This is a genomic window from Pseudomonas sp. NPDC089428, from assembly GCF_044749325.1.
Lineage (GTDB): Bacteria > Pseudomonadota > Gammaproteobacteria > Pseudomonadales > Pseudomonadaceae > Aquipseudomonas.
The window spans coordinates 283476-339279 of sequence record NZ_JBIVHT010000005.1 but is presented as its reverse complement, the minus strand read 5'-3'; the positions used below and the strand labels follow the sequence as shown (position 1 = coordinate 339279).

The following is a 55804-nucleotide window of genomic DNA, read 5'->3' as shown; positions in this document are numbered from 1 at the left end:
GCCGTCGCCCCCCTGCCCCCCCCCCCCCCCCCCCCCCCCCCGGCGCCCCCCCCCCCCCCCCCCCCCCCCCCCCCCCCCCCCCCCCCCCCCCCCGGCTCCTACAGGATCGCGCCGTTTTTTAGAAACGGAGCAGGGATCAAGCCCTGAACTGACCCAGACTGGCGCGCAGTTGGGCCGCCAGGTCATCCAGCACCTTGCTGCTGGCAGTGGTCTGCATCACCACCTCGGCCGAGCGCTCGGCTTGAGCATGGATATTCTCCACCCGCCCACGCACCGCCTGCGCGCCGTGGGCTTGCTGCTCAGCAGCGCGGGTCGCCAGGCCGATGGCCGCGTGCACTTGCTCCACGGCAGCCTGCACCGACTGCTGGCGACGCTCGTTGTCGCGCAGCACCAACAGCCCCTCGCTGGCCTTGAGCCCGGCCTGGCTGATGGTCGCCACCGCTTCCTTGGCACCTTTCTGCAGCGCGGCAATGTGCGCCTGAATGTCGCCGGTAGAGCTCTGCGTCTTGCTCGCCAGCGCCCGCACTTCGTCGGCCACCACGGCAAACCCGCGGCCCGTCTCCCCAGCGCGGGCGGCTTCGATTGCCGCGTTGAGGGCCAGCAGGTTGGTCTGCTCGGCAATCCCGTGAATGACGGTCAGCACCACTTCAATCTGCTCACTTTGCTTGGCCAGGCGCTCGATCACTTGCGAGCCCGTTTCGACCTGGCCGGCAAGGTTCTCGATCAAGCTCGCCAGCTGCGTCGAGGAACGGCTGTTCTCATCGGTCGCCTGGCGAATGTCCACCACCTGCTGCAACGCCGCCTGCATGGCATGGCTTTCAGCCTGGGCTTCGTCGGCCATGCTCGACAGGTCGCGCAGGCTGGCAGCCACTTCGTCACGCTGCAACGCCGCTGCGGCATCGGCTCCGGCGTTGCGCTGGGCCATGGTGCCGATCTCGACCCCGGTCCGTTGGGCCACCTCGCCGGCCTCGCGGACGATAGGCTGCAGCTTGTCGACGAAGCGGTTGACCGCCGAGGCCATGTCACCGATCTCGTCGCGGCTGTCGAGGTTCACGCGCTTGGTCAGGTCCCCTTCCCCGGCGGCAAGGTCATTGAGCGCAGCGATCAGCAGGCGCAGCTTGCTGAGCACGCGGCGGCCTAACACCACGGCGACCACCAGCAGCACACCCAGGCCAACCACCACCAGGCCCAGGCCAATGCGCCAGCGCAGCTCGGCAGCTGCGTCACGCACGGTTTGCGCGGTGTTGGCCTGCATTGCGGTGGCGCTGACCTGCGCGGCTTCCAGGCGCTCGCGCAGGGCCTTGCCGCTGTCGGCGGCTGCGGCTCCCAGGCTATCGCCGACCAGTTGCTCACCACTGGCAATCAGAGCACTGAAACGCTGGTCGAGCGCCTTGAGCGCCTGATCAACGCCGGCCGTGGAGACCCCCATCAAGACTTTGCCGATCTCGGCACCATTGGGGCTGATCGAGGCCTCGACGAAATACACCGACGGGTCGCGACGCGCGGCTTCGAGCACCTTGTCCAGCGCCCGCTCGCCCTGGCCCTTCTCGATCAGCGCCTGGTTGATCGGGTTCTGCCGGTTCAGGTAGCGGGTGAGGTGCTGGCCCTGGGCGTCGTCGTAGATCACAAACAATACGTTGGGGTTGCGCTGGGCGCGGCGGGCGAAGTCAGAGAGCATCGGCACATCGTTGTCCCAGATCGCCCGTGGGGCGACCGAGGCCAGCAATTCGGCCATGTCGTTGGCCGAGTCCTTGAGGTTTTTCTCCAGGGTGGCGCGCAACTGCTGCTGTTCGTCCTGCAGCCGCGTGGAAAGCCCCGCGCTCAGACGCTGGCGGGTACTGCTGGAAAGGCTCTCAAGGCCCCCGCGCACGTCCTGCCCGGCCTGCTCCAGCTCGCCGGCGAGCTGACGGCTGTCATTGCCCAGGCGCTCGCCCAGATCGGCCTCCAAGGCCGTCACGGTGCTGCGGGTCAGCGCAACGGCAACCAGCACCTGCACCAAAAGGGCGATACCAAGGGCAACAAACACAGGCCGCAGGAGGCGGCTTCGTAACAGTGAAAGGATGGCAGACACGGTGTAACCCTCGTGTTTTCTGGCGCCACTATTTTGATGGCATCTACAGAAACTTCTTACAGCAAGGGTTGTGCCGCATACAGCAGGGATACACGCCAAGGTCTAGCAATACCGCCAGGCCTGGGCCACAAATGAAAACGCCGCGATCCTTTTCAGGACCGCGGCGCCAGATCAGCCTGAAGGGCAGATCAGGCGAACGGATGACGCAGGACGATGGTCTCGTTGCGGTCCGGGCCGGTCGAAATGATGTCGATCGGCGCGCCTACCAGCTCTTCGATGCGCTTGATGTAGTCACGCGCAGCTTGCGGCAGCTCTTCCAGGGTTTTCACGCCCAGGGTCGACTCGCTCCAGCCTGGCATCTCTTCGTACACCGGCTCCAGGCCGATGTAGCTGTCGGCATCGGAAGGCGCGTCGATGACCGCACCGTTCTCGTTCTTGTAGCCAACGCAGATGTTGATGGTTTCCAGGCCGTCCAGCACGTCCAGCTTGGTCAGGCAGATGCCCGAGATGCTGTTGACGTCGATGGCGCGACGCAGGATGACGGCATCGAACCAGCCGCAACGACGGGCACGGCCGGTGGTCGAACCGAACTCGTGACCACGCTTGGCCAGGGTGGCGCCGGTCTCGTCGAACAGTTCGGTCGGGAACGGACCGGAACCCACGCGAGTGGTGTAGGCCTTGGTGATGCCGAGGATGTAGTCCAGGTACATCGGGCCAACGCCGGAACCGGTGGAGATGCCGCCAGCGGTGGTGTTGGAGCTGGTGACGTACGGGTAGGTACCGTGGTCGATGTCCAGCAGCGAGCCCTGGGCGCCTTCGAACATGATGTCCTTGCCGGCGCGACGCAGGTTGTGCAGCTCGGCGGTGACATCGAGCATCATCGGCTTGAGCTGCTCGGCGTAGGCCATGCACTCGTCCAGGGTCTGCTGGAAGTCGATGGCCGGCTCTTTGTAGTAGTTCACCAGCTGGAAGTTGTGGTAGTCCAGCAGCTCACCTAGCTTGGCGGCGAAACGCTCGCGGTGGAACAGGTCGCCAACGCGCAGGCCGCGACGTGCAACCTTGTCTTCGTATGCCGGGCCGATGCCGCGGCCGGTGGTGCCGATCTTGGCTTCGCCACGGGCTTTTTCACGGGCCTGGTCCAGGGCCACGTGGTACGACAGGATCAGTGGCGCAGCCGGGGAGATGCGCAGGCGCTCGCGCACCGGTACGCCCTTCTCTTCCAGCTTGGTGATTTCACGCATCAGGGCGTCCGGGGCAACGACCACGCCGTTGCCGATCAGGCACTGTACGCCTTCACGCAGGATGCCCGAGGGAATCAGGTGCAGAACGGTTTTTTCACCGTTGATCACCAGGGTGTGGCCCGCGTTGTGACCACCTTGGTAGCGCACTACGGCGGCAGCATGTTCGGTCAGCAGATCGACGATCTTGCCTTTGCCCTCATCACCCCACTGGGTGCCCAGGACGACGACATTCTTACCCATTACATTGGTCCTCATTCACGCAAACTTGGTTGCCGGCCTACTGCCGACGCAGAAACTCACTGGGCCAGCGGCAGAACCTGCCAGCGCCCGTCTTGCTGAATCAATTGCCGATCACAATCCGCCTCGAGAGCAGCACTCAACGGCTGGCCAGGCAGGGCCTGGACCACACGCTGGCCCTCGTTGCGCAACTGGCAGACCTGCTGCCAGAGGGCCGCGTCGCCACTGTCCGGCATCCAGATGCCGCCAGTTGGCAATACGACCTCCGCTCGCCCCAGTGTGACCAGGGTCTTCAAATCCGTGGAGAAACCGGTGGCCGGGCGAGCCCGGCCAAAGTCGGCGCCGATGTCGTCATAGCGGCCGCCCTGGGCGATCGATTGACCCTCGCCCGGGACAAACACGGCGAACACCACGCCGGTGTGATAGTGGTAGCCGCGCAGCTCGCCGAGATCGAAGTACAGCGGCAGCTCCGGGTAGCGCGACGCCAGGCGATCAGCGATGGCCAACAGGTCGTCGAGCGCTGCCAGTACGCTGGCCGGGGCACGCCCCAGACGCACACGGGCTTCGGCCAGCACTTCACGGCCACCGCACAGCTCGACCAGAGCGCGCAGCATGTTGCCCAGGTCCTTCGGCAGGTCGGCGGTCAGCGCCTGTACTTCATCGACCGATTTGCGCTGCAGGGCATCGAACAACTGCTGTTCGACCGCGCCCGACAGGCCGGCGGCACGGGCCAGGCCGCGGTAGATGCCGACGTGGCCGAGGTCCATGTGCACATCGGCAACGTCGGTCAGCTGCAGGGTGGCGAGCATCAGGCTGATGACTTCGACATCGCTGGTCGGGCTGGCATCGCCGTACAGCTCGGCACCCAGCTGAATCGGGCTGCGCGAGGTGGACAGGGCACGCGGCTGGGCGTGCAGCACGCTGCCGGCGTAGCACAGGCGGCTCGGGCCCTCACGGCGCAGGGTGTGGGCGTCGATACGCGCCACCTGCGGGGTGAAGTCGGCGCGGAAGCCCATCAGGCGGCCCGACTGCGGGTCGACCACCTTGAAGGTGCGCTGATCCAGGTCCTGGCCGGCGCCGGTGAGCAGCGACTCCAGGTACTCGATATGCGGGGTGACGACCAGCTCATAGCCCCAACTCTGGAACAGGTCCAACACCTGACGGCGCGCGATCTCGATACGCGCAGCCTCAGGTGGCAGTACTTCCTCGATGCCATCTGGCAGCAGCCAGCGGTCTACCGTTGCCATTACGCCATTTCCCCTCTGGTCCGGGCGGCTTGCCAGCAGGCGAGCCGTCAGTAAAGCCGGCATCGCGCACAGCAGCGGGCAGCACTGATCCCAGCGCAGCCACCGTACCCGATACCCTCGAATTGCCTTGCGACCTGACCAAACCGTCAACTGGCGCTTTGCCAATCAACCTTGCAGACGCAAAAAAGCCGGGAAATTTCCCGGCTGCCTCATCATACACCCCTTTTCATTCAGGATGCACCCCGCCTGGTGTTTTAGCTGCCAGGCGGGGCGCCGCTGAATGAAAATCAGGGCATGAGCATCACGGCTTGCTCTTGTCCAGGAAGCGGAAGAACTCGTTCTTCGGATCCAGGACCAGTACGTCGCTCTTGCTCGAGAAGCTCTCGCGGTACGCCTGCAGGCTACGGTAGAACGCATAGAAATCGGCGTCCTGGGAGTAGGCCTTGGCATAGATGGCGGCCGACTGGGCGTCGCCATCACCGCGGGTTTCCTCTGCTTCGCGGTAGGCTTCGGCCAGCAGTACACGGCGCTGACGGTCGGCATCGGCACGAATACCTTCGGCCAACTCGTTACCTTTGGCGCGGTGCTCGCGGGCTTCCCGCTCACGTTCGGTGCTCATGCGGTCGAACACGCTGCGGTTGACTTCCTTCGGCAGGTCGATGGCCTTGACGCGCACGTCGATGACCTCGATACCCAGCTCCTTGCTGGCCATGCGGTTCAGCGAGGCGGTGATGTCAGCCATCAGCGCGTCACGTTCACCGGAAACCACCTCGTGCAGGGTACGTTTACCGAACTGGTCACGCAGGCCGCTTTCCAGGCGACGCGACAGACGCTCGTCGGCGATCTGCTTCATGCCGGAAGTGGCCGTGTAGAAGCGCTCGGCATCCTTGACGCGCCACTTGGCGTAGGCGTCGACCATCACCGCCTTCTTCTCCAGGGTCAGGAACCGCTGGGTCGGGGCGTCGAGGGTCATCAGGCGTGCGTCGAACTTACGTACCTGGTTCACGTATGGAATCTTCACGTGCAAGCCCGGCTGGACATCCGCCTGGACCACCTTGCCGAAGCGCAGCAGTACCGCACGCTCGGTCTGGGACACGATATAGAAGCTGTTCCAGGCCACAATGGCCAGAACCACGGCGGCGATCAGGGCGATCAGCGATCGGTTGCTCATCAGCGGCTCTCCCTAGTGCGCAGTGGCTGCTGTTGCTGTTGCAGGTCCTGCGCGGCACGTGCGGCCGCATCGTTGACCGACGGGCTGACACTGGTGCTTGGCGCGGAAGCGCTGCGGCTGCCTTCGACCATCTTGTCCAGCGGCAGGTAGAGCAGGTTGTTCTGCCCGTCCTTGGCCGTGACCAGAACCTTGCTGGTATTGCTGTAGACCTCTTGCATGGTCTCCAGGTACAGGCGCTGACGGGTCACGTCAGGGGCCTTGCGGTATTCGCCGACCAGTTTGGTGAAGCGGTCGGCCTCACCCTTGGCGCGAGCGATGACTTCGTCGCGGTAACCGTTGGCGTCCTCGATGATGCGCTGGGCCTGGCCACGGGCTTCCGGCACCACGCCATTGGCGTAGGACTCGGCCTGGTTGCGGGCACGCTGCTCGTCTTCACGGGCGCGGATCACGTCGTCGAAGGCTTCCTGCACTTCACGCGGGGCTGCCGCGCTCTGTACGTTGACCTGGGTGACGGTGATACCCGTGCGGTAGTTGTCGAGGAAGCGCTGCAGGCGTTCGCGGATATCCACGGCCATCTGCTCACGGCCTTCGGTCAACACCTGGTCCATCGAGGTGGAACCCACCACGTGGCGCAGGGCACTGTCGGTCGCATGCTGCAGGCTGACCTCAGGCTGGTCGACGTTGAGCACGAAGTCCTGCAGGTTGCTGATCTTGTACTGGACGGTCAGCGGCACCTCGACGATGTTCTCGTCCTCGGTGAGCATCTGCCCCTGCTTGGTGTAGGCACGCTCGCGCGTGACGTTTTCCATGTACTTGCGATCGATCGGCGGGAAGTAGATGTTCAGGCCGGGACCGACCGTCTCATAGTACTTGCCGAAGCGCAGCACCACGGCCTGCTCCTGCTCGTCGACCACGTACACGGCGCTGTACAGCCAGATTGCGGCAAGCACCGCCAGGCCGATGCCCAGCAGGCCGAAGCCACCACCCTTGCCGACATTGCGGTCACCGCCGCCACGTTTCTTGCCACTGCCGAACATGCCGTTCAGGCTGTCCTGCAGCTTGCGGAAGGCCTCGTCCAGATCCGGCGGACCCTTCTTGTCGCCACCACCGCCGCCACCGCGACGGCCGCCCCAGGGATCCTGATTGTTCGAGTTGCCACCCGGCTCGTTCCAAGCCATAGCGCTCTCCATCTGATAAAGCAAAGACGCGCCCACGGCGCGCCGTCCAATGCTACAGAATGCCTGCCACTGCTGCCCGGCGACCTCGCCGGGCATTTATTGCAAAGTGTGTTGCTCGACAAACACTTGCGGCTCCATGCCTTCACGACTGACCAGGCGATTCAACTCGACCCTGGGCAGGCGAACACTCAGCAGGCTGCGCCCTTCTTCGTCATGCTCTTCACTCTGCACGGCACCCAGGGCAAAGAATTGCGCGCGCAAGCGGGCAAAACGCTGCTCCAGACACAGGGTACCGACAAACAGATCATCCCCCAGCAACTCGGCAATCGCCTGGCCGACCAACTCCAGGCCACGTCCATCTCGTGCCGATACCCAGACCCGCTGCGGCTTGCCATCGGCATCACGCTGGATCTGCGGCTCGACATCTTCAAGCAGGTCGAGTTTGTTATAGACCTCAAGGATCGGCAAGCCTTCGGCACCGATCTCGCCCAACACGGCCAACACTTGCTCGATCTGCTCCATGCGCTCTGGCTCATGGGCGTCGATCACATGCAGCAGCAGGTCCGAGTTGCTCGATTCTTCGAGCGTAGCCCGAAATGCCTCGACCAGCTTGTGCGGCAGGTGGCGAATGAAGCCCACGGTGTCGGCCAGCACGATCGGGCCCAGGTCGGCCAGCTCTAGCCGGCGCAAGGTCGGGTCGAGCGTGGCGAACAGCTGATCGGCCGCGTACACCTCGGATTCGGTCAGGGCATTGAACAGCGTGGACTTGCCGGCGTTGGTATAGCCGACCAGCGAAACCGAAGGGATATCCGCGCGCTTGCGGCCACGGCGGGCCTGCTCGCGCTGGCTGCGCACCTTTTCCAGGCGCCCCTTGATCTGCCGGATACGTACCCGCAGCAGGCGGCGGTCGGTTTCCAGCTGGGTTTCACCCGGGCCACGCAGGCCGATACCACCTTTCTGCCGCTCAAGGTGGGTCCAGCCGCGCACCAGCCGCGTGCTCATGTGGTCGAGCTGGGCCAGTTCGACCTGCAGCTTGCCTTCATGGGTACGCGCCCGCTGGGCGAAGATGTCGAGAATCAGCCCGGTACGGTCAAGCACGCGGCACTCGAAGACTCGCTCGAGGTTGCGCTCCTGACTGGGCGTGAGGGTGTGATTGAAAATCACCAGGTCTACCTGTTCGGCTTTGACCAGGTCGCGCAATTCCTCGACCTTGCCGCTGCCAATCAGGTATTTGGCCGTAGGCTGATGCCTGGCTACCGTGGCCAACGAGACGATGTCGGCTCCAGCCGACAGTGCCAGCTCCTGAAACTCCTGCGGGTCTTCGCGCGCCTCAGGGTTCTGACCTTCCAAGTGAACGAGCAACGCCCGCTCACCACCACCGTGGCGCTCAAAGAACAATGCAGGCTCCTATCAGGCGTTGCCTGGCTCGCTGTCGCCGTGTTCGGAATCGGACGGGCTTGGCAGGCGAACCGGACGAGCAGGAACCACGGTCGAGATGGCGTGCTTGTAGACCATCTGGCTGACGGTGTTCTTCAGCAGTACCACGAACTGGTCGAAGGATTCGATCGAGCCCTGCAGCTTGATCCCGTTTACCAGATAGATCGATACCGGGACCTTTTCTTTTCTCAGTTGGTTCAAGTAAGGGTCTTGTAGCGAATGCCCTTTTGACATATGCCGCACTCCTGTAAGGATAAATAATAGAAAATCAGAAAAATTGATAAGTCAGGCCGCCCCTTCGCAAGAATAGACGGCTATCAGCAGGGACTCAGCTCAATATGGAGACGGCCCCAAGGTATTTCAAGGTGCGGGACAGATTGTCGCAGGCCAGGCTGTCGAGCCAGTGCACATCAGGCCAGCCACGCAACCAGGTGAACTGCCGCTTGGCCAGCTGCCGAGTTGCAATGATACCGCGTTCGCGCATCTCATTCTCAGTCAGCTTGCCGTCGAGGTAGTCCCAGACCTGTCGATACCCCACTGCCCGTATAGACGGCAGCCCGGCGTGCAAGTCACTTCTGGCTCGCAGCGATCGGACCTCCTCAACGAAGCCCTGTTCCAGCATCTGCGAAAATCGTAGCGCAATTCGCTTATGCAAAATGTGACGATCCGCAGGCGCAATCGCCAAACTCGCGACAGTATAGGGCAAATGCCCGCCAGCGCCTGCGTCTGCGCCGCTACTTTCCGCGAATTGACGCTGGCGATGGGCAGTCATGTTCTCGCCACTCACCCGATAAACCTCCAGCGCCCGGATCAGCCGCTGCGGGTCGTTGGGGTGAATGCGCGCTGCCGACTCCGGGTCGACTTCCGCCAGTTGCCGGTGCAGCTCGGCCAGGCCCAGCGCCTCGGCCTGGGCCTCGAGCTCTGCGCGCACGGCGGCATCGGCCGCCGGCATGTCCGCCAGGCCTTCGATAAGCGCCTTGTAATAGAGCATGGTGCCACCGACCAGCAACGGAATCTTGCCGCGCGCGGTGATATCGGCCATCGCCTCCAGGGCATCAGCGCGAAACTGCGCGGCCGAGTAGCTCTCGGCCGGGTCGCGGATGTCGATCAGCCGGTGCGGGTAGGCCGCCAGAATCTCTTTGGAAGGCTTGGCTGAACCAATATCCAGGCCACGGTAGACCAGCGCCGAGTCGACACTGATCAGCTCGCAGGGCAGGACCTTGGTCAGCTCGATGGCGAGGTCTGTCTTGCCGGCCGCCGTCGGGCCCATGAGGAATATCGCAGGGGGCTTGCCGCTCATGTCATCGACCGCGCAGGAAAAGTTTGTCCAGATCGTCCAGACCCATCTGGGTCCAGGTCGGGCGACCATGGTTGCACTGGCCGCTGCGCTCGGTGTTTTCCATGTCGCGCAGCAGGGCGTTCATCTCGGGGATGGCCAGGCGCCGGTTGGCGCGCACGGCGCCGTGGCAAGCCATGGTACCGAGCAGTTCGTTGAGATGCGCCTGGATACGGTCGCTGGTGCCGTACTCCATCAGGTCGGCGAGCACGTCCTGGACCAGGCGATTGGCTTCGGCCTGCTTGAGCAGCGCAGGAATCTGGCGGATCGCTAGCGTTTCAGGGCCCAGGCGTTGCAGCTCGAAGCCCAGGCGCTGGAACCACTGGCCGTGCTCCTCGGCACAGTCGGCCTCGCGCTGGCTCAGCGCCAGGGTTTCCGGCACCAGCAGCGGCTGGCCGCTGAGGCCTTCGCTGGCCATGGCCACCTTGAGCCGCTCGTACATGATGCGCTCGTGGGCCGCATGCATGTCCACCAGCACCAGGCCAACGGCATTCTCGGCCAGGATGTAGATCCCCTTGAGCTGGGCCAGGGCATAACCCAATGGCGGGATGTCGCCCAGGCTTTCCGGCAGCGCCGAAGGGGCTGGCGTGCCAGTGTTCAGCGGCTTGTAGAACTCGCGGTAGACCGCCTGGGACTCGGCGGCCGGCAACGGCTGCGACGGGCGCGGTGTGTACTGGTACTGGTAACCGGCGCCACTGCCACCATTGGAAATGGAATGCTGCGGCGCTTGCGGCTGCTCGAGCACCGGCGAGGCCAGGCGCATTTCGCCTTGCGGGCCGAACTCACCGGCCTGCTGGCCAGTCGGGCGAACCACTTCAGGCACAGCGGCAGGCGCAGCCAGCTGATCTTCCGGGCGTACATCAGCCAGGGCACGGTGCAGCGTGCCATAGAGGAAGTCATGCACCGAGCGGCCTTCGCGGAAACGCACTTCGTGCTTGGTCGGGTGCACGTTGACATCGACGCCATTCGGTTCGAGCTCGAGGAACAGCACAAAGGTCGGATGCCGGCCATTGAACAGCACATCGCGATAGGCCTGGCGTACGGCATGGGCGACCAGTTTGTCGCGCACCGCACGGCCGTTGACGAAGAAGTACTGCAAATCGGCCTGGCTGCGCGAAAACGTCGGCAGGCCGACCCAGCCCCACAGCCTCAGACCATTGCGCTCGACGTCGATCGGCAGCGCCTGTTCCATGAAGCCCGGGCCACAGATGGCGCCGACCCGCCGTGCACGGGCAGTTTCGTCATGCGCCTCATGCAGGCTGAGGACACTCTTGCCGTTGTGGCGCAGGTGGAAGCCGACATCGAAGCGAGCCAGGGCCAGGCGACGGATGACTTCCTGCAGGTGATCGAATTCGGTCTTTTCAGCCTTGAGGAACTTGCGTCGGGCCGGGGTATTGAAGAACAGGTCGCGCACTTCCACCGAAGTGCCGACTGGATGCGCGGCGGGTTGCACGCGCGGCGTCATGTCTCGGCCTTCGGTCTCAACCTGCCAGGCTTCGCCAGCACTGGCCGTGCGCGAGGTCAGGGTCAGGCGCGCCACCGAGCTGATCGACGCCAGTGCCTCGCCACGGAAGCCCAGGCTCAGTACGCCTTCAAGGTCCTCCAGCTCGCGAATCTTGCTGGTGGCGTGACGGGCCAGGGCCAGCGGCAGGTCGTCGGCGGAAATGCCGCTGCCATCGTCACGTACCCGCAGCAGCTTCACACCACCCTGCTCGACTTCCACGTCGATGCGCCGGGCGCCGGAGTCCAGGCTGTTTTCCAACAGTTCCTTGGCCACCGAAGCCGGGCGCTCGACCACCTCACCCGCAGCAATCTGGTTGGCCAGCCGCGGGCTGAGCAGCTGTATGCGCGAACCGCCACTCATTGCGAAGCCAATGTGGTAGCGGGGATATCGAGGTGCTGGCCGACCTTCAGCTCATCGGTCTTGAGGCCGTTGGTGCTGCGCAGGCTGGGCACACTGACCTGATAGCGCACGGCGATCATCGCCAGGGTCTCGCCCGGGCGCACGGTGTGCTCACGCGGGCCTTGGGCGATCTTGCCACTGTCGCGCAGCCAGGCAACGTAGGTGCCGGGCGGCGGGTTCTGCTGGAAGTACTGGCGCACACCGGTATGAATCGAACGTGCCAACGCTTGCTGATGGCTGGCAGTGGCCAGCTTGGCCGCTTCGTTGTTGTTCGAGATGAACCCGGTTTCAACGAGGATCGACGGGATATCCGGCGACTTCAGCACCATGAAGCCTGCCTGTTCCACCCGCTGCTTGTGCAGCGACGTCACGCGGCCCATGTTGCCGAGCACCTTCTGCCCGACATTCAGGCTGGAGCTCAGCGTGGCAGTCATCGACAGGTCGAGCAGCACGCCCGCAAGCATGCGGTCCTTGTCGTCGAGGCTGACGTTGCCGGCACCACCGATCAGGTCGGAACGGTTTTCCGTGTCGGCCAGCCAGCGCGCGGTCTCGGATGTGGCGCCACGGTCGGACAGGGCGAACACCGAGGCGCCGAACGCGGCGCGTGACGGTGCAGCGTCGGCGTGGATCGAGATGAACAGGTCGGCACCCTTCTTGCGGGCAATCTCGGTGCGCTTGCGCAGTGGAATGAAGTAGTCACCGGTACGAGTCAGCTCGGCGCGGTAACCCCTTTCGGTGTTGATCTGGCGCTGCAGCTCCTTGGCGATCTGCAGCACGATGTCTTTCTCGTGCTGGCCGCTGGAGCCGGATGCCCCCGGGTCTTCGCCGCCATGGCCGGCATCGATGGCGACCACGATGTCGCGCTTGCCGCTTGGCACCGGTGGCAGCTTGATCGCGGGCTGAGCCGGGGTCACCGGCACGGCTGGCGTGGTCGCCGGGGTCTGCACCGGCGTTGGCGGCGGGGTCGGCGCCGTGGCGGCGATGGCGTCGGCTTCCTGGTCGTACAGGTCGACCACCAGGCGGTTGCCATACTGGGCATTGGGCGCCAAGGTGAAGCTCTTGGGCGTGACCGACTTCTTGAGGTCGACCACCACACGCAGGTCGGTAGGGGTACGTTGGGCCGAGCGCACGCTGCTGATCGGCGTGTTCGCGGTCGAAACGCTCAGCGGCGCGGCCAAGGTCGCGCCATTGATGTCGATCACCAGGCGATCGGGTGCGCTCAGGGTGAAGACGCTATGCTGCACGGGGCCAGACAGGTCAAAGACCAACCGCGTGTTGTCCGGCGCGCGCCACAGGCGCACGCTCTTGACTTGAGTGACGGCCAGAGCGTCAACGGTCACCGCTGTCAGCAGCAATCCAACGACAGCGACCAGTGCGCGTATGCGCATACCTACCCCACTTACTGTTTATAGTGTTCGGCCAGTGCAGTGCACCAGGCCTCGCCGCGAGCCCCCTGCGGCGTAAGGTCAAGCGAGCGGCCGCTCGCTTGGGGGCTTATGGTAATGGTCAGGTCGGGCTTTGGCAAAACGCCCGCACCCTTTTGCGGCCATTCGAACAGGCACAGCGGATCGCCCTCGAAATAGTCACGAATGCCCATGAACTCAAGCTCTTCCGGGTCGACCAGGCGATACAGGTCGAAATGGAAGGCGCGCACTTCACCGATTTCGTAGGGTTCTACCACGGTGAACGTCGGACTTTTCACTGCACCAGTATGGCCCAGCCCACGGATCAAGCCACGCGAGAGCGTGGTCTTGCCCGCCCCCAGGTCGCCTTCCAGAAAAATCACGCCACGACCGCCGGTCACCTCGGCCAGTTTTGCGCCGAAATCGACCGTAGCCGCTTCATCGGCCAGAAACAGGGTTAAGCCAGACACGCAGAATGCTCCTCCAACAACTCACGAATGACCGGCGCCAGATCACTGGCTGCCAGGCCTCTACCTTTGACGCCCAGACGCTCCCCTGCACTGGCGTGCAACCATACGCCCAGGCCCGCCGCACTCCAGGCGTCCAGCCCCTGGGCCAGCAAGGCCGCCAGCACGCCGGTGAGCACGTCGCCCAGCCCTGCACCAGCCATCGCCGGGTGGCCCCGCTCGCACAGCGCCAGTTGGCCGGCGGGGTCCGCCACCAGGGTGCCGGCCCCCTTGAGCACGCAGACACTGGCATAGCGGCGGGCAAGCTTGCGCGCCGCACCTGGCCGATCGGCCTGTACTGCCTCGGTGGATATGCCCAACAGCCGCGCCGCCTCCCCCGGGTGCGGGGTGAGGATGCTGCCGCTGGGCAGTGCCAGTGGCGTGCGGGCCAGCAGGTTCAGGGCGTCGGCATCCCACACCTGCGGCCGCTCGGCGTTGGTCACCGCAGACAGCAGGCTGCGGCCCCAGGCAGCCTGCCCCAGGCCAGGGCCCACCACCAGCACCGAGGCGCGCTCCAGCACACCGATCAACTGATTGGCCGACTCGACCCCCAGGCACATGGCCTCCGGCATGCGTGCCAGCCCGGCCACGACGTGCTCCGGGCGCGTCGCCACGCTGACCAGCCCGGCACCGCAGCGCAGCGCAGCCTCTGCACTGAGCAGCACGGCGCCACCGGTGCCCAGGTCACCACCGACGACCAGCACATGGCCAAAGTCGCCTTTATGGGCCTGCGCATGACGTGCCGGCAGGCGTGCGGCGGTCACGCTACTGAGCAATTGTGGGGCATTGCTGGGGTGTTTGGTCTGCGGCATGGGGTCAAAGGCTCCAATGTCTGGCAGAATTATACGCACCTGAGCCCGTATTGCCTGCCCATCCATGTCCGCCTGTACCCCTGACCTCGCCCAACTGGCCCAATCCATCAAGATCTGGGGCCAAGAACTCGGTTTTGCCCACGTCGGCATCGCCGGTGTCGACCTTGGCGAGCACGAACAACACCTGCAGCGCTGGCTCGACGCCGGCTACCAGGGCGAAATGGAATACCTCGGTGCCCATGGCAGCAAACGCGCCCACCCCGACCAACTGATCCCCGGCACGGTACGGGTGGTATCACTGCGCATGGACTACCTGCCCGGCGACACGCAGATGGCGCAACGCCTGGCCCAGCCGGAAAAGGCCTACGTCTCGCGCTACGCCCTGGGCCGCGACTACCACAAGCTGGTCCGCAAGCGCGTGCAGTTCCTGGCGGACCGCATCCAGGAAGCGATCGGCCCGTTCGGTTACCGCGCCTTCGTCGACAGCGCGCCGGTGCTGGAGAAGGCCCTGGCCGAACAAGCCGGGCTGGGCTGGATCGGCAAGAATACCCTGCTGCTCAACCGCAAGGCCGGCAGCTATTTCTTCCTGGCCGAACTGTTCGTCGACCTGCCGCTGCCAGTGGACGAGGCACATACCAGTGAACACTGCGGGCGCTGCCAGGCGTGCCTGGACATCTGCCCGACCCAGGCGTTCGTCGGGCCGTACGAGCTGGATGCGCGGCGCTGCATCTCCTACCTGACCATCGAGTTGCGCGGGCCGATTCCGGTCGAGCTGCGCTCGCTGATGGGCAATCGGGTGTTTGGCTGCGATGACTGCCAGATCGTCTGCCCCTGGAACCGTTTTGCCAATTACAGCAAGGAGCAGGACTTCCAGCCGCGGCATGGGCTGGATAATGCCGAGCTGGCTGAAATGTTCCTGTGGGACGAGCGCACCTTCTTGCGCAAGACCGAGGGCGGGCCGCTGCGCCGGGCGGGTTATGAGCGTTTTTTGCGCAACCTGGCGGTAGGGCTGGGTAATGCGCCCTCGACGATTCCGGTGATCGAGGCGTTGAAGGCGCGGCGCGAAGATGAGTCGGAGCTGGTGCGCGAGCATGTGGAGTGGGCGCTGGACCGGCACGGCATCCACTAGCCCCCGCCATATTCTGCTTTCAAAGCCTGCGCGATCCCTGTGGGAGCGGGCTTGCCCGCTCCCACAGAGACCGCGTAGCCCCTGAGCCCTGCATTTATTGCTGGTCGTTGTAGTGGAACTTGGGCATTTCCCAATGGAAACGGATCGCCAGCAAGCGCACCAGGAAGCCGCCGAACAAGGTCAGCAGCATCGCCTGCTCCGCCGGTAGCTTGAAGTACACGCAGCCCAGATAGAACCACGCCGCCGCGAACGACACACTGGCATACAGCTCACGACGGAACACCAGCGGGATGTCGTTACAGAAGATATCCCGCAGGATCCCGCCAAACACCCCAGTGATCACCCCGCTGATCGACGCCACCAGCATGCCCTGCCCCATTTCCAGCGCGGTCATGCAGCCAATCAGGGTAAATGCCACCAGGCCCAGGGCATCCAGCACCAGGAACAACGAGCGCAAACGGCGCATCATCGGTGCGATGAAAATGGTCAGCAGCGCGGCAAAGCTGGTCAGCACCAGGTATTCCGGGTGCTTCACCCAGGTCAACGGGTAATGACCAAGCAGCACGTCGCGCACCGAGCCGCCACCCAGGGCAGTCACGCAGGCGATCAGCACCACGCCAAACCAGTCCATGCCGCGGCGGCCGGCAGACAGGGCACCGGTCATGGCTTCGGCGGTGATGGCAATCAGGTAGAGCATCAACAACATGGCGCGGGTCCGAGCAGGAAAGGCGCGCAGTCTAACCAGTTGCCAAAGGCACCAAAAGAGGGCGCGAGCATATCTGCGCCCTTTCCGCTCATACCTTGATGAAATGCTCGCGATAGTGGCGCAGTTCCGCGATCGACTCGCGGATATCGTCCAGCGCCAGGTGGGTGCTGCCCTTCTTGAAGCTGTCACGCACGTTCGGCGCCCAGCGCGCAGCCAGTTCCTTCAGGGTGGAGACATCGAGGTTGCGATAGTGGAAGTAGTTTTCCAGGCCGCGCATGTGGCGGTAAAGGAAACGGCGATCCTGGCAGATGCTGTTGCCGCAGATCGGCGACTTGCCTTTCGGCACCCATTGTTCGAGGAAGGCGATGGTCTGCGCTTCAGCTTCGGCCATGCTGATCTTGCTGTCGCGCACGCGCTGGGTCAGGCCCGAGGCGCCATGGGTGCGGGTGTTCCACTCATCCATGCGCGCCAGCACTTCGTCGCTGTGGTGGATGGCGATCACAGGGCCTTCGGCCAGGGTGTTCAGCTCGCTGTCAGTGACGATGGTGGCCATCTCGATGATGACGTCGTGGTCCGGATCCAGGCCGGTCATTTCCAGATCGATCCAGATCAGGTTCTGTGGGTTCTGCATGAAGGGGCTCCTCGTATAGGCCGTCATATTAGCCTAGCGACGCCGGCCTGCGCATGCGCGGCGCAAAGGTAACCAGAATGGTCTGTGAGCGGGCGTGCTAAACTGCCTGCCGTTTTCAACTTGCCCCACCTTGGAAGGTCCATGGCCAAACGCCAGCTCAATCGTCGCCAGAACTGGCGTATCGAAAAAATCCAGAACGAACGCGCCGCTCGCGCCGCCAAACGCGAGCAGCACGTGCTGCAAGAGCTGGAGGGCGGTGACCTGGGGCCGGAACAACTGGGCCTGGTGATCGCCCACTTCGGTGTGCAGGTCGAGGTGGAAGCCCAGGACGGCGAAGTTGCCGGCCAGGTATTCCGCTGCCACCTGCGGGCCAACCTGCCGGCGCTGGTCACTGGCGACCGCGTGGTCTGGCGCGCCGGCAACCAGGGCATCGGCGTGATCGTCGCGCAGATGCCGCGCAGCACCGAGCTGTGCCGGCCGAACAACCACGGCCAGCTCAAGCCGGTCGCGGCCAACGTCGACCTGATCGTGATCGTCTTCGCCCCGGCACCGGAGCCGCACCCGAACCTGATCGACCGTTACCTGGTGGCCGCTGAGCACGCCGGTATTCGCCCGCTGCTGCTGCTGAACAAGGCCGACCTGATCGACGCAGAGAACGGCCCGGGCCTGCACGCGCTGCTTGAGGTCTACCGCGAACTGGGCTATCCGCTGCTGGAAGTCTCCGCGCACCACGGCGACGGCATGCAGCGCCTGCAACAGATGCTCGACGGGCACATCAGCGTGTTCGTCGGCCAGTCGGGCGTGGGCAAGTCGTCGCTGGTCAACAGTTTGCTGCCGGATGCCGGCACCCGCGTGGGAGACCTGTCCGAATGGTCTGGCCAGGGCCAGCACACCACCACCACGGCACGCCTGTATCACTTCCCCAACGGCGGCGACCTGATCGACTCGCCGGGCATCCGCGAGTTCGGCCTCGGCCACGTCAGCCGCAACGACGTGGAAGATGGTTTCATCGAGTTCCGCGACTTGTTCGGCACCTGCCGCTTCCGCGACTGCAAGCATGATCGCGAACCGGGGTGCGCACTGCTCAAGGCTCTTGAAGACGGCCGCATCAAGCCGCAGCGGATGAACAGCTACCGTTCGATCATTGCCAGCCTGCCGGAAGACAGCTACTGATTTGTAGGAAATGTTACCGGAGTGCGTAGGACGCCTCCGGTTTTCCTGCCATCTATTGCCCTGCCCCTCGCTTTCCCTGAAGGTCATGACTTCTATCAGGGAGGGCAACCGCGATGCCGGTTTTTATCAGTTACCGCCACGAAGAGCGGCTTGACGCCTTCATTCTCAATGAACGCCTGCTGCTTGAAGGCATCACCGCGCAGCTGGTGGAGTTTGGCGCCGACGGGCAGGTTCGCGAAGAGCATCATGGCAGCGCCTGCCAACAGATAAACGATGCCACCCACTGGATCGGCCTGCTGCCCGCGGCAGCAAGCGATGACTGGTGGACAGCCGGGCTACTGGAAGCTGCGGTTGCAGCCAATCGGCGGGTCAGCTTCTACCACAGAGGGGACGGCAAGCCGCCAGAGTACCTTGCCAGGTGGCCGGTGATGCGCGAACGGGCGCACATCGACCTGTTCGTGCGGGCATATCACGACGAGTGCACGTTCCAACGGGCAATGATTCTGCCTGCAGAGCGTGGCTCAAGTGTCGACCGGGACAATGCGGATTTCTTTCATGCCGATCTCAAGGCCAAGATCAGGCGGGGCTTTTGAATCTTTCAGGGCTGCTCTGCAGCCCTGCGCGGGCAAGTCGAGGCGCGAAGGGCTGCAAAGCGACAGCAGCGGTTACTGATCCTTCTGCTCATCCATCTTCAAGGTCCCGTCCTCGAAGATGTTCAGCTTCTGGCGCAGTTCCCGCGGCTGCATCGGCGCCTCGGCAGCGGCAGCACCCGCCGCCGGAGCTACCGGTGCCGCGGCCCCAGGCGCAGCACCCGCTGGCGGAGCCGGTTGGGCCGGCGCCTCGGGCGCACCCTGCTCACCCTCGATGTTGCGCTGCGCCTTCTTGGTCAGGACGATGATATCGATACGGCGGTTGACCGGGTTGAACGGGTTCTTGCGGTCGAACAGCGACGACGAGGCATACCCCACCACCCGCGCCACCTGACCATCCGGATAGCCGCCGGCAACCAAGGCACGGCGTGCGGCGTTGGCGCGGTTGGCCGACAGTTCCCAGTTGCCGAAGTCGCCAGTGCCGGAGTACGGCTTGGCATCGGTGTGGCCACTGATGCTGATCTTGTTCGGCACCGCCTTGATGGTGTCGGCCATGGCCAGCAGGATGTCTTCGAAATATGGCTGCAGGCGTGCGCTGCCGATGTCGAACATCGGCCGGTTCTCGGCATCCATGATCTGGATACGCAGGCCGTCCTGGGTGATCTCGAACAGGATCTGGTCCTTGAACTTCTGCAGCTGCGGGTTTTCCTCGACCTTGTTCTGCAGTTCCTGCAGCAGCAACTCGAGGCGCTCGCGCTCGACCTGTTCGGCCATGGTCTCGACCTGATCCTTGTCCAGCTGGATGCTGGTGTCAGGCGTAGGCTCGGACTTCTGCTCCGGGTTGATGGTCTTTTCCGGCGCCAGCTGCGGCGAACCACCCAGATCAATGACGTAAGGCGTGCCGCTCTCGGAAAAACCGATCGGGTCCTTGAAGTAGCCGGCAATGGCGATCTTCTGTTCAGGCGTAGCCGTGGAGAGCAGCCACAGTACCAGGAAGAACGCCATCATCGCCGTGGCGAAGTCGGCGAAGGCGATCTTCCAGGCGCCGCCATGGTGCCCGCCACCGAAGCGCTTGACGCGCTTGATGATTATCGGCTGATTGTTTTCCATGACTCAGCGACCGCGAACTGCTTGTTCCAGCTCGGCAAAGCTTGGGCGATGCTTCGGATACAGCACCTTGCGCCCGAACTCGACAGCCAGCGAAGGCGGCATGCCAGAAGCCGAGGCCACCAGCGAGGCCTTGATCGACTCATAGAGGTTGAGCTCTTCCTTGGCATCGTGCTCAAGGCACTTGGCCAGGGGGCCGAAGAAGCCATAGGCGGCGAGAATACCGAAGAAGGTACCGACCAGCGCCGCACCGACGTGCAGGCCGATCGACTTCTGGTCACCATCACCGAGCGATGCCATGGTCACCACGATGCCCAGTACCGCCGCGACGATACCGAAGCCTGGCATGCCGTCGGCGATGCCACTAACGGCGTGAGACGGGTGCTCGAGCTCTTCCTTCATGCTCAGCAGCTCCATGTCGAACAGGCCTTCGAGCTCATGGGGGGCCATGTTGCCGGTGGACATGATGCGCAGGTAGTCGCAGATGAACGCGGTCATACGCTCGTCGCCCAGCACCGCCGGGTACTTGGCGAAGATCGGGCTGGCGGCGGCATCTTCGATATCGCTCTCGATCGCCATCATGCCTTCGCGACGGCTCTTGTTGAGGATTTCATACACCAGGCCCAGTACTTCCAGGTAGAAAGCATGGGAGAAGCGCGAGCCGAACATCTTCATCGACTTCTTGATTACATGCATGGTCATGTAACCCGGGTTGGCCTGCATGAAGGCGCCAAAGGCTGCACCGCCAATGATCAGCACTTCGAACGGCTGGATCAGCGCCGCGATCTTGCCGTGGGAGAGTACATATCCGCCGAGCACGCTCGCGAATACGACGATGATGCCGATAATTTTAGCCATAGGATCAAAGCACTTGCTGTCGTGGTCAGGGAGTGGGACGGGAGCCTTAAAACTCTTCTTCTACTTATCGGCAGAACTGCGCCAGACTATAGCCACTAAAAGCGAAAAGCCAGTTCGGACTGATGTCAAAATGCCAATGGAATCCAAGGTGCCCACTCAGAATCCGCGTACGGTAGAAGCCTGGGTCAAGCTGCTCGACGGTGTTCGCGTACCGGTCCCGAAGCAGAGTTACGACCGGGTATTGAGCGCAATCAACGACAGTCGCCGCTCGTTGCGCGACATCGCCGAACTGATGCAGGACAGCCCCGCGCTGGTGCTGTCGGTGATGCGCGAGGCCAACCACCCCGCCAACGCCAGCCAGGCCGAGCCGGCTGAAAGCCTGGAAGTCGCCCTGAACCGCCTGGGCCTGGCACGCAGCAAGGAACTGCTGATGCGCCTGCCGGCCCTGCCTGAAGACGATATTCCGCCGGTGTTGCGCCAGTTCCTGTTGATCAGCCAGCACGCCGCGCAACAGGCCAACGGCCTGTTCGCCAGCCGCCTGGCGCGCCTGTGGCAGGAGATCCACTGGGGCAGCTTGCTGTTCCTCGCCCCCTTGTGGCCGCTGGCCCTGGCCCACCCCAAGCTGCTGGATGCCTGGGAGCTGCGGGTTATCCACAAGGGCGAAACCGCAGCCGATGTGGAGCAAGAACTGTTCGGCGTGCGCATCTTCGCCCTGTGCCGGGCCATGGCCGAACACTGGCGGCTGCCCAAGTGGGTGACCCAAGGCTATCGCCTGCTGCTCGAAGAGCGCGACCAGCTGGCCCTGGTGCTGAGCATCGCCCGCGAAGAAGACCTGCTCATCCAGCAGCATCGCCTGGACGAAGCACCCGGCTTGCGCCGCTGGTTCAACGAGCCGGCCAATACTGTGCTACTGGCCAACAACCTGGCGCTGGCGGCACAGGTGGGCTGGGACAACCCGCACCTGCTGCGCTGGCAACTGCTGACCGCGCTATACCTGCAGACCTCGCTGGAAGACGTGCAACAGCAGGTTCACCAACAAGCAGCGGCCAGCGCCCGGCGCCACGCCCGCCATGCCCTGTTCCACCCCGCCGAGGCGCTGATCTGGCCCTGGGACCAGCGTCGCCCGCACCCGGACATGCTCACCCCGCCGCCACCTTCCAGCGAAGCGCTTGGCCGCTGGCGCAAGCTGTGCCAGGAACTGCTGACCCAGCCAAGCCCTTTCACCAATGCCGTGCACCTGGCCACCCATGCGCGCGAAGCGCTGGAAGCCTGCGGGATGCAGCGCATCATGCTGCTGAGTCTGGACAAGGCCGCCGACTACCTGCGCGTACAGCAGATCGCCGGTCTGCCCAAGGAAGCAGGTGGCATCACCCTGGACATCGAGCAGAACAAACTGCTGCAAAAGCTGATGAGCAAGGTCGGCCAACTGCGCCTGACGCCCGAGAACCACGCCCAGTTCTCGGCGCTGCTGCCAGCAGCGCTGCGTGCGCTGTTCCATAGCGAACACCTATTGCTGCGCTCGCTGGGTGTCGGCGACCAGGTGCTGATGCTGGCCGTGGCCGACCAAGGCGGCAAGCCACTGGCCGATGTCAGCGTGCAGGCCTTCGGCAAGACTTCGCAATGTATCGAACGCGCGCTGGTGGTGTTTGCCAAACGCGGCGACTGAGCCTTGCGCTACAATCGCCCCTCTTTCCACTCTGGAGAACGTGGATGACTGACTTTTCCGGCCTGCCTTTGGTGATCGAAGCCGCAGACCTGCTGCCGCGCCTGGATTCCCCCCAACTGATTCTGGTCGACCTGAGCAGCGCCAACCGCTATGTCAGCGGGCACATCCCCGGCGCCCGCTTCGTCGAGGGCAAGCGCACCCAGCTTGGCCAGCCTCCGGCGCCCGGCCTGCTGCCGGCCCTGGCCGACCTGGAAAAGCTGTTCAGCGAACTCGGCCACCGCGACGATGCTGTCTTCGTGGTGTACGACGATGAAGGCGGTGGCTGGGCCGGCCGCTTCATCTGGCTGCTCGATGTCATCGGCCATGCGCACTACCACTACCTCAATGGCGGCATCCAGGCCTGGCCGGCGGACAAACTCTCCACCGAGGTGCCAGAACCCGGCAACACACCCGTGAAGCTGCAACTGCACAGCGAACCGACCGCCACCCGCGAGTACCTGCAAAGCCGCCTGGGCGCCGATGACCTGGTTATCTGGGATGCCCGCGGCCCACAGGAATTCAATGGCGAGAAGGTCCTGGCCGCCAAGGCCGGGCACATTCCCGGCGCCATCAATTTCGAATGGACTGCCGGCATGGACCTCAACGATCACCTGCGCATCCGCGCGGATATCGCGCAAGTGCTGCAGCAACTGGGCATCACCCCGGACAAGGAAGTGATCACCCACTGCCAGACCCACCGCCGCTCCGGTTTCACCTACCTGGTGGCCAAGGCCCTCGGCTACCCACGCATCAAGGCTTATGCCGGTTCGTGGAGCGAATGGGGCAACCACCCGGACACGCCTGTCGAAGTTTAAGGACATTCAACTCAATGAAATCCCGTCTGTTCATCCTCAGCCAGTACCTGCTGCCGCACCACTTGTTGTCGCGCCTGGCTGGCTGCGTCGCCGAATGCCGTGCGCGCTGGTTCAAGAACGCTTTCACCGCCTGGTTCGCCAAGCGTTACCAGGTGAACATGAGCGAAGCGCTGGTCGAAGACCTCACCGCCTACGAGCACTTCAACGCCTTCTTCACCCGCGCCCTCAAGCCAGGCGCTCGCCCGCTGGACGAAACCCCCGGTGCGATCCTTTGCCCGGCCGACGGTGCCGTCAGCCAGCTGGGCCCGATCGAGCACGGTCGTATCTTCCAGGCCAAGGGCCACAGCTACAGCGCCCTCGAACTGCTCGGCGGCGACCCAGCGCTGGCTGCGCCGTTCATGGGTGGCGAGTTCGCCACCATCTACCTGTCGCCGAAGGATTACCACCGCGTGCACATGCCGCTGGCCGGTACCCTGCGCGAGATGGTCTATGTGCCGGGGCGTCTGTTCTCGGTCAACCAGACCACTGCCGAGAACGTTCCGGAGCTGTTCGCCCGCAATGAGCGCGTGGTGTGCCTGTTCGATACCGAGCGCGGGCCGATGGCCGTGGTGCTGGTCGGTGCAATGATCGTCGCTTCGATCGAGACCGTGTGGGCTGGCCTGGTCACCCCGCCTAAGCGCGAGCTGAAGACCTTCCGCTACGACGAAAGCAGCCGTGCGCCTATTCACCTGGAAAAAGGCGCCGAACTGGGCCGCTTCAAGCTAGGTTCGACCGCGATCGTGCTGTTCGGGCCGGAGCAGGTGAAATGGGCCGAAAACCTGGGTGCAGCTTCGGCTGTGCGCATGGGTGAACTACTGGCCAGCCCTGCACAAGCTTGATCCTGGACGAAAAAAGGCCCTGCCTATGCAGGGCCTTTTTTTATCCGGCGATCAGCCGCGGGCGTCGCGGTCGCGCAGGCCCAGCAGGTAAAGCACGCCATCCAGCCCCAGGGTGGAAATCGCCTGCTTTGCCGACTGGCGCACCAGCGGCTTGGCGCGGAAGGCCACGCCCAGGCCAGCCAGCGACAGCATCGGCAGATCGTTGGCACCGTCGCCCACGGCGATGGTCTGCTCCAGCTGCAGGCCTTCTTCACTGGCCAGCTGCTGCAGCAGGTCAGCCTTGCGCTGGGCATCGACGATCGGCTCCACAGCCACGCCGGTCACCTTCCCATCGACCACTTCCAGCTCGTTGGCGAATACGTAATCGATACCCAGGCGCGCCTGCACTTGCTTGGCGAAGTACGAGAAGCCGCCGGACAGGATCGCCGTCTTGTAGCCCAGGCGCTTGAGCTCGGCAAACAGGTTCTCGGCACCTTCGGTCAGGCGCAGGGAAGCACCGATCTCGTCGAGTACGCCGACATCCAGGCCCTTGAGCAGCGCCATGCGCTCCTTGAAGCTGGCGCGGAAGTCCAGCTCGCCACGCATCGCCCGCTCGGTGATCGCGGCAACCTGCTCACCCACGCCGGCCGCCTTGGCCAGCTCATCAATGACTTCAGCTTCGATCAGCGTCGAGTCCATGTCGAACACCGCCAGGCGGCGGTTGCGACGGAACAGGTCGTCGTTCTGGAACGCGATGTCGATGTTCAGCTCTTCGGACAGCGCGAAGAAATCAGCACGCAATGCCTGGGCGTCGCTCGGCACGCCGCGCACGGAAATTTCCAGCGCCGCCTTGCCCTTTTCGCTCGAAGCGCCCAGGGCAACCCGTGCCGACAGTCGCTCGATACGCTCGATGGTCAGGCCGTACTGGCTGATGACGGCGCTGACGCGTTGCAGTTGCACGGGGGTGATCTTGCGGCTGAGCAGGGTCACGATATGTCGAGCTTCGCCCTGGGCGTCGGCCCAGTGCTGGTAGTCGGCCTCGGAAATCGGCGTGTAACGCGCTTGCAGGTTTAGCTCATGGGCCTTGGACTGCACGCTCTGCAACAGGCTGGTCGCCACTTCATTGTCCGGGATATCGACCAGAATGCCGAACGACAGGGTGCCGTGCATGACCGCCAGGCCGATGTCGAGGATGTTCACACCGCCCTGGAGCAGGACGCCGGTAATGGCGGCGGTGAGACCGGGGCGGTCCTCACCGGTGATGTTGATCAGAACGATTTCGCGCACAACCTGGCTCCGACTTCGATGAAAAATGCGCATTCTACCGATTTTCCATGACCATCGGGCGCCAACTCTACTTTGCCGACAAAACACTGCTCGCTATACTGCCCAACACTTTTATGCCATTAAGAGCCGAGCTCTGTGAACCGGCCCACGCCCGTCAAAACCGACAACTTCTTCCTCATGATCTTCCGAGCCCTGCGCCAACGTCGCGTGCCCTTGGCACTGCGCATCGCCACCACCAACATTTTCCTGGTGGCGCTGGCGCTGGTGATCTATGCCTGCGTGATGGGCCTGCAGTTCAAGCAGGCCATGCACGAACAGGCTGACGCCCTCGGCCAGAGCCTGACCACCCAGACCGCCACCTCGGCGACCGAGCTGCTGGTGTCCAACGACATCCTCAGCCTCAATGTGTTGCTGGGCAACCTGGTGAAGAACCCGCTGGTGGCCCATGCGGCGATCTACAGCGTGGACAACCGCATCCTCGCCGAGGCCGGTCAGCGCCCGCGCAACAGCCTGCTGGGCGAAGCCGAAGGCCTGTACCAGACCAAGATCACGTTCCAGGACGTGACCGCCGGTCAGCTGCGCATCAGCCTGGACATGAGCCAGTTCCAGCAGCCGATGCTGATCAGCCTGCAGAGCATGGGCATCCTCGCCGCCATCCTGCTGGCCCTGGCACTGAGCCTGAGCCTGCGTCAAGGCCGCCACATCACCCTGCCACTGCTGCAGCTGCGGGTGTGGCTGCGTGACCCGCACCCTTACACCCCGGCCATCGACCGCCAGGACGAGATCGGCGACATCGCCCGCCAGCTGCACGCCCGCCTGGCGCCGCCACCTCCGCCCGAGCCGGAACCGGAGGAGGAGGAAGACGAGTTCGACGAGCTGCACGACGAAGTCCCAGCCAAGCCGGCACAACGTGCCAAGGCCGTGGTTCAGGCGGACGAGGACGACGACGAGGCGTTCGCCGGGCTACTGGACGACGAGGAGCAACTGGCGGCCAAACCAGCCTTGGTCGAGTCCGACGAGCCACAGAACACCGCCGTGCTTGCCGTACAACTGGGCTCTCAGGAGCAGTTGCGTCGCCTGCCACGTACGCGCCTGACCGAGCTGCTGGAACGCTACCGGGGCTGCCTGGAGCAGGCGGCATCGCTGTATGAAGGCGACATCCACACGCTCAACGATGGCAGCACCCTGGTGCTGTTCCACAGCCGCGACTGTGGCGAGGATTACCTGACCAACGCCATCTGCTGCGGTGAGCTGCTACGGGCGCTGGGCCATGCCCTGCAGATCGAAGTGGCCGACAGCGGCATCACCCTGCAACTGCAGCTGGGCCTGGCCCTGGGCGATGACCTGCAAGGTCTGGAGCAGGTCGACCTGCTGATGGCCGAGAAGGCCCAGGACGCACTGGCACTGTCGCAGCACAGCCGCAACCTGCTGCTGGTCGAGCGGCAGATCAGTGATGACGAGCTGATCCGCAAGCGCGCCCGCATCCGGCCGATTGCCAGCCCTGAAGGAGCTTGCTGTGTGGAGCGGTTGATGGAGCCTTACCCGTCGATGCTGGAACGCCAGCTGGCGCGGATGCACGAGCGCCGGGCCTGATATCCAAGGGGCCGCTTTGCGGCCCATCGCCGGCAAGACCGCCCCCCACAGATGCAGTACAAGCCTCGAGCCCGTGGAACCGCTGCGAATCGTAGGCACAAAAAAGCCCGCTAGGATGCGGGCTTTTTTGTGCCTGGCGGCTCGATCAGAACCGATAGACTTCCATATCGGTGCGAATCGGCGAAGCCATCGGGATCTTCGACTTCTCCGGCGCCTTCTTGACCTGTACCGGTGCTGCCTGCTTCTTCGGTGCTTCTTCAGCAACCGCAGGTTGATTGGCCAGCGGTTTGACCGCCGCGCTCAACTGTTCGGCCAGCTTCTGCAGCAATTGCCCCTGGGCCTGAACCTGGGACGACTCGCTGCCCTCGTGCGGCTGTTCGAGGTGAACGATACGGTTGTCACGCACATGACCACGGCGGTCGAGCAGGCGCCATTGTGCATCGAGGATCGCTGGCTGGTTCTTGCCCGAATCCAGGCGAGTGATCGACAGCAACACCTGCACGTCCGGGGTGAAGCCAGTGCTGGCCGGGGCCAGCACCACGCGCTGGCTGTCCAGGCGCCAGGCCAGCTGGCGCACCAGCAATTGATCGATGTCTGCCGACAGGCTACCGGCCCAACGACCGTCGGTCGCCGAACTCAGGCTGCCATCGGCCTGACGCTGCAAGAAGGTTTCGCGCTGCAGGTAATCGGCTACCGACACCGGGCCGAGCACCACGGCCATGCCCGCACTCTGCGAAGGCTGGCCAGGATCACCGCTGTCGAGTTGGTACAGGGCAACCGGCTGGTGCATGCTGCACCCGCTCAGTCCCAGCAAACCCGTCATCAACAGCGCAAATGGAAGGCGCAGGAATTTCATTCAACCCATCCAGGCGGTCGCCTCCAGGCAAACCGCAGTGATACTGATAGAGATTCAATCGGGCACGCGGCCACGCCGGCACCACAGGGGCACTATCATCCGCGAAATATCGGTCCGACTCCAGCATTTCTGCCTGGAACGGCGCTGAAATTGCCGTTCCAGACATTTCATCGGATTATGCCGGCAGTTCCACCTGCAACCCGTCGACCCGCTGGAAGCCGCGTGGCAGCTTGCTGCCGCGTCGACCACGCTCGCCCTTGTAGTGCTCAAGGTCGTCGGGTTTCAGAGACAGAGTACGCTTGCCGGCTTGCAATACAAGGGTTGCACCCTCGGCAATCACCGCCAGATCGGTGACAAATTCTTCACGACTGGCTACCCGATCACCGGGCACACCGATGATCTTGTTGCCCTTGCCTTTACCCAGCTGTGGCAGGTCGGAAACCTTGAACACCAGCAAGCGACCTTCGGTGGTCACCGCCGCCAGCCAATCCTGCTCACGGTCGGCCACCGGGCGCGGGGTCATGACCTTGGCACCGTTGGGCAAGCTGAGCAGGCCTTTGCCGGCCTTGTTCTTGGCCTGCAGGTCCTCACCCTTGACCACGAAGCCGTAGCCGGCGTCAGAGGCCACCACGTACAGCGCATCATCGTCCGGCAGCAGCACGCATTCGAATGTTGCTCCGGGCGGAGGCGTCAGGCGACCGGTCAGCGGCTCCCCCTGGCCCCGCGCCGAAGGCAGGCTATGCGCGGCCACCGAGTAACTGCGGCCGGTGGAGTCGATCAGCACGGCAAATTGGTTGGAGCGGCCTGCAGCAGCGGCCTTGAAGCCGTCGCCCGCCTTGTAGGACAGGCCGGTGGCGTCGATGTCGTGGCCCTTGGCGCAACGCACCCAGCCCTTTTCCGACAGCACCACGGTGACCGGCTCGGTCGGCATCAGCTCGTTTTCCGACAGGGCCTTGGCTTCGGCACGCTCGACGATTGGCGAGCGGCGGTCGTCGCCATAGGTTTCGGCGTCCTTGATCAGCTCGCTGCGCACCAGCTTGCGCAGTTTGGCATCGCTGCCCAGCAGGGCCTGCAGCTTGGCCTGCTCCTTGAGCAGTTCGTCCTGTTCGCCGCGGATCTTCATCTCTTCAAGGCGCGCCAGCTGGCGCAGGCGCGTCTCGAGGATGTAGTCGGCCTGGATTTCGCTCAGTTGGAAGCGCTCGATCAGGGCCTGCTTGGGGTGTTCTTCGGTACGGATGATGTGGATCACTTCATCCAGGTTGAGGAACGCAGTGAGCAAGCCTTCCAACAGGTGCAGGCGCTTCTCGACCTTGTCCAGGCGGTGCTGCAGGCGGCGGCGAACCGTATTGGTGCGGAACTCCAGCCATTCCAGCAACAACGCGCGCAGGTTCTTCAGCTGCGGGCGGCCATCAAGACCGATGATGTTGACGTTGACCCGATAGCTGCTTTCCAGGTCGGTGGTGGCGAACAGGTGCTGCATCAGTTCGTCGGCATCGACGCGGTTGGAGCGTGGAATGATGACGATGCGGCACGGGTTCTCGTGGTCCGACTCGTCACGCAGGTCGGCGACCATCGGCAGCTTCTTGGCCTGCATCTGCGCGGCGATCTGCTCCAGCACCTTGGCCCCGGAGACCTGGTGTGGCAACGCAGTGACGACGATGTCGCCGTCCTCGACGCGGTAGACGGCGCGCATGCGGATCGAGCCGCGGCCGCTTTCGTAGATCTTCTGGATTTCGGCACGCGGGGTGACGATTTCGGCTTCGGTCGGGTAATCCGGGCCCTGGATGTGCTCGCACAGTTGCTCGATGGTCGCCTTGGGCTCGTCGAGCAGGCGCACACAGGCACTGGCCACTTCCCGCAGGTTGTGCGGCGGTACATCGGTGGCCATGCCCACGGCGATCCCGGTGGTGCCGTTGAGCAGGATATTCGGCAGGCGCGCCGGCAGTACCGCAGGCTCCTGAAGGGTGCCGTCGAAGTTAGGTACCCAGTCGACGGTGCCCTGGCCTACTTCACTGAGCAGTACCTCGGAATAGCGCGACAGGCGTGCCTCGGTGTAACGCATGGCGGCGAACGACTTCGGATCGTCCGGCGCACCCCAGTTGCCCTGGCCGTCGACCAAGGTATAGCGGTAGCTGAACGGCTGTGCCATCAGCACCATGGCTTCATAGCAGGCCGAATCGCCGTGGGGGTGGAACTTGCCGAGCACGTCGCCGACGGTACGGGCGGACTTCTTGTGCTTGGCGTCGGCATCGAGCCCCAACTCGCTCATGGCATAGACGATGCGTCGCTGCACCGGCTTCAGGCCGTCGCCGATGTGCGGCAAGGCGCGGTCCATGATCACGTACATGGAGTAGTTGAGGTAGGCCTGTTCGGTGAAGTCAGCCAGCGAGCGGCGTTCGACGCCGTCCAGGCTGAGTTCCAGTGAGTCGCTCATGCGGGCCTCGTCATTTCAGGTTCTGGCGCAGCAGCATGGTGCCGCCGCGCTGGGTAAATTCAAGTTGTTTCAGGGCGCTCATGCCCAGCAGCACGGTCTGCCCGTCCAGGCCCGGCACAACCAGCGCACGCACGTTCTGCAAGCGGATATCGCCCAACTGCAAGGTGTCCAGCCGGGTACGGTAGCCTTCGGTACGGCCGTTGGCGGTGCTCAGCACCACCGGGCTCCCGCGCTGCAGGTTCAGGTCCTTGGCCAGCGACTCGGGGATCGCCACGTCGGTGGCACCGGTGTCGAGCATGAAATGCACCCCCTGGCCGTTGATCGCGCCGTCCACCACGAAGTGGCCCTGACCATTGCCCAGCAGGCGCACTTCGATGAAACCGTCACCGTGCGACGACTGCACCTGAGTGTTCGGGTTGCGCTCGTGGTCTTCCCATTGCCCGAAGAAACGCGTGGCAAGGAACAGCCCCGCCGCCCAGGCGACGATCATCAGTACCTTGCCGGCGCGCTTGCCCGGAGTCTGGCTCATGGCGTGGCGCTCCAGCCGCCCTGGGGCGCTTCGAAGCGCCAGACGATCGGCCGGCCTTCGCCATCGGCACGATCACCATTGTTGTTGTCCAGGCCGATCCAGGCGCCCTTGGCATCGATCACCAGCGCTTCGGCCAGGCCGTACGGCTGGTCATAGCGGCGCTCAGGCAGCAGTGCCTCGGCGGCAAACGACCAGCACTGCTCGACCTTGCCACTGGCGGCTTCACGCCGGCACACGCGGTAGGCGTTGCGTTCAAGGGTGAACAGCTTGCCCTCGAACCAGGCGAGATCAGCGAAGTCACGCGACAGCGCCCGAGGGTTGGGCATCTGTGGCGGCTGCATCTCGACCCCAGCTTCGCTCAGCAACACGCAACTACGCCCGCACGTCCACACCGACTGCTGCCGCTCGATGGCCACCAGACCGCGCCGTTCGCGCTCGGCCGCCAGCCACAGGCGGTCACCCTCCGGGTTGATTGCCAGGCCCTCGAACAAGGCGTTGAAGTTAAGCAACATGCCGCTGGCACGGGCCTGACGGACCATCGCCGGGTCGATCTTCAGCCACTGCGGTTCACCCTCGGCAGGCAGCTGCAGCACCGCCGCATGGGCCTCGCTGACCAGGTAGAGGTTGCCCGCCTGGTCACAAGTGATGCCTTCGTAATCCAGTTCACCGCCACGCACGTAGGACGCCGCCCAGTTACGCGACTTCAACCCCCACGGCAGGCCGCTCTCAGGCACCGGTGGTGGCGTAAAGGTCAGCGGCTGCGCGCGCCAGACGGCGCTCTGCTGGTCGAAGCGGTAAATGCGGTCGTCATCACGATCGGAAACACCCCACAGCCCGCCCCGGCACTCGGCCAGGCCGGACAGGTTACCGCCGCGCATACCGTCGATCGGGTGCTCGGAGGCCAGTTTCAGTTCTGGCCAGTTGCCCGCCAGACTCGGCAGGGCAACCAGCGCCAGACAGGCCGCGACCGGCAGACGAATCAAACCAGGACCTCAGCCAGGTTGCCTTTGGTTTCCAGCCAGTTCTTGCGATCACCAGCACGCTTCTTGGCCAGCAGCATGTCCATGATCTCGGTGGTGCCCTGCACGTCGTCCAGGGTCAGCTGGACCAGGCGCCGGGTGTTCGGGTCCATGGTGGTTTCACGTAGCTGCGGCGGGTTCATCTCACCCAGGCCCTTGAATCGGGTGACCTGTGGCTTGCCACGCTTCTTCTCGGCCACCAGGCGGTCGAGGATGCCATCACGCTCTGCTTCGTCGAGGGCGTAGTAGATTTCCTTGCCCAGGTCGATGCGGTACAGCGGCGGCATGGCGACGTAGACGTGGCCGGCCTCGACCAACGGGCGGAAGTGCTGGACGAACAGCGCGCAGAGCAAGGTGGCAATGTGCAGGCCGTCGGAGTCGGCGTCGGCGAGGATGCAGATCTTGCCGTAGCGCAGTTGCGACAGGTCGGCCGCGCCCGGGTCGACACCGATGGCTACGGCGATGTTGTGCACTTCCTGGCTGGCCAGCACTTCGCCGCCGTCCACTTCCCAGGTGTTGAGGATCTTGCCGCGCAGCGGCAGGATGGCCTGGAATTCCTTGTCGCGGGCTTGCTTGGCCGAACCGCCGGCGGAGTCACCCTCGACCAGGAACAGCTCGGCGCGCATCGGGTCCTGCCCGGCGCAATCGGCCAGCTTGCCTGGCAATGCCGGGCCCTGGGTGATGCGCTTGCGCTCGACCTTCTTGCTGGCCTTGAGGCGCCGGCCGGCGTTGCTGATGGCCAACTCGGCCAGTTGCATGCCCAGCTCGGGGTGGGCGTTGAGCCAAAGGCTGAAGGCGTCCTTGACCACACCAGAGACGAACGCCGCGGCCTCGCGGGACGACAGGCGCTCCTTGGTCTGGCCGGAGAACTGCGGTTCCTGCATCTTCATCGAAAGGACGAAGGTGATGCGCTCCCAGACGTCTTCCGGCGCCAGCTTGACCCCACGCGGCAGCAGGTTGCGGAACTCGCAGAACTCGCGCATGGCATCGAGCAGCCCTTGACGCAGGCCGTTGACGTGGGTACCGCCCTGAGCGGTGGGGATCAGGTTGACGTAGCTTTCCTGGACGCTGTCACCGCCTTCGGGCAGCCACAGCAGGGCCCAGTCGACGGCTTCCTTGTTACCCGCCAGGCTGCCGCAGAACGGCTCGTCGGGCAGGCGCTGGAACTCGCTGACCGAGTCGACCAGGTAGGAACGCAGCCCGTCTTCGTAGTGCCACTCGACCTTTTCGCCGCTGGCCTTGTCCTCGAAGCTGACCAGCAGGCCCGGGCACAATACGGCCTTGGCCTTGAGCACGTGCTTGAGGCGGCTGATGGAAAACTTTGCCGAATCGAAATACTTCGGGTCCGGGCTGAAGTACACGCTGGTACCGGTGTTGCGCTTGCCGACCGTGCCGACCACTTCCAGCTCGCTGGCCTTGAAGCCATCGGCAAAGGTCATCTGGTACTCGTTGCCGTCGCGCTTGACGCGTACGCGCACCTGGGTCGACAGGGCGTTGACCACCGAAATACCCACACCGTGCAGGCCGCCGGAGAACTGGTAGTTCTTGTTGGAGAACTTGCCCCCCGCATGCAGCTTGGTGAGGATCAGCTCGACGCCCGACACGCCCTCTTCAGGGTGAATATCCACCGGCATGCCGCGGCCATCGTCGCTGACTTCCAGCGAATGGTCGGCGTGGAGGATGACCTGCACCGAGCGGGCGTGGCCGGCCAAGGCTTCGTCGACACTGTTGTCGATGACTTCCTGGGCCAGGTGGTTCGGCCGGCTGGTGTCGGTGTACATGCCCGGGCGTTTACGCACCGGGTCGAGGCCGGAGAGGACTTCGATGGCGTCTGCGTTATAGGCGCTAGCGCTGGGATTGGCCATGGATTCTCGTCGTCAGTCTGGTGAATGCAAAAAGATCAAAATACAGAAAAATCGAGCGCCGCATACTGCTGCCGGGCAATGCCGGCGAAGGCAAGCAGGCCTGGCAGTTGCTCGGCAAAGCCCTGGTAGCTGTGGTCGCCACCGGCCTGGATGCGCAGGGCGCAAGCCCGGTAATAATGCTCGGCATGGCGATAGTCCAGGGTTTCATCGGCGGTCTGCAGCCACACTTGATAGCGGCCTGGATCGGTCGGCGCCGGCACCTCCAGCTCGGCCAGGGCCTGCACGTGGTCCAGAGTCAGCTCCCAAGTCTCGCCAGTGTAGTGGTTGCACTGGGTACCCAGATAACCGTCGAAGCGCTTGTGCGGGGTGACTGCCGGGTTGACCAGCAAGGCTTTGAGCCCATGGCGCTCGGCCAGATGGGTGGCATAGTAGCCGCCGAGCGAACTGCCGACCAGCAGGGGCGCCCCGAGTTCGGTAATGGCGGCTTCGAGCTGGGCCATGGCCTGCCGTGGGTGGTGGTGCAAGGCCGGGACACGCAGCTGCTGCGCCAGGCCCAACTGCTGCATGACAGCCTCGAGCTGGCGTGCCTTGCTGGAAAGCGGCGAGCTGTTGAAGCCATGGATATAGAGGATGGAACCCGACATGCTGCCCCCGGAATCTGTGGCTTCGCGCCCGATCGAGCGGGCGCAGGGACGCGCAGTGTAGCGCGTTCACCGGGTTTTGGCGCCGGATGGCCAATTTCGCAACAATTTCTTCAAAGAGCAGGGCCGCCGTGCGGCCCATCGCCGGCAAGCGCGGCTCCCACAGGAGTATCGCAAGTCTTGAGGTTAGCGCTGTACCTGTGGGAGCCGCGCTTGCCGGCGATGGGCTGCGCAGCAGCCCCAGGATCTTCTAATACCCCGCGCTGTTGAAGTCGAGCTTCACTGCAAAATCAGTAGCCCGCTCCACACCTGTCTCCACTCGCCCATCGGCATGCAGGCGCAACCAGCGATACCCCGGCTGCTCCTCGCTGACCTTGAAGTCCTTGCTACCCGCCGCGAACTGAATACAGGTCGACGGCGTTGCCAGCAGGCGCAAGCCATCACGTTCTTCATCCCATTCCTGGTGAATATGCCCCCAGAGCAACGCCTTCACCTGTGGATAACCGCCCAGTCGCTGCAGCAGTTCATCGGCATTGCGCAAACCGATCGGGGCGATCCATGCGCAACCGATATCCACCGGCTGATGGTGGCAGCACACCAGGCAATGGCGCCCGTCGGCCGACGTCAGTGCTTCATCGAGGATCGACAACTGGTCCTGCTCGAGCAACCCATGGGTAGCACCCAGCACCGCCGAATTGAGCATGACCACCCGCCATCTGCCGATATCAGTCACCGACTCCAGCAGCTCTGGCGCGACGTCGGCCATGACCTTGGCTTCATCATGGTTACCCGGCAGCCAGCGGGTCGGCACAGCGATTTCCCGAGTCAGCTCAAGGAAAGCTTGATAGGAAGCGACAGTGGCATCCTGGGACAGATCGCCAGTGCACAGCAGCAAGTCGACACGCGGCTGTTCGCGGCACACCTGGGCGACCACGTGGCGCAGGCTGTCACGGGTATTGAGGCCCAGCAAGGTGCCCGCCGGGTCGGCAAACAGGTGGGCGTCGGTCAGTTGCACCACATGTACGGGTGCAGGGGAAGGGTCTGGGTGCGGCAACGGCCGTCTCCTCGAACGGATTCTGCACGAATTATGGCGCTGGAACGGTTGCGAGCAAACACTCGAAACCGACCCAGGTCACATTTCAGCGCACACTTGCCAGTTCGTGGCCGCAGGCCAGGCAATGGCTGAGCCATTCGCCGAGGAACAGATTGAGCTGCGCCTTCTCGTCCGGCTGGTGCATGGCCTCGTTGGGGTACGGGTAGATGCTGCGCAGGCGGCGGGTATGCTCGGCGCTGATCACTTCGGCCATGCGCGCATCGTGATACACCTGCACCTCCAGGTGCGGCACCGGCAGCCAGGGCAGGCTGTGCTCCTGGCGCACCCGCAAGGTGGTGGTATACGGGCAGGCGAGCAGCACATCGAGCACCAGCACACCAAGCATCTGGTCGCCTTGGGTCATGCCGATGCGCCGGGAGCTCTGAGTTGTGCGCATATCGGGCAGCAGGCGCATGAGCCGGGCATAGTTGGCCTCGCAGGCTGCTTGCAGCCCGGCCAGATCGACCCGATAACGCTCACGCAAGAGATTCACTTCCACATACCTCGAACTTCATCTTTGTTCAGCGCCAGCCATTGCAGGCTGATGATGGTTGCCGCGTTGCAGATTTGCCCATCGCGCACTGCCTGCATTGCATCGTCGAACGACCACACGCGCACACGGATATCCTCGCCCTCTTCTTCCAGGCCATGCAGGCCACCAGCGCCTTCACTGGTGCAGCGGCCGAGGTACAGGTGCACGTACTCATCGCTGCCACCAGGCGAAGGGAAGTAGCGGGTGATCGGCCACAAGGCGCCAATTGTCAGCCCGGCTTCTTCTTCGGCTTCGCGATGCGCGACTTCTTCCAGCTCTTCTTCCCTGTCGATCAACCCGGCAACCATCTCGATCAACCAAGGGTTGTCGATCTTGCCCACGGCGCCAACACGGAACTGCTCGATCAACACCACCTCATCGCGCAGCGGGTCGTAAGGCAGCACACAGACCGCATCGTGACGCACGAACAGCTCACGGCTGATCACACGGCTCATGCCACCGGCGAACAACTCATGGCGCAGCTGCACCCTGTCGAGCTTGTAGAAGCCCTTGAAGCAGTTGTCCTGTTTGACGATCTCGACCGCCTTGGGCACCGAACTCAACGTATCTGACATGGAAATCCTCATGACCTCATATACCGCATCGCGCCATCCTACTCTGCACGGTTTCCCGTTTCACCCCTTTCTGGCAACCGTTCGCGCACTCGGGACAGCACGCCTTCACTCTGTTAGCTTAGTGGCGAACTGAAGGCCGCGCAGACGGTCAAAGGCCGACTTTTCCTGTTCTGCAAGGATCATCATGACACTTGTCAAACTGACTTCCGTGGCCGTGCTGGCTCTCGCTCTGGGCGCCTGCCAGAGCCTGTTCGCACCCAATTACCGGACCCCGCTCGAGGTCAAGCGTGATGCCTGGGAGCACGTCAAACCTGGCTGCAGCGCAAGCGACTGCCCACTGGTGAACATTGACACCGTGCATTTCCCGGCCCAGCCCAAGCTCGATGCCATCGTCGAAAAACGCTTGCTGCAACTGACCGAAGACAATCAGCATGGCACCGCGCCAAGCACCCTGCAGGCCTACGAACAGCAATACCTGGCCAGCGCCGACAAACGCAACAGCAGCTACCTGCAAGCCAAGGTACGCGAGCAGCATGACGGGCTGGTGATCATCGAGCTGTCCAGCTACCTCGACAGCGGCGGTGCCCACGGCATGCCGGGGCGCGGCTTCATCAACTACTCGCGCAAGCTGGACAAGGTGCTGACCCTGCAGGACATGCTGGTGCCAGGCCAGGAGGACACCTTCTGGAAGACTGTAGAAGAGTCGCACCGTGCCTGGCTGATCAGCGTTGGGATGGACAAGGACGCCGAGTTCGTCAAGACCTGGCCGTTCAAGAAGTCGCCGCACATCGCCCTGACGTACGGCGCGCTGGTGGTGAAGTACGAGGTCTATGCCATCGCGCCCTACTCCATGGGCCACGTGGAGTTGAAGATCCCTTACCCGCGCCTGAATGGCGTACTCAAGCCTGAGCTGTTTCCCGGCCGCGGCTGAAGCTCAGTAGCCCATGCAGCCCACCTGCCAGCAGCAATGCTGGCAGGGTAGCCCCCAGCTCAGGCGCCTTGGCGGCGATCACGTGATAGGCCGCCACACCCACCACCCAGGCCACCAGTGCCTGCCAATGCAAGCCATCGACCTGTGCCGGCAGGCGGCGACGGCGGATCACGTAGTGGTCCATCAGCACCACACCGAACAGCGGCGCGAACACCGAACCGATCAGCAGCAGGAAGTTCTCGTACTGGGCCAGTGGCGCCAGCAAGGCGATCAGCGTGCACAGCACACCAATGGCCAAGGCCAGGTGTTCGACCTTCAGCGGCAGCAGCACGCCGGTGGAAACGGCCGCCGAGTGGATATCGGCGAAAGCCTTTTCCGACTCGTCCAGCAGAATCAACAGCAGCGGGATGCCCATGCCGGCGCCTGCCAGGGCAAGCAGCAGCGCATTGACTTCGCCACTGGCGGCAAACGCCAGGGTGTAGGCCACGCCCAGGCTCATCAGCCAGGTATTGCCAATGAAGTAGCCCAGAACGGTGCCACCGAATACATGCCTGCCATTACGGGCAAAGCGCGAGTAGTCGGCGATCAGCGGCAACCACGAAAGCGGCATGGCGATGGCGATGTCGAAGCCTACGGCCAGCGACATCGAACCGTCCCCGGCACGGTTCCACAGATCAGCCAGGTCGGCCTTGGCAAACAGGTTCCAGGTCAGCCACAGGCACGCACCCAGCAGCAGCCAGATCCCCCAGGCACGCAGCACCTTGCGCACGAACGCCAACGGGCCGCTGACGGCGAGCAGGGTGGCCAGCGCGCCGAAACACAGAGTCCAGAGCATCGGGCTGTTCCAGGCACTGTCTTCACCGAACGCCCGGGCACCCAGCAGGCTGGCCGCGTCACGCATGACGATGATCTCGAAGGCGCCCCAGCCCACCAATTGCAGCAGGTTGAGCAATGCCGGCAGGCGCGCGCCATGGCGGCCCAGGCTCAGCCTCAGGGTGCCCATGGCCGACAGGCCGGTGTCACTGCCGATGACCCCGGCAGCCCCCAGCAACAGCACACCGACACCGGTGCCAAGGGCGATGGCCAGCACTGCGCCGGCCAGGCCAAGGCCAGGGGCCAGCATGGCGCCGACCTGCAGCACCATCAGGCCGATGCCGAGGGAGAACCACAGCGAGAACAGGTCACGGGCGCCGAAGATGCGCTGGTGGGTGGGGACCGGGTGGTCGGGGGAGAATTGGCTGGGTGATGTCATTGTTATGTTCGCAGGAAGAATTGATCAGGCTTTGCCACCTCCTTGTAGGAGCGGGCTTGCCCCGCGAAAGCGTCAGACCTGCCAAATGCATTGGCTCATCTGAGGCTTTCGCGGGGCAAGCCCGCTGCCACAAGGGGACGTGGCGTTCTTACACTTTGTGGTAAAGCTGGCTGCCTTCCTGGCGGAACCGCTCGGCCTGCTCACGCATGCCTTGCTCGACGGTCACGTCCACGGCCTCGATCTTGGCTGCGTATTCACGCACTTCCTGGGTAATCTTCATCGAGCAGAACTTCGGCCCGCACATCGAGCAGAAGTGCGCGACCTTGGCCGATTCCTTCGGCAGGGTCTCGTCATGGAAGGCACGCGCGGTGTCCGGGTCCAGGCCCAGGTTGAACTGGTCTTCCCAGCGGAATTCGAAACGCGCCTTGGACAAGGCATTGTCACGAATCTGCGCGCCCGGGTGACCTTTTGCTAGGTCCGCAGCATGGGCGGCGATCTTGTAGGTGATGATGCCGGTCTTGACGTCATCCTTGTTCGGCAGGCCCAGGTGCTCCTTGGGCGTGACGTAGCACAGCATGGCACAACCGAACCAGCCGATCATTGCCGCGCCGATGCCCGAGGTGATGTGGTCGTAGCCTGGGGCGATGTCGGTGGTCAGCGGGCCGAGGGTGTAGAACGGCGCCTCGTCGCAGCATTCCAGCTGCTTGTCCATGTTCTCCTTGATCAGTTGCATCGGCACGTGGCCGGGGCCTTCGATCATGCACTGCACATCATGCTTCCAGGCGATCTTGGTCAGCTCGCCGAGGGTTTCCAGCTCACCGAACTGGGCCGCGTCGTTGGCGTCGGCGATCGAACCCGGGCGCAGGCCGTCGCCGAGCGAGAAGCTGACGTCGTAGGCCTTCATGATTTCGCAGATCTCGTCGAAGTGGGTGTACAGGAAGTTTTCCTTGTGATGCGCCAGGCACCACTTGGCCATGATCGAGCCACCGCGGCTGACGATGCCGGTGACCCGCTTGGCGGTCAGCGGCACATAACGCAGCAGCACACCCGCGTGGATGGTGAAGTAGTCCACGCCCTGCTCGGCCTGCTCGATCAGGGTGTCGCGGAACAGCTCCCAGGTCAGGTCCTCGGCCACGCCGTTGACCTTTTCCAGGGCCTGGTAGATCGGCACGGTACCGATCGGCACCGGCGAGTTGCGGATGATCCACTCGCGGGTTTCATGAATGTGCTTGCCGGTGGACAGGTCCATGACGGTGTCCGAGCCCCAGCGGATGCCCCAGGTCAGCTTGGCCACTTCTTCCTCGATCGAGGAGCCCAGGGCGCTGTTGCCGATGTTGCCGTTGATCTTCACCAGGAAGTTGCGACCGATGATCATCGGTTCCACTTCGGGGTGGTTGATGTTGGCCGGGATGATCGCGCGGCCACGGGCGATTTCCTGGCGGACGAATTCCGGGGTGATTTCTTTCGGAATGTTGGCACCGAAGCTGTGGCCGGCGTGCTGCTCGTTCAGCAGGCCGGCAGCGCGGGCTTCCTGCAGCTTCATGTTCTCGCGGATGGCCACATATTCCATCTCGGCCGTGATGATGCCTTGGCGAGCATAGTGCATCTGCGAAACGTTGGCGCCAGCCTTGGCCCGGCGCGGGTTGCGCACGTGGGCGAAACGCAGCTTGGCCAGTTCCGCATCGTTCAGGCGCTGCTGGCCGAAGTCGGAGCTCAGGCCGTCCAGGCGCTCGGTGTCACCGCGTGCCTCGATCCAGGCCGAACGCACGTCAGCCAGGCCCTTGCGCACGTCGATGATGACGTTGGGGTCGGTGTACGGGCCGGAGGTGTCGTAGACCAGCACGGGCGCATTGCTTTCGCCACCGAAGTCGGTCGGGGTGTCGTCCAGGCTGATTTCGCGCATGGGCACGCGGATGTCCGGGCGCGAGCCTTCGACATAGACCTTGCGCGAACGCGGGAACGGTTGCACGGACTGCTGATCGACTTGTGCCGATTCGCTGAGGTTGATCGTTTTTTCTTGTTTGGTCATCACAGGCTCTCCAGACGGCTTCCTAGCAGTGGAATGTCGGGGTGAACCTGAATGGCGTGGACGCACCCGTTGACGGGTGCAGTGCCGGATGTGGGGGTGCCTGAAGCTGCACGCAGCTGCGACATTCCCGGACCTGGCACAAGAGGCTCCCCGGGAAGGCGAGCAATCTTGTTCCCTACGCAGGCGCTAACCTGATCAGGTTCAACGGGATCCGCACCTTTGCGATCTCAGCCTTTGCTTCAAGGCACCCCGACAAGAACATGCGCAGTCTAGACTGGAGTGGTCGGCAAAGCCAAGCGGGTAAAACGCAGGGGAGATGAAAGGCGCAACCGATGATTGTTGGCGGATGCGCATGGCACTACACTGGCCCGTCGCTCGATACTCAACAGTTCAGTAATTAAATTTCGTACAAGGATTGCCTCTATGCTGCGCAAACTTTCACTGGCGATAGCCGTGTCTTGTGCGTCCAATGGCGTGGTCTGGGCAGCGGATTTGCCCACGACGGTAAAAACCGATCTGGTCAGTGTTTACCAGGAAGCAGTCGACAACAACGCCGATCTTGCTGCCGCCCGTGCCAACTATGGCGCCCAGAAAGAAGTCGTGCCGCAGGCTCGCGCCGGCTTGCTGCCGAACCTCTCGGCCGGTGCCGAGATGCTCAATACCCGCACCAAGATCGACCAGCCGTCGGCCACCGCCAACCGCAGCGGCAATACCTGGAGCGCGACCCTTGCGCAACCGATCTTCCGCGCCGATCGCTGGTTCCAGCTCCAGGCCGCCGAAGCGGTCAATGAACAGGCGGCGCTGCAACTGTCGGCCACCGAGCAGAACCTGATCCTGCAGACTGCGCAGGATTACTTCTCGGTGCTGCGCGCCCAGGACAACCTGGCGGCGACCAAAGCCGAGGAAGCGGCCTTCAAGCGCCAGCTGGACCAGTCCAACGAACGTTTCGACGTCGGCCTTTCCGACAAGACCGACGTGCTGCAGTCCCAGGCCAGCTACGATACCGCCCGGGCCAACCGGATCATCGCCGAGCGCCAGGTACAGGATGCCTTCGAGGCGCTGGTCACCCTGACCAACCGTGATTACAGCTCGATCCAGGGTGTGGTCCACACACTGCCGGTGAAGGTGCCGACCCCCAACGACGCCAAGGCCTGGGTGGAAACCGCTGGCCGCCAGAACCTCAACCTGCTGGCCACCAACCACGCCGTCGCCGCCGCCGAAGAAACCCTGCGTCAGCGCAAGGCCGGGCACGCGCCGACCCTCGATGCAGTGGCCAAGTACGAGAAAGGCGACAACGACAGCCTGGGCTTCACCAACCCGTCACCGTTCGGCCAGCGTTACAGCGGCGATGTGGAACAGACCAGCGTCGGCCTGCAGCTGAACATTCCGATCTACAGTGGCGGCCTGACCAGCTCGCAGGTACGCGAGGCCTATCAGCGCCTGAGCCAGAGTGAGCAGCAACGTGAAAGCCTGCGCCGACAGGTGGTGGAGAACACCCGCAACCTGCACCGCGCCGTGAACACCGATGTGGAACAGGTGCAGGCGCGCAAGCAGTCGATCATTTCAAACCAGAGTGCGCTGGAAGCCACCGAGATCGGCTACCAGGTCGGTACTCGCAACATCGTTGACGTGCTCGACGCCCAGCGCCAGCTGTACACCTCGGTGCGTGACTACAACAACAGCCGCTATGACTACATTCTCGACAACCTGAGCCTGAAGCAGGCTGCCGGGACCTTGAGCCCGCAGGATCTGCAGGACCTCAAGCAGTACCTGAAGCCGGATTACAACCCGGACAAGGACTTCCTGCCACCGGACCTGGCGGCCGCGGCAGCCAAGAACTTCGAGCGCAGGCCTTGAGACAGGTGCTGGCTTCTTCGCGGGTAAACCCGCTCCCACAGGCTTGAGGCCTGCCCTGAACCTGTGGGAGCGGGTTTACCCGCGAAGAAGCCAGCACAAGGTCAGCCAAGAAGCTTGCCCAGCCCATCCAGCAAGCGCTGCAAGGCGCCCTGGTTGGCCCGCATCACCGCCCTGCCCGCCTCGCCCATGCGCTGCGCATCCTGAGGCAACTCGATCAATCGCCGCACCGCCTCGGCCAGCCCGTCGGCGTCATCGACCTGCTGCAACGCCCCCGCCTCGCGCAACATCGCGCTGATTTCCAGGAAGTTGAACACATGTGGCCCCATGAGCACCGGCAATGCCAATGCCGCAGGCTCCAGTGGGTTATGGCCGCCCGTGGCCACCAGGCTGCCGCCGACGAAGGCGATGTCGGCCAGGGCATAGAGGAACAGCAACTCACCCATGGTGTCGCCGAGCAGCACCTGCGTCTGCGCCTCAACCGGCGTGCCGGCAGAGCGACGTACCGTGGCGAACTGCCCAGCACACAAGGCATGCACGCCATCGAACCGCTCAGGGTGGCGCGGCACCAGGATCAGCAGCGCATCACCATGCACCTGCAGCAACTGCCGGTGCGCCTGCAGGATCAAGGCATCTTCCCCCTCATGCGTGCTGGCAGCGATCCACAGCGGACGCTGGCTGGCGCCCCACTGTTCGCGCAGTGCCCTGGCACGGGGCTGCAAGTGCTCATCGAGCTTCAGGTCGAACTTGATCGAGCCAGTAACCTGCACGCACTCAGGGCGGGCACCCAGCTCACGGAAACGCCGGGCCTCGGTTTCGGTCTGCACGGCGATCAGGCTCATCTCACCCAGCATCGGCCGGGTCAGTTTGGCAAAACGCCCATAACCACGGGCCGAGCGCTCGGACAGCCGAGCGTTGGCCAAGGCCACCGGAATGCCGCGACGGGCGCACTGGTGGATGTGGTTAGGCCACAGTTCGGTTTCCATGATGATGCCCAGCCGCGGCCGCACATGGTCAAGAAAGCGCCCAGCCGCCCACGGCAGGTCGTAAGGCAGGTAGCAATGCTGGATGCGTGGCTCATCGGCGAACATCGCGCGAATGCGCTCGGAGCCGGTCGGGGTCATGCAGGTGAGCGTGATCGGCAGGTCCGGGTAGGCCTTGAGCAGCGCACGGACCATCGGCGCCGCGGCAATGCTTTCACCGACCGACACCGCATGCACCCAGATCCCCCCCTGGCGCATGGCTGGCAGCTTGCGGGCAAAGCGCTCAGCGATGCGCTGGCCATAGGCCGGTGCCTTGCGCGCGCGCAGGTACAGGCGCAGCGCAACCAGCGGCAGGCCCAGGTGAAACAGCAAGGTATAGAGTGTTCTGTTCATGGCGGCGGAGTTTACCCGATCGCGCGCAGGTGCACCGCAAAGCGCTCGGCCAACCATTGCGCGGCCGGGCCCAGCGGTTCGTCGCGGCGCCAGGCCAGCTCCGCCACCAGTGCCGGCGGGCGCCATTCGCTGTCGAGCTCGACCATGTGCGCCTGGTAGGTCGGGTACTGCACCACATGCCGCGGCAGCCAGGCCCAGCCCAGGCCGCGCATCAGCAGTTCGGCCATGGCGTAGAAGCTGTCGGCACGCCAGACGTGCGGGCTGATCGCCTCGCCGCCGGGGTAGCCACTTTGCTGCGGGGTGATCAGAAGTTGCCGGTGCCGGGCCAGCTGCTGACGGGTAACCCGGCCTTCGCGCGCCAGCGGGTGGTCGGCCGCACACACCGTGACCATTTCCACACTGCCCAGCGCACGCCGCTCCAGCGCTGCCGGGATACGTTCATGGTGGAAGAACAGCCCCAGGTCGGCACGCCGCTCGGCCAGCTTGCGCGCCACATCGCCCTGGGCGCCACTGGCCAGTTGCACCTCCAGATAGGGGTAGCGGCTGGCCAGTTCATCGAGGCTGTCGATCACCGGCTGATAAGGCATGGCCTCATCCTGGGCAACCCTGAGCAGTGCTTCCTGGCCACGCATCAGCGCCAGCGCGCGGCCATCCAGGCGCTCGCACTGACGCAACAGTTCGCGGGCATCTTCGAGCAACGCCGTACCGTTTTCGGTCAGTTTCGGCTGCCGTCCGCTGCTGCGCTCGAACAGCGTGACACCCAGGTCGGTTTCCAGCAGGGCGATGGCATTGCTGATGGCCGACTGCGCCTTGCGCTGTTCCCGGGCCACTGCGGAAAACGAGCGCAATTCAGCAACCCGCAGGAAGGTGCGCAGTTGTTCAAGGTTCCATTGCTCGGCCATCTACCTATCTCCAATCAAGATAGGTAATGACTTTACCGCATCTGGGCAACCGCTAGAATGCCGAGCCAGTTACCGGAGGAACCTGTCATGAATGCCTACACCTACCTCGCCATCGCCATCTGCGCCGAAGTCATCGCCACTGCCTCCATGAAGGCGGTCAAAGGGCTGAGCACGCCTTTGCCGTTGCTGCTGATGGTGGTGGGCTACGGGATCGCGTTCTGGATGCTGACCCTGGTGGTGCGCAGCATTCCGGTAGGCATCGCCTATGCGATCTGGTCGGGCCTTGGCATCGTGCTGATCAGCGTGGCGGCGCTGGTGGTCTATGGGCAGAAGCTGGATGTACCGGCAATGCTGGGCATGGCGATGATCGTTGGTGGCGTGGTGGTGATTCAGCTGTTTTCCAAAACTGCCGGGCACTGAGGCAGCCTGTATACTTGCCAGCTGTCCCAGTCTTCGAGGTACCGCCATGCCATCCGCCATTTCCACTGACGTGCTGATCGTCGGCGCCGGGGTCGCAGGCCTCTGGCTCAATGCCCGCCTGCGTCGCCTTGGCTACTCGACGGTGCTGGTGGAGCGCGCCAGCCTCGGTGGCGAGCAGACCATCAAGTCCCAGGGCATCATTCACGGCGGCACCAAGTACGCCCTGCACGGTGCCTTGACCGGTGCCTCGGAAGCCATCGCCGACATGCCGCGACGCTGGCGCGAAGCGATCAATGGCAGCGGCGAGCTGGACCTGACCCGTACCCGCCTGCTTTCCGATGCCCATTACCTGTGGTCGCCAGGCACCCTGGCCGGCAACCTGACCAGCTTCTTCGCCAGCAAGGCCGTGCGTGGCCGGGTCGATCAGGTAAAGGGCGAGCAATTGCCACCCGCCCTGCAGGACCGCGGCTTCAAGGGCAAGGTCTACCGCTTGGCCGAACTGGTGATCGATGTGCCCAGCCTGCTCGCCAACCTGGCCGAACTGGCCGGTGACAGCCTGCTCGCGGGCGAACGTGTCGAACCGCTGCGCGAGGGCGACGAACTGATCGGCCTGCGCGTAGACGACCGTGAAATCCGCGCCCAACGCATCGTATTCAGCGCTGGCGCCGGTACCGAAGACCTGCTGCATGCCCTGGGCCTGAAGCAACCCGCCATGCAGACCCGGCCGTTGCACATGGTCCTGGCCAAGGGCCCGAACCTCAAGCCGCTCTATGCCCACTGCCTGGGCGGCGGTCCGAAGCCACGGGTGACCATCACCACCCACCCGGCCGCCGATGGCCAGTGGGTCTGGTACCTCGGTGGCGACCTGGCCGAAGCCGATGGCGTGGCCCGCGAGCCCGCCGCACAGATCGCTGCCGCGCAAAAGGAAATTGCCCACCTGCTGCCCTGGGTCGATCAAGGCCAGGTGCGCTGGGCCACCCTGCGCGTCGATCGCGCCGAGCCCGCGCAGTCTGGTCTGGTTCGCCCCGACAACGCCTTCCTCGCCGAACAGCAGCGCCTGCTGGTGGGCTGGCCGACCAAACTGGCACTGGCACCGGACTTCAGTGACCGTGTACTGGCCAGCCTCGAACGCGACGGCGTGCGCCCGGCAGCTCAGGCCGACCTTGCCGGCTTGCCGCGCCCGGCCGTGGGTGTACCGGCCTGGGAGCAACTGCTGCCATGACCTTGCCAACCTTGCATGGCTTGCACCGCCCCCTGGGCAGCACCGGTTTCAATGTGTCGCCTCTGGGCCTGGGCACGGTCAAGTTGGGCCGCGACCAGGGCGTCAAATACCCCAATGGCTTCACCATCCCCAGCGATGACGAAGCGCGCCTGCTGCTGGCCCAGGCCCGCGAGCTGGGTATCAACCTGATCGACACCGCGCCGGCCTATGGCCGCAGTGAAGAGCGCCTGGGGCCGCTGCTGCGCGGCCAGCGTGATCAGTGGGTAATTGTCAGCAAGGTGGGGGAAGAGTTCGAAGATGGCCAGTCCAGCTTCGACTTCAGCGCCGCCCACACCCGCCGCTCGGTGGAGCGCAGCCTGCAGCGCCTGGAAACCGACCGCATCGAACTGGTGCTGGTGCACTCCGATGGCAACGACCTGGAAATCCTCGAGCAGGAAGAGGTCTACCAGACCCTCGCGGCGCTCAAGCAGGAAGGCAAGATTCTCGGCTACGGGCTTTCCGGCAAGACCGTCGCCGGCGGCCTGAAGGCGCTGGAGCAAGGCGATTGCGCCATGGTCACCTACAACCTCAATGAGCAGGCAGAACGCCCAGTGCTGGACTACGCTGCCGAACACGGCAAGGCCATTCTGGTGAAGAAGGCGTTGGCCAGTGGGCATATCTGCCTTGCCCCTGGGGTCGACCCGGTGCAGGCCAGCTTCGAGCTGTTGTTCGCCCACCCGGGCGTGAGCAGTGCTATCGTCGGCACCATCAATCCGTTGCACCTGGCCCACAACGTGGCCACCGTCGCCCGCATCCTGGGCCAGCATTGAGTTGCCACCCAGCCAAGATGGGCCTGGAGACTGACCCGACGCAAGGAGGAGCCTCGTGGCGCGTACGCTGATCCGCAAGAACCCGAGCAACTTCAAGACACTGCCGCTGCATGTCGAAGCCACCCCCGAAGGCCTGGTCTACCAGAGCATCGGCATGCCCCTGAACTTCGCCCAGACCCAGCAGCGGCGGCGCGCCATCCAGCTCGCCGACAAGCAGCGCTTCGTGGTCGAACTGGCCAACCTGGGTGTGTCCGTGCGCCTGACCCTGCATTGGCAGCACCGTGATTACTGGGTGCTGGTAAGGCAACGCCGCCAGGACCGTGGTGACGTGGTACTGAAACTGATTTCCGGCTATGTCCCCGCCCAGGAGCTCAACCTGCCACTGCACACCGCCGTCCAGGAGGTAGCTGAAGAATGCTTGCTGGAGACCCCGGAAGGCTGGCTGAGCGGGCGCTTCAACGACACATGGCTGCCAGCCCCATATGCCGCCGCACTGCATTACCGCGAAGCCTTGCCCTTCGTGCTGACCCCAGAGTCGGGTGCTGCCCGCCCCGTGCACTGCGGCAACCTGATGTTGCTGGAACGGCCACGGGCCTATGTGCATTTGCCGACGGCTTCGCTGCAGCTGATCTACGACATGCGCCTGCAGGTGCCGAGGGAGGCCAAGAAACTCAGCCTGTTCCATGTCGATGAGCGGCTGGAAGGCGACCAGCTGGTAGCGCGGCTCAACCGCAAACGGCCGGATCTGTACCTGATGCCGGTACAGGATGGCCAGCCGTTGGCCGAGTTGTACACGCTGAAGAAAGATGAGCTGGTGCCGGCGAGTACCCGCGGGCTGTACCTGGCCGAGAGCTTTGCCCGGCAGGAAGGCTGGGTGGTGGCCGACGAGCGGATTCGCTGGAAGGACTGGGTGAAGCAGCAGGGGCTGGTGGAGCGCAAAGCGGCCCCGGCTTCGCATCTGCAGCGTTTTGGTGACAAGGCACGGGCGCTGCTGGAACGGGCCCGCAGTTCACTTCACAAGTGATATTCCTGGGCTTGCGCGGTCCATGTGGGAGCGGCGGTTCGGCGCACCGATTTACCCGCGAACACCGGCGTACCCGGTGCCATGCAGCGATTTGCATTCTACGCGGGCAAACCCGCTCCCACAGGGGCCGCCATAGCGGCCCAGGGCTCGATCAGTTCTTGCGGATCTTCTCGACGATGGCAGTGGTCGAGCTGTTTTCGACCAGCCCCAGCACCTTCACGGTACCGCCATAGCCCTTGACGATATCGGCACCCACCACCTGGTCGATACCATAGTCCCCGCCCTTGACCAGCACATCTGGCTTGACCTGGCTCAGCAGGTTTTCCGGCGTGCCTTCAGGGAAGCTGATCACCCAGTCCACCGCGCCCAGGCCCGCCAGCACAGCCATGCGCCGGTCAACGCTGTTTATCGGGCGGCCCGGCCCCTTCAAGCGGCTGACCGAGGCATCATCGTTCACCGCGACGATCAGGCGATCACCCTGTGCCCGCGCCTGCTCCAGGTAGGTGACATGCCCGGCATGGAGGATATCGAAGCAACCGTTGGTGAAGACGATTTTCTCCTTGTGCGCCCGTGCATCGTCGATGGCCAGCAGCAACTGCTCCAGGCCCAGGACACCACGTTCGGAACCTTCCTCACGCTGGATTGCCCGGCGCAACTCCGGCGCACTGATTGCGGCGGTACCCAGCTTGCCGACCACGATGCCAGCAGCCAGGTTGGCCAAGGCCACGGCGTGCGGCAGGTCTTCGCCTGCGGCAATGGCAGCCGCCAGGGTAGAGATCACGGTATCGCCAGCGCCGGTCACATCGAACACTTCGCGGGCCCGGGCCGGCAGGTGCAGCGCCGGCTGACCGATGCGCAGCAGGGTCATGCCGTGCTCGCCACGGGTTACCAGCAACGCGCCAAGGTCCAGGTCCTGCAGCAATTGCAGACCTTTGGCGACCAGTTCGGCCTCATCGGCGCAACGGCCGACAATGGTTTCGAACTCGCTGAGGTTCGGGGTAATCAGGCTGGCGCCACGGTAGATGGAAAAATCCTTGCCCTTGGGATCGGCCAGAACCGGAATACCCTTGGCACGTGCGGCCTGGATCAGGCTCTGGTGGTTTTTCAACGCGCCCTTGCCGTAGTCGGAAAGGACCAGCACCTTGACACCCTCGAGCAGGCTGTCGACTTCCGCCCCCAGTGACAGCGGGTCGGTGGCGAACGGCTCTTCGAAATCGATGCGCAGCAGTTGCTGATGACGGCTCATGACCCGCAGCTTGACGATGGTCGGCTGGTGCGCGATGCGCTGGAACACCGAACGCACGCCAGCGGCCTGCAGGCTGTTGGCGAGGCTGTCGGCGGCCTCGTCCTGGCCAGTGACACCGATCAGCGAGGCTGGCGCGCCAAGGGCGGCGATGTTCAAGGCAACGTTGGCCGCGCCGCCGGGGCGATCCTCGATCTGATCGACCTTGACCACCGGCACTGGCGCTTCAGGCGAGATACGCGAAGTACCACCATGCCAGTAGCGGTCGAGCATGACATCGCCGACCACCAGTACCGGGGCTTGATCGAAACGCGGCATGGACAACTTCATGGGCAACCCATATGGAAATAATGAACAGGGGCAGGATATTAGCACAGGGTAGGCGACGGCTTTACGGCCAGATACACCCTGGAAAATTCCCGTGACAATCGGGGCCGATACGGCCCCGATCAAGGCGGGTCAGGTGATATCGGCTTTTGCCGGCTCATCCAGGCCCATGGCATGCAGGCGGGCATAATGGCCATTGGCCGCGAGCAGTTCGGCATGGGTGCCTCGCTCGACCAGGCGGCCCTGATCCATTACCAGAATCAGGTCGGCCTTCTCGATGGTCGACAGGCGGTGGGCGATCACCAGCGTGGTACGGCCCTGCATGACATGATCCAGGGCCGCCTGGATATGCCGCTCGGATTCGGTATCCAGCGCCGAAGTGGCTTCGTCGAGGATCAGCAGCGGCGCATTCTTCAGCAACGCCCTGGCAATCGCCAGGCGCTGGCGCTGGCCACCGGAGAGCAACACACCGTTTTCACCGACTTCGGTATCGAAGCCTTTTGGCAGGCGGTCGACAAACTCCTTGGCGTAGGCGTCTGCAGCTGCCGCTTCGATATCGGCACGCGGGGCGCCCGCCAGGTCGCCATAGGCAATATTGTTGGCCACGGTATCGTTGAACAGGGTGACGTGCTGGGTCACCTGGGAGACATGGCGGCGCAGGTTGCGCAGGCGATAGTTTTCGATCTCCACGCCATCGAGCAGAATCTCCCCCTGATCGTGGTGGTAGAAGCGCGGGATCAAGGCCGCCAGGGTCGACTTGCCGCTACCCGAGCGCCCGACCAGAGCAATCATCTGCCCAGGCTCGGCGACGAAGCTGATGTCGCTCAGCACCTCGCGTTCGGTACCGGGGTAGGTGAAGCTCAGGTTGCGCACTTCCAGGCGGCCTGCCACACGGTCCTTCTCGACGGTACCGGTGTCGAGCTCCGGCTGCTCATCCAACTGCTCGAAAATGCTCTCGGCACCGGCCAGGCCCTTCTGGATGGTCGAACTGACTTCCGACAGCTGACGGATCGGCTTGGGCAGCAGGCCTGCCGCCGTGATGTAGGCCACCAGGTCACCGGCAGTGGATTCACCTCGCAGGAACAGCACCAGGAACATCAGCGCCGCCATGGCGGTATAGATCACCAGTTGCAGCAGCGGTGTGTACAGCGAGCCGGTCTTGGTCATGTGCAGCTGCTTGTCGGTGTTGCTCTGGCTGGCCTTGCCGAAGCGCTGCTGTTCGTAGGCTTCACCGCCAAAGCTGCGCACCACGCGGTAACCCTGGATGGTCTCGGAAGCGACGTGCGTCACATCGCCCATGGCGGACTGGATCTTCTTGCTCTGCTTGCGGAATTTCTTGCTGGCAACGCTGACCATTACCGCGATTACCGGCAGGACAGCGACCATCACCAGGGTCAGGTGCCAGTTCATCCACAGCAGGTAGCCGAACAGGAACACCACCGTCAGGCCTTCACGGATTACGACCTTGATCGCATCTGTGGCGGCACCGGTGACCATGGTCACGTTGAAGGTGATCCGCGAAATCAGGTGGCCCGAGTTGTGGTTGTCGAAGTAGCGGTTGGGTAGCACCAGCAGCTTGTTGAACAGTTCCACGCGCAAGTCATGCACCAGGCACAGGGAAACCTTGGCCAGAAAGTAGTTGCCCAGGAACGAGCCCAGACCTTGCCATGCCGCGATCAGGATGATCAGCAGCGGAACCGCCTGCAGCAACTGCAGGTCGCGCAGGTAGGGAACATTGGGGAACAGGACTGCTTCCGGGTTGCTCAGCCCGTCGACGAAATATTTGAGAATCCCGGCCAGCATGGGCTGGGTCGAAGCAAAGATCACGAAACCAACAATGCTCAGCAGGAAAATGCCGACATAGGGTTTCACGTAGCTCAGCAGCCGGAAGTAGATCTTCAGGCTGGAGCTGTGCTCCGCCGGTAGCGGTGTTTCGGCCATCATCGAGCTCGCTGTTCAGGTTGAGCCGGAAATTTTACCACAGGCGTCATTTTCGGCACGTACCCATGGCAGCAACAGGGTCAGGCCGACCGGCAACCAGCTGATGAACCACTCTGCACGTGGGGTACCCGTGAGGCTGGCGGCATCGAACTGCATGGCCAACGTCGAGAACACCCAAAGACCCATCAGGAGTTTGCCAAGCACGGTGTGGCGGGCCCGCACGATCTCACCGAAGGTGAACAGCCAGACGGCAATCCACAGCAGCATTCCCGGCAAACCGAGCTCAATCGCCACATGGGTAAACAAGTTGTGTGAATGGTCGAATTGCAAACCGGCAGCGTTGACCCTGTAAGGCGCACCCAGGCCCAAACCGCTCCACGGATGCTCGCCGATCATGCCCAGCACCGCTTCGAAAATCTCCGGCCGGTACGATGAGCCACGCTGGGTGATGACGTCATACATCACATAAAAGGCCAAGGCAGTTGCCAGCAACGCGCCAAGGGCCAGCAACCGGCTGTGTCGATCACGCTGCCACAAGGGCGCCAGGACCACTGTCGCCAGCAATGCAAGCACTGCCCCGCGGCTCTGGCTCAGCACCGCAAAGGCAGCGAGGCAAGCAACCGCCAGCGCCCAGACAAGCTGGCCCATACGCTCATGGGGAACTTGATACAACAGCAACAATGTCGCGGCGCCAATGACATAGGCGCCCAGGATCGGGTGCGAGATCTCACCGATACCGGCCAGGCGCGCCAGTAATGGCTGGCCCTGAAGAATATAGAAATGAATGATCGAAACCAGCGCCGCCAGCGCCAGCAGGCCGCCGCCAATCTGCAACAAATGCCGCAGGCGATCGCTACCACCTTGGGCCAGCAGGGGGAACGCCAGCAGGAACAGTGCGACATAAAGCAGGCGTTTGACTTCTCGTCCCGGCTCCAAGGCCGATGTCCAGGCTAGACTGATTCCACCCCACACCATGAGCAACAGCAAGCTGCCCCACAAAGCGGGCTGGCGTCGCCAGGCTTCGACCAACACGCCACGCGCAGGCCAAGCCAGCAGCAGCGTCGGCAGCCACAGGAAGGCAATCAGTCCTTGCTGGTATAACTTGTTGCTGGGCGCCAGCGCTATAGCGCTGAGAAACCAGACCAGCCCGAACCCCAGCCAGACTTTCGCCCAATTTTTCTGATACAACATCCCTTCTCCCGCTGGATCCGTAACACCATCATGGTGTTAACGCGTAAATTTCGGCATTATTGCCGGTCATTTTCAGTTGCCGGACGACAAGGTCCTATCCATGCAATGCTCCCACCTCTCCCAGGTCGACTTCGATCAGCTGACACTTGGCGCCCAGGTACTGGAAGCTGACAGCCATGGGGCCAAAGTCTACCTGCTCAAGGATGGAAATTTCCTCAAGGTTTTTCGCCGAAAACGTCTGATTTCATCTGCACTGCTACGACCATACTCCCAGCGTTTCGTCGATAATGCCGAGCGCCTGGCGCAGCTGGGCATCCCTACCCTCGAAGTGATCAGCCAGCACAAACTGGATCTGCCGGGACGCACGGCGGTGCTGTATCGCCCCCTGCCGGGGCGCACCCTGCTGCAGTTGTCGCGTGAGAAGGGCTTCAGCTGGGATTCCGCGCTGCCGCAGCTGATCAAGCTGATCCATCAGCTGCATCGCAATGGCATCTACTTCCGCTCGCTGCACCTTGGCAATGTGGTGATGACGCCTGATCAGCGCCTGGGCCTGATCGACGTGGCGGATATGCGCTTCCTGCGCCCTCCGCTGTCGGCACGCATGGTCCGCCGCAATGTGCAGCATATGGTGCGTTACATCGAGCGGGAGAAACTGGGCGACCGCTTCCCACTGGATGAATTTGAAGCCGCCTTGCTGGCACGCTGATACTCAGCTGCGCAGCAGGCCTTCACAGCCTTCGCAGAAAGCCTGCCAGGCCGCTTCAGGTGCCATCGCCTGATGCTGCCGGGCAGCCAGGACCAGGCCGCAAGCAGCATCGCAGTGCTCTATCAACTTCACCCAAGCCCCCACATCACCGACAGGTAAATAGTGGCCTGAGTCCTGCAGCTGTTCACGGAACACCGGCAAGTCGCTGCACACGACCGGCACATCGGCAATCACCGCCTCTTGCACCACCAACCCGAGGCCTTCGGCACGCGACGGCACCATCATCCAGTCAAATGCCCGGTACAACTGCTGCACGTCATCGCGGTGGCCGCACAGGTGCACCCGACCGGCCAGGCCAAGCTCATCGATGCGCGCCTGCAGTGCCGCCCGCAGCGGACCTTCACCGATAATCGCCAATTGCATTCGAGGCTGTTGGGGTGCGACCTGGGCAAAGGCCTCTATCAACACCTCGAAGCCCTTGCTTTCGACCAATCGCCCCACAGCACCAAGCACAGGCCCATCGGTTTGCGACATCGCCAGCGCCTGGCGAGCCTGTTCGCGACTGAGCAACGGCTCGATGAAGGCCTGCGGATCGAACGCCACGCGCAGTGCCTGCACGGGGCGACCCAGTTCATGCGCCAACGAGTGAGCGAGCGTCTGTGAAACAGCTGCAAGGCTTAACCGATCTTCAGGCAGACTGCACAGCAGGCGTAGATCGCGTTGTGTCAGGCGGGTCCTGCCATGGAACAGCACCTTGGCGCGCAGCTGGGGCATTTTCTTCAGCAGCGGTAGCACCAGGCGCGCGACCCCAATGCCATCAAGCAACACGACCTCGGCGCCTGCTTCCATGAGCGCCTTGCGCAAGCGCAAACGCACCCACGGACGCATCAGCCGCCACAAGCCGTGCCCCTTGAGCATTCGATGCGGCATGTGCCATTCGCGGGTTAGCCCTTGCCCATGGCACAGACCACTACCCAGCAGCAGCCAGTGACTGATTCGGGCATCGCTCCCCGCATGCGATAGCACTTGCTGGTGAACCCTGTGGATGGACATGAACGGCTTTCCGCCCGCCCACATCACGTTGACAATGTTCATGCTGATAGCGCCCCTATCCGGTGCCAGCCAGGTGGGACAGAAGAGTCAACTGACAAGAAACGTAATTCCCATACCGATAACGACGCCTATTACCAGCACCACTCCAAGTTTCGCCCGCTCACGCTTGCGCCGCTTGGCCTTGCGACGAACCTCCTCGGGCAAAGTCACGTGGCTGCCGAAGCCCGTATGCAATACTGCATCCCCCTCCAGCTTGACCGCAGTCAGATTAAGCTCGGCATAGCGCCGAGAAAGCGCTTTCTCACCAGAATAGGCGGCAAATGGCGCACACCGCTGATAATCACTCAATCGACGCAAGCCCGGATTGAGCGAGAACGCTTGCCACTCCGCTTTTTCGGACAGCAGTGGATACAACGGCACCCCAGCGATCACCTGGCGCGCACCCAGAGAAATGTATGGACTGTGGATCGCCAGGTCATGGGCATGGCTACGCAACCAGACCTGCAGCACCCCAGGACTGACATCGAGCACCGCTTGGGAATCCTCGACGAACGCCTCACGGTAGAACTGCCAGTCATCTTCGCAATGGAAGATGTAGGCCGTCTTGACGTGACTGTAGGCCAGGTCGATCGAGGCCAGCTGGCCAAGCTTGGGCCGGTTGACGAACACCGTGCAATAGGGCTTCCAGTGCTCCGGAACGGCACCATGCACGGCATCATCACCAGAGTCTTCAGTGATGAAAACTTCGCGTATGGGCGCGGTATTGTAACGATCGAAACTCTCAAGGGTTTGCTTGAGCAGATCGAATCGACCGCAACTGGTCACAACCAGCGTGACTTCACTTTCTTGAGAAAAACGCACCGGACTCCCTCCGCGCTGCCACGATCAACTTTTCGCCACCCATCCCTGGCTGCATAAGTTCTTATAATTAAAAGCCCAGCTTCAGCCGCAGCCGCTGCCATGCAGACAATGGCGGATGGGGCCTCA

50 protein-coding genes, 1 pseudogene and 1 riboswitch (1 of these 52 running past the window's edge) are annotated in these 55804 nt (G+C 63.6%); of the genes and pseudogenes, 14 read left to right on the top strand and 37 right to left on the bottom strand.

What is annotated here, in order from left to right; translation table 11 throughout:
- Positions 1-136: 136 nt before the first annotated feature.
- The 13 genes and pseudogenes from ACIPZ5_RS12670 to ACIPZ5_RS12610 all read right to left on the bottom strand — a co-directional run bounded on the left by ACIPZ5_RS12670 (position 137) and on the right by ACIPZ5_RS12610 (position 14542).
- Entirely contained in the window at positions 137-841 is a 705-nt protein-coding gene (locus ACIPZ5_RS12670; RefSeq protein WP_400720495.1) for a methyl-accepting chemotaxis protein, read from the bottom strand.
- A 201-nt stretch (positions 842-1042) separates the two neighbouring features.
- Positions 1043-1255 (bottom strand): annotated as a pseudogene (locus ACIPZ5_RS12665) (methyl-accepting chemotaxis protein); the annotation flags it as partial.
- Positions 1256-2259: 1004 nt separating this feature from the next.
- Positions 2260-3552, bottom strand: coding sequence for an adenylosuccinate synthase (locus ACIPZ5_RS12660; protein ID WP_003249542.1), 1293 nt, complete (start codon positions 3550-3552; stop codon positions 2260-2262).
- Between the two features lie 56 nt (positions 3553-3608).
- Positions 3609-4796, bottom strand: coding sequence for an ATP phosphoribosyltransferase regulatory subunit (locus ACIPZ5_RS12655; RefSeq protein WP_085676769.1), 1188 nt, complete (start codon positions 4794-4796; stop codon positions 3609-3611).
- 301 nt (positions 4797-5097) lie between these two features.
- Positions 5098-5967: a protease modulator HflC gene (hflC, locus tag ACIPZ5_RS12650; protein ID WP_085676768.1), complete on the bottom strand. Its 870-nt coding sequence runs from the start codon at positions 5965-5967 to the stop codon at positions 5098-5100.
- Positions 5967-7145, bottom strand: coding sequence for an FtsH protease activity modulator HflK (gene hflK / locus ACIPZ5_RS12645; RefSeq protein WP_313710510.1), 1179 nt, complete (start codon positions 7143-7145; stop codon positions 5967-5969). The genes hflC and hflK overlap by 1 nt, the downstream gene beginning before the upstream one ends.
- Positions 7146-7241: 96 nt before the next feature.
- Complete coding sequence (gene hflX / locus ACIPZ5_RS12640) at positions 7242-8543, bottom strand: ribosome rescue GTPase HflX (RefSeq protein ID WP_027920749.1); 1302 nt, start codon at positions 8541-8543, stop codon at positions 7242-7244.
- 12 nt (positions 8544-8555) lie between these two features.
- The gene (gene hfq / locus ACIPZ5_RS12635) at positions 8556-8816 is read right to left on the bottom strand and encodes an RNA chaperone Hfq (protein ID WP_027920748.1); all 261 of its coding nucleotides are present in this window, start codon (positions 8814-8816) and stop codon (positions 8556-8558) included.
- Between the two features lie 94 nt (positions 8817-8910).
- Positions 8911-9882 (bottom strand): tRNA (adenosine(37)-N6)-dimethylallyltransferase MiaA, encoded by a 972-nt coding sequence (gene miaA, locus ACIPZ5_RS12630; RefSeq protein WP_343598200.1) that lies wholly within the window; start codon positions 9880-9882, stop codon positions 8911-8913.
- A 1-nt stretch (position 9883) separates the two neighbouring features.
- On the bottom strand, positions 9884-11782 hold the full coding sequence (gene mutL, locus ACIPZ5_RS12625; RefSeq protein ID WP_400808933.1) for a DNA mismatch repair endonuclease MutL: 1899 nt from the start codon (positions 11780-11782) through the stop codon (positions 9884-9886).
- The gene (locus ACIPZ5_RS12620) at positions 11779-13209 is read right to left on the bottom strand and encodes an N-acetylmuramoyl-L-alanine amidase (protein ID WP_261942473.1); all 1431 of its coding nucleotides are present in this window, start codon (positions 13207-13209) and stop codon (positions 11779-11781) included. Before ACIPZ5_RS12620 ends, mutL begins: the two co-directional genes overlap by 4 nt.
- A gap of 11 nt (positions 13210-13220) precedes the next feature.
- Positions 13221-13694, bottom strand: coding sequence for a tRNA (adenosine(37)-N6)-threonylcarbamoyltransferase complex ATPase subunit type 1 TsaE (gene tsaE, locus ACIPZ5_RS12615; RefSeq protein WP_261942472.1), 474 nt, complete (start codon positions 13692-13694; stop codon positions 13221-13223).
- Entirely contained in the window at positions 13682-14542 is an 861-nt protein-coding gene (locus ACIPZ5_RS12610; RefSeq protein WP_400808929.1) for an NAD(P)H-hydrate dehydratase, read from the bottom strand. The genes tsaE and ACIPZ5_RS12610 overlap by 13 nt, the downstream gene beginning before the upstream one ends.
- A 64-nt stretch (positions 14543-14606) precedes the next feature.
- Between ACIPZ5_RS12610 and queG the strand changes: the two genes are divergently transcribed.
- On the top strand, positions 14607-15671 hold the full coding sequence (gene queG / locus ACIPZ5_RS12605; protein ID WP_400808926.1) for a tRNA epoxyqueuosine(34) reductase QueG: 1065 nt from the start codon (positions 14607-14609) through the stop codon (positions 15669-15671).
- A 94-nt stretch (positions 15672-15765) separates the two neighbouring features.
- On the opposite strand, the gene ACIPZ5_RS12600 is transcribed toward queG, so the two are convergent.
- Both ACIPZ5_RS12600 and orn read right to left on the bottom strand, forming a co-directional pair.
- Positions 15766-16377, bottom strand: a complete 612-nt coding sequence (locus tag ACIPZ5_RS12600) for a trimeric intracellular cation channel family protein (RefSeq protein WP_054887870.1) — start codon at positions 16375-16377, stop codon at positions 15766-15768.
- A gap of 88 nt (positions 16378-16465) precedes the next feature.
- Complete coding sequence (gene orn / locus ACIPZ5_RS12595) at positions 16466-17008, bottom strand: oligoribonuclease (RefSeq protein ID WP_261942468.1); 543 nt, start codon at positions 17006-17008, stop codon at positions 16466-16468.
- Between the two features lie 141 nt (positions 17009-17149).
- Between orn and rsgA the strand changes: the two genes are divergently transcribed.
- Positions 17150-18181 carry a small ribosomal subunit biogenesis GTPase RsgA gene (gene rsgA, locus ACIPZ5_RS12590; protein WP_343598188.1) on the top strand — a complete coding sequence of 344 codons (1032 nt, stop codon included), beginning with the start codon at positions 17150-17152 and terminating at the stop codon, positions 18179-18181.
- A 113-nt stretch (positions 18182-18294) separates the two neighbouring features.
- The gene (locus ACIPZ5_RS12585; protein ID WP_343598186.1) at positions 18295-18774 is read left to right on the top strand and encodes a molecular chaperone Tir; all 480 of its coding nucleotides are present in this window, start codon (positions 18295-18297) and stop codon (positions 18772-18774) included.
- Positions 18775-18846: 72 nt separating this feature from the next.
- On the opposite strand, the gene motB is transcribed toward ACIPZ5_RS12585, so the two are convergent.
- A complete protein-coding gene (gene motB, locus ACIPZ5_RS12580) occupies positions 18847-19881 on the bottom strand; it encodes a flagellar motor protein MotB (RefSeq protein WP_261942465.1) in 1035 nt (344 codons plus the stop codon).
- A gap of 3 nt (positions 19882-19884) precedes the next feature.
- A complete protein-coding gene (gene motA, locus ACIPZ5_RS12575) occupies positions 19885-20736 on the bottom strand; it encodes a flagellar motor stator protein MotA (protein WP_152958538.1) in 852 nt (283 codons plus the stop codon).
- A 130-nt stretch (positions 20737-20866) separates the two neighbouring features.
- Here motA and ACIPZ5_RS12570 point away from each other — a divergent pair, with 130 nt between their 5' ends.
- From ACIPZ5_RS12570 to asd, 3 genes are read left to right on the top strand one after another with little or no spacing between them, the layout of a single operon-like run.
- Entirely contained in the window at positions 20867-22402 is a 1536-nt protein-coding gene (locus tag ACIPZ5_RS12570) for an HDOD domain-containing protein (protein WP_343598180.1), read from the top strand.
- 44 nt (positions 22403-22446) lie between these two features.
- A complete protein-coding gene (locus ACIPZ5_RS12565; RefSeq protein ID WP_400808922.1) occupies positions 22447-23256 on the top strand; it encodes a rhodanese-like domain-containing protein in 810 nt (269 codons plus the stop codon).
- Between the two features lie 14 nt (positions 23257-23270).
- The gene (gene asd / locus ACIPZ5_RS12560; protein ID WP_400808919.1) at positions 23271-24134 is read left to right on the top strand and encodes an archaetidylserine decarboxylase; all 864 of its coding nucleotides are present in this window, start codon (positions 23271-23273) and stop codon (positions 24132-24134) included.
- 51 nt (positions 24135-24185) lie between these two features.
- Here asd and serB read toward each other — a convergent pair whose 3' ends face one another.
- Positions 24186-25400, bottom strand: a complete 1215-nt coding sequence (gene serB, locus ACIPZ5_RS12555) for a phosphoserine phosphatase SerB (protein WP_400808917.1) — start codon at positions 25398-25400, stop codon at positions 24186-24188.
- Between the two features lie 135 nt (positions 25401-25535).
- On the opposite strand from serB, the gene ACIPZ5_RS12550 reads away from it, so the two are divergent.
- Positions 25536-26993 (top strand): histidine kinase, encoded by a 1458-nt coding sequence (locus tag ACIPZ5_RS12550; protein ID WP_400808914.1) that lies wholly within the window; start codon positions 25536-25538, stop codon positions 26991-26993.
- 145 nt (positions 26994-27138) lie between these two features.
- On the opposite strand, the gene ACIPZ5_RS12545 is transcribed toward ACIPZ5_RS12550, so the two are convergent.
- The 9 genes from ACIPZ5_RS12545 to ACIPZ5_RS12505 all read right to left on the bottom strand — a co-directional run bounded on the left by ACIPZ5_RS12545 (position 27139) and on the right by ACIPZ5_RS12505 (position 36537).
- Positions 27139-27849 carry a membrane integrity-associated transporter subunit PqiC gene (locus tag ACIPZ5_RS12545; protein WP_261942458.1) on the bottom strand — a complete coding sequence of 237 codons (711 nt, stop codon included), beginning with the start codon at positions 27847-27849 and terminating at the stop codon, positions 27139-27141.
- Positions 27850-28024: 175 nt separating this feature from the next.
- Positions 28025-30283, bottom strand: a complete 2259-nt coding sequence (parC, locus tag ACIPZ5_RS12540) for a DNA topoisomerase IV subunit A (protein WP_261942457.1) — start codon at positions 30281-30283, stop codon at positions 28025-28027.
- A gap of 10 nt (positions 30284-30293) precedes the next feature.
- Positions 30294-30812, bottom strand: coding sequence for a TIGR02281 family clan AA aspartic protease (locus ACIPZ5_RS12535; RefSeq protein ID WP_400808912.1), 519 nt, complete (start codon positions 30810-30812; stop codon positions 30294-30296).
- Entirely contained in the window at positions 30809-31795 is a 987-nt protein-coding gene (locus ACIPZ5_RS12530; RefSeq protein ID WP_400808910.1) for an esterase-like activity of phytase family protein, read from the bottom strand. Before ACIPZ5_RS12530 ends, ACIPZ5_RS12535 begins: the two co-directional genes overlap by 4 nt.
- Entirely contained in the window at positions 31792-33696 is a 1905-nt protein-coding gene (parE, locus tag ACIPZ5_RS12525; protein WP_085676748.1) for a DNA topoisomerase IV subunit B, read from the bottom strand. The genes ACIPZ5_RS12530 and parE overlap by 4 nt, the downstream gene beginning before the upstream one ends.
- Before the next feature lie 35 nt (positions 33697-33731).
- Positions 33732-34340 (bottom strand): YqiA/YcfP family alpha/beta fold hydrolase, encoded by a 609-nt coding sequence (locus ACIPZ5_RS12520; protein ID WP_400808908.1) that lies wholly within the window; start codon positions 34338-34340, stop codon positions 33732-33734.
- A gap of 247 nt (positions 34341-34587) precedes the next feature.
- Positions 34588-35391, bottom strand: coding sequence for a 3',5'-cyclic-AMP phosphodiesterase (gene cpdA, locus ACIPZ5_RS12515; protein ID WP_400808905.1), 804 nt, complete (start codon positions 35389-35391; stop codon positions 34588-34590).
- A gap of 85 nt (positions 35392-35476) precedes the next feature.
- Positions 35477-35929: a DUF1249 domain-containing protein gene (locus ACIPZ5_RS12510; protein ID WP_054887887.1), complete on the bottom strand. Its 453-nt coding sequence runs from the start codon at positions 35927-35929 to the stop codon at positions 35477-35479.
- Positions 35920-36537 (bottom strand): NUDIX domain-containing protein, encoded by a 618-nt coding sequence (locus ACIPZ5_RS12505; protein ID WP_343598159.1) that lies wholly within the window; start codon positions 36535-36537, stop codon positions 35920-35922. Before ACIPZ5_RS12505 ends, ACIPZ5_RS12510 begins: the two co-directional genes overlap by 10 nt.
- A gap of 184 nt (positions 36538-36721) precedes the next feature.
- On the opposite strand from ACIPZ5_RS12505, the gene ACIPZ5_RS12500 reads away from it, so the two are divergent.
- On the top strand, positions 36722-37468 hold the full coding sequence (locus ACIPZ5_RS12500) for an RsiV family protein (RefSeq protein WP_343598157.1): 747 nt from the start codon (positions 36722-36724) through the stop codon (positions 37466-37468).
- Here the strand turns inward: ACIPZ5_RS12500 and cytX are convergent.
- A complete protein-coding gene (gene cytX / locus ACIPZ5_RS12495; RefSeq protein ID WP_261942450.1) occupies positions 37437-38720 on the bottom strand; it encodes a putative hydroxymethylpyrimidine transporter CytX in 1284 nt (427 codons plus the stop codon). The genes ACIPZ5_RS12500 and cytX overlap by 32 nt on opposite strands.
- 148 nt (positions 38721-38868) lie before the next feature.
- Entirely contained in the window at positions 38869-40749 is a 1881-nt protein-coding gene (gene thiC / locus ACIPZ5_RS12490; protein WP_343598154.1) for a phosphomethylpyrimidine synthase ThiC, read from the bottom strand.
- Between the two features lie 155 nt (positions 40750-40904).
- Positions 40905-41011, bottom strand: a riboswitch (TPP riboswitch).
- Between the two features lie 161 nt (positions 41012-41172).
- Between thiC and ACIPZ5_RS12485 the strand changes: the two genes are divergently transcribed.
- A complete protein-coding gene (locus ACIPZ5_RS12485; protein ID WP_400808901.1) occupies positions 41173-42606 on the top strand; it encodes a TolC family outer membrane protein in 1434 nt (477 codons plus the stop codon).
- A 101-nt stretch (positions 42607-42707) separates the two neighbouring features.
- Here ACIPZ5_RS12485 and waaA read toward each other — a convergent pair whose 3' ends face one another.
- Positions 42708-43979 carry a lipid IV(A) 3-deoxy-D-manno-octulosonic acid transferase gene (gene waaA, locus ACIPZ5_RS12480; RefSeq protein ID WP_343598153.1) on the bottom strand — a complete coding sequence of 424 codons (1272 nt, stop codon included), beginning with the start codon at positions 43977-43979 and terminating at the stop codon, positions 42708-42710.
- 11 nt (positions 43980-43990) lie between these two features.
- Positions 43991-44881 (bottom strand): LysR family transcriptional regulator, encoded by an 891-nt coding sequence (locus tag ACIPZ5_RS12475; RefSeq protein ID WP_313710477.1) that lies wholly within the window; start codon positions 44879-44881, stop codon positions 43991-43993.
- A gap of 87 nt (positions 44882-44968) precedes the next feature.
- On the opposite strand from ACIPZ5_RS12475, the gene ACIPZ5_RS12470 reads away from it, so the two are divergent.
- From ACIPZ5_RS12470 to ACIPZ5_RS12455, 4 genes are read left to right on the top strand one after another with little or no spacing between them, the layout of a single operon-like run.
- Entirely contained in the window at positions 44969-45301 is a 333-nt protein-coding gene (locus tag ACIPZ5_RS12470) for a multidrug efflux SMR transporter (RefSeq protein WP_054887895.1), read from the top strand.
- Between the two features lie 46 nt (positions 45302-45347).
- Positions 45348-46523: an FAD-dependent oxidoreductase gene (locus tag ACIPZ5_RS12465; RefSeq protein ID WP_343598149.1), complete on the top strand. Its 1176-nt coding sequence runs from the start codon at positions 45348-45350 to the stop codon at positions 46521-46523.
- On the top strand, positions 46520-47332 hold the full coding sequence (locus tag ACIPZ5_RS12460; protein WP_400808898.1) for an aldo/keto reductase: 813 nt from the start codon (positions 46520-46522) through the stop codon (positions 47330-47332). Before ACIPZ5_RS12465 ends, ACIPZ5_RS12460 begins: the two co-directional genes overlap by 4 nt.
- A 55-nt stretch (positions 47333-47387) precedes the next feature.
- A complete protein-coding gene (locus tag ACIPZ5_RS12455; RefSeq protein WP_343598145.1) occupies positions 47388-48356 on the top strand; it encodes a metal ABC transporter ATPase in 969 nt (322 codons plus the stop codon).
- A 151-nt stretch (positions 48357-48507) separates the two neighbouring features.
- On the opposite strand, the gene hldE is transcribed toward ACIPZ5_RS12455, so the two are convergent.
- The 3 genes from hldE to ACIPZ5_RS12440 all read right to left on the bottom strand — a co-directional run bounded on the left by hldE (position 48508) and on the right by ACIPZ5_RS12440 (position 53058).
- On the bottom strand, positions 48508-49929 hold the full coding sequence (hldE, locus tag ACIPZ5_RS12450) for a bifunctional D-glycero-beta-D-manno-heptose-7-phosphate kinase/D-glycero-beta-D-manno-heptose 1-phosphate adenylyltransferase HldE (RefSeq protein WP_261942443.1): 1422 nt from the start codon (positions 49927-49929) through the stop codon (positions 48508-48510).
- A gap of 129 nt (positions 49930-50058) precedes the next feature.
- Positions 50059-51867: a lipid A export permease/ATP-binding protein MsbA gene (gene msbA, locus ACIPZ5_RS12445; protein WP_313710471.1), complete on the bottom strand. Its 1809-nt coding sequence runs from the start codon at positions 51865-51867 to the stop codon at positions 50059-50061.
- A gap of 15 nt (positions 51868-51882) precedes the next feature.
- Positions 51883-53058 (bottom strand): O-antigen ligase family protein, encoded by a 1176-nt coding sequence (locus ACIPZ5_RS12440; RefSeq protein ID WP_400808895.1) that lies wholly within the window; start codon positions 53056-53058, stop codon positions 51883-51885.
- 100 nt (positions 53059-53158) lie between these two features.
- Between ACIPZ5_RS12440 and ACIPZ5_RS12435 the strand changes: the two genes are divergently transcribed.
- Positions 53159-53764, top strand: coding sequence for a toluene tolerance protein (locus ACIPZ5_RS12435; RefSeq protein ID WP_343598141.1), 606 nt, complete (start codon positions 53159-53161; stop codon positions 53762-53764).
- Positions 53765-53767: 3 nt separating this feature from the next.
- On the opposite strand, the gene ACIPZ5_RS12430 is transcribed toward ACIPZ5_RS12435, so the two are convergent.
- From ACIPZ5_RS12430 to ACIPZ5_RS12420, 3 genes are all read right to left on the bottom strand, one after another.
- Positions 53768-54859 (bottom strand): glycosyltransferase, encoded by a 1092-nt coding sequence (locus ACIPZ5_RS12430; protein ID WP_400808892.1) that lies wholly within the window; start codon positions 54857-54859, stop codon positions 53768-53770.
- Positions 54860-54904: 45 nt separating this feature from the next.
- Complete coding sequence (locus ACIPZ5_RS12425; protein ID WP_343598139.1) at positions 54905-55678, bottom strand: glycosyltransferase family 2 protein; 774 nt, start codon at positions 55676-55678, stop codon at positions 54905-54907.
- Between the two features lie 67 nt (positions 55679-55745).
- Positions 55746-55804, bottom strand: partial view of a glycosyltransferase gene (locus ACIPZ5_RS12420; protein WP_343598137.1) — the end only. Its footprint extends 898 nt past the window's final position; 59 of the gene's 957 nt are visible here — the last part of the coding sequence; its start codon lies off the right edge, out of view — the gene reads right to left on this strand; it ends in the stop codon at positions 55746-55748.

Bases quoted from the DNA above. Each gene is read 5' to 3' on its own strand.
- ACIPZ5_RS12570 (WP_343598180.1), top strand. From the start codon at position 20,867: ATGCCAATGGAATCCAAGGTGCCCACTCAGAATCCGCGTACGGTAGAA.
- motB (WP_261942465.1), bottom strand. From the start codon at position 19,881: ATGGAAAACAATCAGCCGATAATCATCAAGCGCGTCAAGCGCTTCGGT.
- ACIPZ5_RS12670 (WP_400720495.1), bottom strand. From the start codon at position 841: ATGGCCGACGAAGCCCAGGCTGAAAGCCATGCCATGCAGGCGGCGTTG.
- ACIPZ5_RS12500 (WP_343598157.1), top strand. From the start codon at position 36,722: ATGACACTTGTCAAACTGACTTCCGTGGCCGTGCTGGCTCTCGCTCTG.
- ACIPZ5_RS12520 (WP_400808908.1), bottom strand. From the start codon at position 34,340: ATGTCGGGTTCCATCCTCTATATCCATGGCTTCAACAGCTCGCCGCTT.
- ACIPZ5_RS12585 (WP_343598186.1), top strand. From the start codon at position 18,295: ATGCCGGTTTTTATCAGTTACCGCCACGAAGAGCGGCTTGACGCCTTC.
- ACIPZ5_RS12465 (WP_343598149.1), top strand. From the start codon at position 45,348: ATGCCATCCGCCATTTCCACTGACGTGCTGATCGTCGGCGCCGGGGTC.
- ACIPZ5_RS12620 (WP_261942473.1), bottom strand. From the start codon at position 13,209: ATGCGCATACGCGCACTGGTCGCTGTCGTTGGATTGCTGCTGACAGCG.
- hflC (WP_085676768.1), bottom strand. From the start codon at position 5,967: ATGAGCAACCGATCGCTGATCGCCCTGATCGCCGCCGTGGTTCTGGCC.
- ACIPZ5_RS12565 (WP_400808922.1), top strand. From the start codon at position 22,447: ATGACTGACTTTTCCGGCCTGCCTTTGGTGATCGAAGCCGCAGACCTG.
- msbA (WP_313710471.1), bottom strand. From the start codon at position 51,867: ATGGCCGAAACACCGCTACCGGCGGAGCACAGCTCCAGCCTGAAGATC.
- ACIPZ5_RS12660 (WP_003249542.1), bottom strand. From the start codon at position 3,552: ATGGGTAAGAATGTCGTCGTCCTGGGCACCCAGTGGGGTGATGAGGGC.
- ACIPZ5_RS12435 (WP_343598141.1), top strand. From the start codon at position 53,159: ATGCAATGCTCCCACCTCTCCCAGGTCGACTTCGATCAGCTGACACTT.
- asd (WP_400808919.1), top strand. From the start codon at position 23,271: ATGAAATCCCGTCTGTTCATCCTCAGCCAGTACCTGCTGCCGCACCAC.
- motA (WP_152958538.1), bottom strand. From the start codon at position 20,736: ATGGCTAAAATTATCGGCATCATCGTCGTATTCGCGAGCGTGCTCGGC.
- orn (WP_261942468.1), bottom strand. From the start codon at position 17,008: ATGCAGAACCCACAGAACCTGATCTGGATCGATCTGGAAATGACCGGC.
- hfq (WP_027920748.1), bottom strand. From the start codon at position 8,816: ATGTCAAAAGGGCATTCGCTACAAGACCCTTACTTGAACCAACTGAGA.
- ACIPZ5_RS12470 (WP_054887895.1), top strand. From the start codon at position 44,969: ATGAATGCCTACACCTACCTCGCCATCGCCATCTGCGCCGAAGTCATC.
- thiC (WP_343598154.1), bottom strand. From the start codon at position 40,749: ATGACCAAACAAGAAAAAACGATCAACCTCAGCGAATCGGCACAAGTC.
- ACIPZ5_RS12535 (WP_400808912.1), bottom strand. From the start codon at position 30,812: ATGAGCCAGACTCCGGGCAAGCGCGCCGGCAAGGTACTGATGATCGTC.
- ACIPZ5_RS12545 (WP_261942458.1), bottom strand. From the start codon at position 27,849: ATGAAATTCCTGCGCCTTCCATTTGCGCTGTTGATGACGGGTTTGCTG.
- rsgA (WP_343598188.1), top strand. From the start codon at position 17,150: ATGGCCAAACGCCAGCTCAATCGTCGCCAGAACTGGCGTATCGAAAAA.
- ACIPZ5_RS12600 (WP_054887870.1), bottom strand. From the start codon at position 16,377: ATGTTGTTGATGCTCTACCTGATTGCCATCACCGCCGAAGCCATGACC.
- parC (WP_261942457.1), bottom strand. From the start codon at position 30,283: ATGAGCGACTCACTGGAACTCAGCCTGGACGGCGTCGAACGCCGCTCG.
- ACIPZ5_RS12485 (WP_400808901.1), top strand. From the start codon at position 41,173: ATGCTGCGCAAACTTTCACTGGCGATAGCCGTGTCTTGTGCGTCCAAT.
- hflK (WP_313710510.1), bottom strand. From the start codon at position 7,145: ATGGCTTGGAACGAGCCGGGTGGCAACTCGAACAATCAGGATCCCTGG.
- ACIPZ5_RS12430 (WP_400808892.1), bottom strand. From the start codon at position 54,859: ATGAACATTGTCAACGTGATGTGGGCGGGCGGAAAGCCGTTCATGTCC.
- waaA (WP_343598153.1), bottom strand. From the start codon at position 43,979: ATGAACAGAACACTCTATACCTTGCTGTTTCACCTGGGCCTGCCGCTG.
- ACIPZ5_RS12610 (WP_400808929.1), bottom strand. From the start codon at position 14,542: ATGCCGCAGACCAAACACCCCAGCAATGCCCCACAATTGCTCAGTAGC.
- ACIPZ5_RS12475 (WP_313710477.1), bottom strand. From the start codon at position 44,881: ATGGCCGAGCAATGGAACCTTGAACAACTGCGCACCTTCCTGCGGGTT.
- ACIPZ5_RS12505 (WP_343598159.1), bottom strand. From the start codon at position 36,537: ATGTCAGATACGTTGAGTTCGGTGCCCAAGGCGGTCGAGATCGTCAAA.
- ACIPZ5_RS12460 (WP_400808898.1), top strand. From the start codon at position 46,520: ATGACCTTGCCAACCTTGCATGGCTTGCACCGCCCCCTGGGCAGCACC.
- queG (WP_400808926.1), top strand. From the start codon at position 14,607: ATGTCCGCCTGTACCCCTGACCTCGCCCAACTGGCCCAATCCATCAAG.
- ACIPZ5_RS12440 (WP_400808895.1), bottom strand. From the start codon at position 53,058: ATGTTGTATCAGAAAAATTGGGCGAAAGTCTGGCTGGGGTTCGGGCTG.
- hldE (WP_261942443.1), bottom strand. From the start codon at position 49,929: ATGAAGTTGTCCATGCCGCGTTTCGATCAAGCCCCGGTACTGGTGGTC.
- ACIPZ5_RS12655 (WP_085676769.1), bottom strand. From the start codon at position 4,796: ATGGCAACGGTAGACCGCTGGCTGCTGCCAGATGGCATCGAGGAAGTA.
- cytX (WP_261942450.1), bottom strand. From the start codon at position 38,720: ATGACATCACCCAGCCAATTCTCCCCCGACCACCCGGTCCCCACCCAC.
- mutL (WP_400808933.1), bottom strand. From the start codon at position 11,782: ATGAGTGGCGGTTCGCGCATACAGCTGCTCAGCCCGCGGCTGGCCAAC.
- parE (WP_085676748.1), bottom strand. From the start codon at position 33,696: ATGGCCAATCCCAGCGCTAGCGCCTATAACGCAGACGCCATCGAAGTC.
- miaA (WP_343598200.1), bottom strand. From the start codon at position 9,882: ATGAGCGGCAAGCCCCCTGCGATATTCCTCATGGGCCCGACGGCGGCC.